Source organism: Carnobacterium sp. 17-4 (assembly GCF_000195575.1).
Lineage (GTDB): Bacteria > Bacillota > Bacilli > Lactobacillales > Carnobacteriaceae > Carnobacterium_B.
Genome location: NC_015391.1, coordinates 57672 through 115342, shown reverse-complemented (window position 1 = coordinate 115342; position 57671 = coordinate 57672). Strand labels below are relative to the sequence as shown.

Sequence of the window (57671 nt, the reverse complement as noted above, 5' to 3'; positions counted from 1 at the left end):
GGTGGCGGAAGCGGACATGAACCTTCTCATGCTGGTTTTGTCGGAAAAGGGATGTTGTCAGCTGCCGTTTGTGGTGAGGTATTCACCTCTCCAACTCCTGACCAAATATTAGAAGGCATTAAGGCTAGTGATGAAGGAAAAGGCGTATTCTTAATTATTAAAAACTATTCTGGAGATATTATGAACTTTGATATGGCTAAAGAGTTAGCAGAAATGGAAGACATTGAAGTTGATTATATCGTAGTAGATGATGATATTGCCGTTGAAGACAGCACATATACTGCTGGAAAGCGTGGAATTGCTGGTACTGTTTTAGTTCACAAAATTTTAGGTGCCGCTGCTGAAGAAGGCTTATCTTTAACAGAAATCAAAACATTAGCAGACAAACTTATCCCAACTGTAAAATCTTTAGGTGTTGCATTAAATCCTGCAACTGTACCAGAAGTTGGTAAACCAGGATTTGAATTAGAAGCTGATGAAATTGAATTCGGCGTAGGTATTCATGGCGAACCAGGTTACCGCAGAGAAAAACTTCAACCTTCTGCTACCTTAGCTAAAGAATTGGTGAATCAATTGAAAAAAGAATTTCAATGGCAAAAAGGGGATTCCTTTGCCGTTTTAGTTAACGGTATGGGTGGAACTCCATTGATGGAACAATTTATTTTTATGAATGATGTGAAACAATTGTTAACAGATGAAGGACTAACGTTAGACTTCAGAAAAGTTGGCGACTACATGACTTCTATTGATATGGAAGGTCTTTCTCTGACTTTGGTCAAATTAGAAGATTCTAGTTGGTTAGAGTATTTAAATGCACCCGTAACAACAATTGCTTGGTAAAGAAAGGGGAACAAAAATTTATGTTAACTCAAGAAACTGCAAAAAAATGGATTGACCTTTTTATTGAACAAATTTTAGAAAATAAAGATTATCTTAGTGAATTAGATACTGCTATTGGGGATGGTGACCACGGAAACAATCTTGCTCGCGGAGCTAACGCACTAACTGAAGCGTTACAAACTAAAAACCCTGAAACGTTACCTGACCTTCTTAAAGTAACCGGAATGACTCTGGTCAGCAAAGTTGGAGGAGCTTCAGGCCCACTACTAGGTTCTGCTTTCATTAACATGGCTAAGGCTAGCCAAGACAGTGATGACCTAGCTACCGTCTTAGAAGCCGGATTAGAAGGCATCCAAAAACGTGGTAAAGCTGTGGCAGGAGAAAAAACCATGGTCGACGAGTGGATTCCGGTTGTTGAAGCTGTAAAATCAAAAACTTTAACGAGTTCTTTTATTGACGAAACTGTTGAAAAAACGATAGATATGAAAGCTACTAAAGGACGTGCATCATATTTAGGCGCACGCTCTATCGGCCATATTGACCCAGGTGCTATGTCTAGCAGCTATCTGTTTAAAACAATGATGAAAGCAGGTGTTTACGATGAGTAAAGAGTATGGCGTATTGATAGTTTCTCACGTATCCGAAATTGCCGATGGCTTAGCGAAGTTAATCAGTGAAGTTGCTAAAGATGTCACTGTTAAAAGTGCTGGTGGAACTCCAGAAGGTGGAATTGGAACCAGCTTTGATCGAATTGAAGAAGTTTTATCTTCATTTAACGAAGAAAAGATTCTGGCTTTTTATGACTTAGGCAGTGCTAAAATGAATTTAGAACTAGCGATTGAGACCTCTGATAAGACCGTTAATTTATATGACACTGCTTTAATTGAAAGTGCCTATACTGCAGCTGCTTTATTGCAAGCGGAAGCTCCATTAGATGCTATTGAAGAACAATTGATCACCTTAAAAATAAAATAATACCATTTAACTAAATAAAGAACCACTCTCTATAATGGAGAGCGGTTCTTTATTTTGGTTGAAAAACGTATTTATATTTTCATGTAATTTTCATGAAAATTTTACTTACGAAAGAGCTATAATGTCTGATACACTTCTTATAGATACACAAAAAAGGAGTTTTTTACTATTAAAGAAGTAAAAGAAAACAGATTGCCCCACAATGCTAAAGAAGGAATGTTATACGGTCTTATTATTTGCACTATAACTGTTATAGTTATGAGCACAGTAAACATTGGTCTAGAATTTGGAAAACTTGATACAGAAGTATTCATGATTATTCTTAAATCTTTTCCTATTATCTTGATCATTGCTATGCTGCTAGAAGTACTCGTTATTGGACGTATTGCAGAAAAATTAGTGCAAACTTTTTCCGATGACACCGATGGATTTAACGCAAAAATATTATTTACCATCTTTTTTACTGTTATTGGGATGTCATTGATTATGACAGTCATTGGCACTATGCTTGGAAAAGGTTTCGCCTTATCTTCATTTGAATCATTATCACATTGGCCTAGAAATTTTTGTATCGCTTTATTTTGTGAGCTTTTGATTGCTCAACCACCTGCACGATTTGTTATGAAAAAATTGCATGCACGTCAAGAAAAAAACACGATTGCAGAAGACAACTCTTCTATAGATTTTGATTAAGATCGTATCATTAAAATGATACTAAAAACTTGCCTTTCCTTTTTCATGGAAAGCAAGTTTTTTTTTGAACACATACTAAAATAAGTACTAGGATCACAAAAAGAGAATGAGACTTTTATCTCACCCTCTCCTAATTCGTTATAAATTTGAAAGATCAGCTTCAGCAATCGTTTCTTCTAATTCTGCAACCATTTTTTCTTTTGTTGTTGCATCCCATTGATAATAGTAAGTCATAAATTCAACAACAGCTTCTTTTGTCTCAAGAACATGATGATGATCAAATAAAATGCTTTCTGTTCTACGATCAAAGAAATCTGTAGGTGTTAGAGCCATTTCATTTTCTAAAGTGTAGATAAGAAATAGCGCATCCCCTAAATCTAAGTTAGCAGGTTTTGTGAAAGAGTTAGCTCGATCAAAAATTTCGCTAGCATTTGAACCAAACCATCTGACTAATTTTTCTGCTTCTTCTTTTGAAAGACCTGTTTCCATTCCTTTTTTAGCTTGTTCTTCAACATAAGCATCAAACTTACTTCCTAAAGGAACATCTCCGCCTGATAATTTAACTACTTTAGTATCTACTTCAGGGTATTCTTTACCCGTTTTTTCTTTCAAACGTTTTGAAATTAATTTTAACGATCCCTCAGCCATCTTACGGTAATCGGTTAATTTCCCTCCCGCAATCGTGATTAACCCATTTTCAGATTCTGTTAATGAACTTCCTCTAGATACTGCTGATGGATTTTTCCCGCCGCTTTCTGCAATCAAGGGTCTCAATCCAGCCCAACTTGCTTCAATATCTGATGCGGTTAATTTAGCTTCTGGAAATCGATAGTTTACCGCTTTTAACAAGTAATCGATATCTTCTTGGGAAACTGTTGGATGATTGATGTCACCAGTATAGTCCGTATCCGTTGTTCCAAAATATGTTTTCCCATTACGTGGAATAATAAAAATCATACGATTATCGAAAAAACTAGAATCAGTATAAATAGGACCATTCACATGCAAACGTTCTTCAGGAACAACTAAATGAACCCCTTTCGTTGGGCGCATTCTTTGTTCAGATTCTGCTGCACTCTTTTCTCTGGTTTCATCTGACCATGGGCCGGTAGCATTCATAATAATGTCAGCTTTAATGTCAAATTGTTCCCCAGTCACTACATCTTGGGCTTTTACGCCAGCTACTTTTTGTTGATCATCAAATATAAAATCAACAGCTTTAACATAATTAGCAATAATAGAACCAAATTCATTCGCTTTTTTCATTAATTCTGTCGTGATTCTGGCATCATCCGAAGTGTAGTCTAGATAAACTCCAGCTTGTAACAAATCTTCCTTTTTAAGCGCTGGTTCACGTTCTAAGGTTGCGTCTTTATCTAAAAAATAATTTTTGTACTCTTCTTGAACATCCGATAATTCATCATATAATTTCAAAGCTACTTCTGCAGAAAATGAAGAAAATGAAGCCCCTTGCTCATCATAGATAGGCAATATCATAGGTGTGGGATGAACAATATGTGCAGCATTGTTATAGATAATTTCACGTTCTCTAGAAACCTCTGCAACATTTTCCACATCAAACTGTTTCAAATAACGTAATCCACCATGAATCAATTTTGTTGAACGGCTACTTGTACCCGATGCAAAATCGCCCATCTCAATTAAACCATTTGCTAAACCTTTAGCTCCAGCTTCTACAGTGATCCCAGCACCAGTGATGCCCCCTCCTATAATGAGTAGATCCAGTTGAGTGGATTTTAATTTTTCGATATTTTCTTGTCTAGTTTTTGCTGAAAATGCCATATTATTTCCTCCTCTAACTATTTTAAACACCTGTGATTAAAGTTTATTTTTTTCTTAAAGGTTTGTGTTTGAATGCCTTTGTTGCTTCGACAGCTGATTGCCAACCGGCATATAAATCTTCTCGTACAGATTCTTCCATATCAGGATCATACGAGGCATCTTTTTCCCAAGTTTTCTTGACTTCATTTCCATCTTTCCAAAATCCCGTTGCCAAACCTGCCAAATATGCAGCTCCTAAATTTGCCGTTTCGGTTTCTTTTTGGCGTTCAACACGTTTGTCTAACATATCGGATTGAAATTGCATTAAAAAGTCGTTTTGAGCTGCTCCACCATTCACACGTAACACTTCAATTGGAATACCTGATTCTTCATTCATCGTATCTACAACTGTTTTTATTTGGTATGCCAGAGATTCTAATGTCGCACGAATAAAGTGTTCTTTCGTTGTTCCACGAGTTAAACCTAAGATTGATCCTTGTGCATCTTGATCCCAATATGGTGCTGCTAAACCAGTAAATGAAGGCACTACGTAGACATTGTCCGTTGACGTTACTTTTTTGGCATACGATTCAGTGTCAGGCGTTGTTTTAACCATTCTAAGTCCATCTCTTAACCACTGCAATGCGGATCCAGCCACAAAGATACTCCCCTCTAACGTGTATGTGATCTCACCATTAATCCCATATGCTATAGAAGTCAATAATCCGTTATCTGATTTAATCGGCTTAGTACCCGTATTCATAATAATAAAGGCACCTGTACCATAGGTTGCGTTAACCATACCTTCTTCATGTCCTTCATGCCCCAACAAAGCTGCTTGTTGATCAATTGCCATACTCGCAATTGGGACTTCTCCACCATAGAAATGTGAGGGTACGGTAGTTCCATAAACTTCAGAAGACGATTTCACTTCTGGCAACATTTCTTTCGGAATATCTAGTAATGCTAAAATATCTTCATCCCATTTTAGGTCATAGATATTAAACAGCATCGTACGGCTTGCATTTGAATAATCGGTAACATGTGCTTTTCCGCCTGTTAATTTCCAGACCAACCAAGAATCGATTGTTCCAAATAAAAGTTCGCCTTTTTGAGCACGTTCTCTTGATCCTTTAACATGATCCAATATCCATTTGATTTTAGTTGCTGAGAAATAAGAATCAACTACTAATCCTGTTTTATTATGAATATAGTCTTCATGACCATCTTCTCTTAATTGTTTTGCGATTTCATTGGTTTGCTTAGATTGCCACCCGATAGCTTGATAAATAGGCCTACCAGTTGCTTTGTCCCAAACAACAGTTGTCTCACGTTGATTGGTAATGCCCACGCTATTAATGTCTGCTGGTTTTACTCCCGATTCAATTAATACTCCTGCAATAACAGACAATACAGATAACCATATCTCATTTGCATTTTGTTCTACCCAACCTGGAGCAGGGAAATTTTGTGTGATTTCTTTTTGTGAACTCCATTTTTGATTGCCTTTTTCATCAAACAAAATTGCTTTCGTCATATCTGTTCCTTGACTGATTGACATGATATATTTTTTACTCATATGCTGCCTCCTAAATAATAACCACATTTTTTCGACTATATAATATATCTTATTTTCCTTTTAACAGTTTAAATAGAATGAAAAAGAACATCCTAAATAAAAGATGCGCTTTTCCATTCTATCTTTAAATCTTAAATTACTCAAAAATAACGATTTATTCCCGCTAGGTCTTATTTATCTTTTCTTTTAGATTTATGTTTGAATACTCGTGTAGCTTCTACAGCTGATTGCCAACCTGCATACAAATCTTCACGTTCTTCTTCTTCCATATCTGGTTCAAATGTAGCATCTTTTTCCCAATATTTTTTGATTTCATCTTGGTCTTTCCAAAATCCTGTTGCTAATCCAGCAAGGTAAGCAGCACCTAGAGCTGTTGTTTCACTGATTTTAGAGCGTTCAATTTTAGTGTCTAAAATATCTGCTTGGAATTGCATCAGGAAGTCATTTTTCGATGCTCCACCATCCACACGCAATGTTTTAATTGGAATGCCTGATTCTTTATTCATTGTATCTACAACATCTTTTGTTTGGTAAGCCAATGATTCAAGTGTTGCTCTGATGAAGTGTTCTTTCGTTGTACCACGTGTTAAACCAAAGACAGCTCCACGAGCATCTTGATCCCAATAAGGGGCTCCTAATCCTGTAAATGCTGGTACGACATATACATTTTCTGTTGACTCCACTTTTTTAGCATACTCTTCTGATTCTGGAGCTGTTCTGAACATTCTCATTCCATCTCTTAGCCATTGGAGTGCTGATCCAGCTACAAAAATACTACCTTCTAAGGCGTAAGTGATTTCACCGTTTAAACCATAAGCAATCGATGTAAGCAGTCCATTGTCTGATTTAATTGGTTCTTTTCCGGTGTTCATAATAATAAAGGCACCTGTGCCATAAGTGTTTTTAACCATTCCTTTTTCATATCCTACTTGACCGAATAACGCGGCTTGTTGGTCACCTGCCATACCGGCAATTGGAATTTGTCCACCATAGAAATGTTCTGGAATCGTTTTGCCATATACTTCTGAAGAAGATTTTACTTCTGGCAACATTTCTTTGGGAATATCTAGTAATGCTAAAATATCTTCATCCCATTTTAGGTCATAAATATTAAACAGCATCGTACGGCTTGCATTTGAATAATCAGTAACATGAGCTTTTCCGCCTGTTAATTTCCACACCAGCCAAGAGTCGATTGTTCCAAATAAGAGTTCGCCTTTTTGAGCACGTTTTCGTGATCCTTCAACATGATCCAAGATCCACTTAATTTTAGTTGCTGAGAAGTAAGAATCGATTACTAATCCCGTTTTATCTTTAATTAATTTTGTATGTCCATCTTGTTTTAATTGATCTGCAATATCATTTGTTTGTTTTGATTGCCATACAATGGCGCGGTAAATTGGTCTACCAGTTGCTTTATCCCAAACAACGGTTGTTTCACGTTGGTTGGTAATTCCAATACTATCAATATCAGATGGTTTTAATCCAGATTCAATCAAAACGCCTGCAATGACTGATAAAACTGAAATCCAAATTTCGTTCGCATCATGCTCTACCCAACCTGGTTGAGGAAAATGTTGAGTGAATTCTTTTTGAGAACTCCATTTGGGGTTTCCTGCTTTATCAAATATGATTGCTCTAGAACTAGTAGTACCTTGATCAATCGACATAATATATTCTTTCGTCATTTTATTCCCTCCAATAATGTAATACGCTTTCACGCGTTTCACAACTAATGTACCGCTAAAAAAAACACTTGTAAAGCGTTTTACCTCAGCGTTCCCTTGAAGATGTAAACGATTTTCTTATGTTTCTCGTATTTTTTTCACAATACAACTATAAAATTCACTATTAAACGAATTCCTTTTATTTATTCACTATTTATAACAGTACTTTAAAGTCGTTTTTCCTTTTGGATAAGCTTAAATTTCAATAAAATCTTAAAATAACTTTTTCTACTTAAATTATGTGAAAAATTTATTCAATATTTCTTTTTATTAGTTTGTTTTTTTTATATTTGGCTATTTTCTCATTTTATTTCAAAGGAACGCAAAAAACAGAACGCCATTAATTTGGAGTTCTGTTTTTTTATTTTGATTAGGCTTCACTTTTTCTCCTTTTGCAATAAGCGTAGTCCGTTCAAGATAACTAAAATTGTTGAACTTTCATGGAAAACAACACCTAATGGTAAATCTAAATACCCTAAAAGATTTAAGAAAATCAAAATGACAATGACACTGATTGAAAAGATAATATTTTGCTTAATAATACGGTTTAATCGTCTACTTAAATGATAAGTGTAAAGTAATTTAGCTAAATCATTTTTTACGATTACGATATCAGCAGATTCTATTGCTACTGAGGAGCCGCTACCCATAGCAATACCAATATCAGCATTCGCTAATGCTGGTGCATCATTGATTCCGTCTCCAACCATTCCAACTACCTTTTTATCTTGCTGGCTTTTTAAAATGTAATTGATTTTATCTTCTGGCAGACAGTTTGCTACATAGTCATTTATTTTGACTTCTTTAGCAACTTTTGAAGCTACTTTTTCATTATCACCAGTTAATAGCAATACTTGAACGCCTGCTTTTTGAAAACCTGCTACTGCTTTTATTGCTTCATATCGTATTTGGTCAGAAAGAGAAATATATCCAACAATTTCTGTGCCCTTTGCTACAATAATAGTCGTATTTTCTTCTGTTAATTTATCAAGATAATGATTTTTATCAGAGTACTCACAAAAATCGCTTGGTTTGCCTATTGTGATTGTTCCTTTTCTAACACCTGATCCAGCTATTTCTTCCACAGGTTCTGTAGTATCAACGTCTTTAAAGGTTCTATCTTTGAAAGCTGCAACAATCGCATTGGCTATAGGATGATTAGATTGTTGTTCCATATAGATTACTTCATTAAGAACATCATCTGGAACTTCATAATCTAATACTGTGAAATCACCAAGTGTCAATGTCCCTGTTTTATCACTATACAAAATATCCATCGTGTTCAAAGATTCCATCGCTGCCCCACCTTTAACTAGTACCCCATTTTTTGCCCCATTGCTTATGGCACTAAGGGTTGCTGGTGTAGCAGAAGCGACCAAAGCACATGGGCTAGCAACGGTTAGTAAAACCATTCCTCGGTAAAAAGCTTCTTGAAAGCTAAATCCATTAATAGTATAGAGGATAACAATAAAAATGGGTACAATAATTAGAACAGCAATTACATATTTCGTTTCAAATCGATCAATAATTTTTGAGATTTTCGAGGGTCTTTTTTGTGCTTCTTCCACCATGCGAATAATATTTGAAAAAACAGTTTGATCACTCGTTTTATTCACTTTAAGATGAAATGCATTACCTTCATTGAAGGTCCCAGAAAAAACTTCATCTCCGTTTTCCTTTTCAACAGGTAATGATTCTCCAGTAAGACTTGCTTCATTGATTTGTGTCTTCCGATCCGTATACCCATCGATAGGTATTTGAGCTCCTTTCGAAATTACTACGGTATCACCAACTTTTAAGGTGTTAGTAGGTACCTCAACAACTTCACCATTTTTTTTAAGTAATTGAGCTACAGCTGGAACATGGGACATTAATTCAGAAATAGCACTTTTCGATTTATTAGTAGCATATGATTCTAAGGCTTCTGATCCTGCAAAAATTAATAATAGTATAGCTCCTTCTGATTCATAACTGATTAAGCATGCACCTAAAGCCGCTAAAATCATAAGCAAATCAACATTTGGAGCTTTAGAATGAATTGTTTCTATTAGGGCTTTTTTTGCCGAAAAGAAACCTAAAAATAAAATTGCAAAGTAAAAGGAAAATTGACTATAAAATCCTCCTAATGAATTCAAAACAAAACCACTAATCGTAAAAAAAATTCCAATCATTAAAAATTGACCTGAACGTGTGTTACTTAAAAATTTCAACATTTCCCTCTTCCTTTCTATAAATATTATCCATTTAGTAGCTAGATTTTCCCTTCTCAATAAAAATAAAAACAAAAAAAGGCATACCTATAGCACAGTATTACTGTCCCACAGGTGTACCTTTTTGGCACTACTCTGCTATCACACACCGGTGATCCGGCTGCACATACCTCAATAGGTACACCGCCTGTTCAGATTTAAGTAGCTCTCATTCAGAAGAGCAAGTTAAATTAGATTTATACATGAATATATTATCATTTAAATAATAGCATATCAATAGAAAAGGTTAGACCTTTAAAGATTAAATTTTTAAAGGTCTAACCAAAATGACCTGAAGTATACTAAAATCCTAATCTGAAATTCAACAACTTCCCAATAATTTTAAAAATGACACTTAGCTAATTGGTTGCCACCTTGTAACTTTTAGCTTATGGTCAATAATCTTTACTTTCGGTATGATAGAGCAATAAGGAAAAAAAGGAGGAAGACAGATGGTATTAGGAGAACGATTAAAGCAAAGTAGAATGAATAAAAGGTATTCGCAAGGAGATGTAGCAAAGCATTTACATATTTCAAGACAGTCTATTTCAAAATGGGAAAATGGCAATAGTTACCCTGATTTGGATAATTTAGCAAAGTTAAGTACCTATTACGACGTTTCAATTGACGAATTATTAAAAGAGGATCAGAAACTAAAAAAAGAAATAGAGGAAAATAAAGGGGAAACTGAAAATAATGTTCACAAATTAGTTTTTATTCATGGAGATACAGATAAAGACGAAGGTCTAATACTGTTGATTCTTACTTTTGTGGGTTTTCTAATTGCTCCATATGGTATCTTTGTAGCCCCAATTGTAATCAAACGAAATAAAAAAACAAACACACTACATAAGATTATTTATTTTGCGTGTGCTTGTTGTTTGCTCGTTAATCTATTCGTTATTTATAGTCTTGTAACAGATACTTTAGGATGGGGAGGAACAACCACTGTTGAGTATCTTGGCGAGTAGCCCTTAATAGGTTATAGAAATACTGCCGCCAGATAATTTAGCTCTTAAGTTTGTGGATGCTTCGCCAATTAGTAACTTTCGTTTCAAATAATAGGTGGCTTGTGTAGCGTTATCTACTTTCAATTGTGAACTCTTAAACCTCCCTGTGTAGGCTACTGCCGAAGCAGAATGGGCTCTTGTAATTTTATGGTTACTTACGTCAATCTTATAACTTGCTTTCCATTGTAAAGCTTTTTCTTTCGTAATTTTATATGTACCATTCTTGACACTAGTTGCCATAATGGAAAATTGGGGTTCTTCTTCAATGGTAATAGTGTAGGTCTCTCCTTGATCATCTTCAACTTCGAATTGCTTTACTCCACCTTGTTTCATGTCATAAACGACACTATCTTCTAATGAGGAAACATTTTCTTCAGCATGTACCTTTGCAGTAGTGATAAAACTAAAAAAAGTGAACCAACCTAAAAGAAAAACTATTTTTTTCAAATGAATCCCTCCATACATTTTTTAGTAACATATAAAATATAACAGATTAGATTGTATTAATAACGCTTTATTTTATTTAAATGAGCAATTATTAATTATTAATGTCATAAAAAATTTGTAATTGAAAAATCAACAGGAGCATGCTTAATTATTTCCTTTTTTGAACAAGTGGCACCACTACTTCTTATGCTTTGTACTTTATAGAGTAGCTCATTACTGAGAACTCTTTTTGATTGTTCTTATCCTGATGTAAATCAATAGGTGCTAAAAAGCAACCACTGGTTGATAGGAAACAATCACTATTATTGATAGTCTTAAAGTAGTAATTTAAAAGAAAGAGGGAGATTTTGGTGCCGACAATTGAAGATTTTCGTTCTAATTATAATTCAATTATTCTTTCAGAAAAATTAAGTCCCAACAAAAAGAATATATTACTTGAAAATTTATTAAACGAAATTGACTATATCTATTTTGACACATATGAGAAAGAACGATCGATACTTGAACAACAGGAAGAAGCAAAAGAACTTTATAAGAATATTAAAGCAACTTTAATTGATTCTTAGAATTAAAAAGAACATGTAATAGTAACTTAAATACTTAAAATAGTTTATTATTGATTTAGAATTAACAATTATTTTAAGGAGCATTCTAACTTTTAATCCAGTGAAAGATAAACTGATTTCATTACAAAAGGCCATCATTCATATATATGAATGATGGCCTTTTTACTGTTGATATTATGTTAAGTATCCTAAAATAAAATTGCTGTTTTAAAAACTGGACGATAGTTAGTTCTTAGTGGTTATTTTTTTGTTTTTTCTCAAAGACATATAGTAAAAAAAAAGCCCCAACAAATTTTAAAATACCGGTAATAATAAAATAATATATATCATGGTTTAAGTTATATATTTCTCCACTATTATAACTAACTAAAAAAACCCAGATAATAATACTAGTATATTTCAATGTTACAACTCCTTAAATAGTAAAAATCTATATAGCCATTATTTGGACGTTTATCTCTTTTGTCTACTTTTTCTGACTCTTAAAATTTCAATTAAAGTAATCCCTAGGGAGCTATATAGTCCTACACCAATAAAGTCTTTATTTACTAGATACTCTATTGAAATACCAATAAAACTAGTAAATACCATTATTAGTATGACATAAGTATATGGATGTTTTTCTGTAAATTCTTTATATTTATTAAACATAACCTCACCTCTAACCTATATAGTTACTTCATTTTGTATTTAGTTACAACCACTTTTCTTTTGATTTCATCGTTTTTCAAGTGCTTTTTTTAGATAATTCTCTAATATAATCCATCCTTACACTGTCAGTAATACTCATATAATAGTTTTTGATAGTCCAATTAATAGTTGAAGTTTAAATTTTTTTCCATATATTTAGAAAAAAAAGAACCATTTGCATAGAGAAGAAATCCTAAGAGTAGGATCACTTCTGTTTCTACTTTTGAGAGAACTAGAATCACAACGATAGAAACAAAGATATCTATTAATCCACTTAAGATAGATAAAAGTTTAAATTTAGTCTGTTTTTCTTTAGTTAAATGGCTAATTTGGTATGATTTAATAGGAGATACCGTAAAATAGCCTACAAAAGGAGAGGTATATCTACCCAATAAAATATTTAATATGCCAATCAATTTACCTAAAATAAGTAGCGATAGAAAGGTAGTATTTATAGTATTTATCAAAAAAAAACCTCAATTCATTTGTTTATACAGTTTATTTGTTATTCGATAGACAGGATTAATTAGATTCCTCAATATTCTGAATCTGATTTTCGCAGGAAACAATAGCCCATAATAATTAAAAAATAACCAAAAATAAGGTTGTTGTTTAACACAGCCAAAATAGCCCCACAAAAAATAAGAATTGATACAACCTGGTAACAACTTCTTTTAGTTACTTTTTTCATTATACTATCTCCCATAGCTAATCTCCTAACTGTCTAATTCATAATTCTATTATCTATTTAATTTCATGAAATTAAAAGAACGCAGTGGTTTACATAGTAGCAACCATTGGTTGCTACTATGTAAACCACTGCATTATAGGCAATAAACCTTACTTTCAGTATAATAGAAATAAGTAAAGATAAGGAGGAGGATCATTGTTATTAGGCGAAAAATTAAAAAGTAGTCGAGTCAAAAAAGGGTTTTCTCAGAACGATGTGGCAGAAGAGTTACATATTTCAAGACAATCCATTTCAAAATGGGAAAATGACATCAGCTATCCTGACTTAGATAACCTGGTTAAATTAAGTACCTATTATCAAGTTTCAACTGACCATTTATTAAAAGAGAATTCCTAATAAAATAGAACAAATTGAAGAATAAAGGAGTGGCAATGAAAATGGAAAAAACTAAAGTAAGCCGATTAAAAGAAGGGTTTTTATATGCCTTACTTTACATAGGATTCAAGGGAATCAAAAATCTTATTTTTGATTATGGAGAAACAAGTCAACTGTTCCATGAATTAAGCCACGCACCAAGGTATGTAATTGGAGTAGTTATCCTTACTATCTTAGGATTATGGCTGTTTATTGGTTTGCTAATTGGAGGAGTATTAATTATTTCAGATGTCTCGAAAAGACAATGAACCCTATTCAACTGAAAATAGCATAAATAAATGTTACACTACTTTTAAAACAATTTAATAGGACCTGAATTATCCCAAATTTATTCTATGGTTTACTTAATGTAAGATGTACACTTTGTTTTAGGAGGATTATTTTGAATAAAAAAATTTTTAAGCAACCAAATTTTCATCTGGCTAAAAAAGCCATAACCACAAATTAGACTCTGTCGTAAGGTCGCCTTAAAAGGAGTGATACGATGAAAATAAACAAGAGCTTTTTTTGGATCCTAGTATTTTTATATGCAGCTGTAACATTTGTTTTAAATAATGTACTTCAGACGACTATAGGTAAATTTTTAATGCAATTAAGTTACTTAGCTTTAGCCCTTGGACTAATCTTTTTTATATATAAACTACTTAAAATTTCAATCAAACAATTTATTTACAATCGCAAAAAATAATTTATTTATAATACTCTACTAAAAAACGATAAAGGTACGAAAAGGAGAACTGAATTACTAGTGATTACTTTATTAGAAAATTTAAAAACAGTAGCAACACTCTTACTGCTTCTATGTACACTCATTTATTATAGAAGTTTACGAAGTAAACGAAAGATCCAAACACTAACATCATTCGAAAAAACAATGTATATACTAACAACTGTTTCAGTAGCACTATACGTTTTTAGTTACTTTGCTTTAACTTTATAGTAAAAAATACTTTAATCTAGAAAGTAGGTGGGAATATGAATGATATTTTAAAATCAATAATTATTTTTGGAACGGTATTTTTAATCGTTTTATTTGGCGGTTTAACTCTAAATTTATCACCATTACTGCTATTCTTGGGGGCTTCACTAATTGTATTTCTAGTAATAGGCTATCAAGCATTCAATGCCATTAAAACCAAGGTAAGGTAGACAACAATTATAGGTTGTTTATTTTACCTTTTATACCTATTAGTCCCCAAAGAATTAGCAAGATAGCTAAGAAAAAGACGATTATTAGTGTTACAAAAAATAATAAAGTCGCAGTGACTTCTCCAGGACTAATTAAATGAAAAATAGTTAATAAAATAAATACTCCACTTAAGGCAGCTAAGAACATAAAATAGTTACCTTTTCTTATTTTTTCATCTAACTGTTTAACCATTTTAGGATCTCCTTTCATTAATTCATCTAAAAAAATAGAATAAATCTCGCTAATTAAAAGAAGACTATTGAGATCAGGTAAGTTCCGGCCATTTCCCCAACTTGAAATCGTTTGCCGTGATACATGTATTTTTTTCTGCTGTCTCTTCTTGTGTCGTCTGTAGATTGTTCCTTCTTTGTTTTAATCTAGTCGCTATTTTCATATATTTCCTTACATTTACTTTAGTTAATTTTTAGAAGTTTCACTATCAAAAGTGTTTATAATACTGCTATTATAGCAATAAAAGTATTTTACATTTCATTTATCCCGATATAAACTTTCGTGAATTTTTTGTTGCGTGACCAAACATTATTATCAGAGTATCCACGTCATTGCCTTTTTATAATAGTATTTAAGCAAATAAGCCCCTCCATTTTATTATGGAGGGGCTTATTTGCTTACTGAGTTTTATGTAACGTGATTCTTATTTATAGATTCAATTTACTTGAAGATAGCTAACAATTGGGATCTATTTTAGAAATCCTTTAATTCAGAGTATGAGCACTATTCATTAATCAAAATAGACATTTTTACTACTAGACAATTTAGTTAATTGTTCTTTAGTTGTTCTATTTAAAGATAGTGGAGGTAAGTCATCTAACGTAAAAAAATCCATATCAGAAGTTTCTATATTTTCTTTGAATAGTCCGTCATCATTGACAGTACAATCAAAAACTAGTTTATAATATTGAAACATTTGAGGAATATCTTTTCTCAAATTGGTATCGAATACCGCTATCAACTCACATGACTCAACAATTAATCCAGTTTCCTCAAGCACTTCTTTTATAACATTTTCTTTAGGCGTTAATCCTACTTCTGCATAACCACCCGGCATAGCCCATTTTTTTGTCTTAGCATCTTCTACAAGTAAGATTTTTTCATCTTTTTTTATATAACCTCTAACATCTATTTTAGGAGTAGGGTATCCTTCATTAGAATCAACAATTTTTTTCAATTTTTCAATCGGTTCATTGCTCAAATTGCTTATTAACTTTAATGATAGTTCTTGTAATTCTTCATATCGTTCTTTATCAAATAAATCTTTCCCATAAAATAGCCCCGCTTCAGCTATTGAAAGTAATCTTCTATAGTGGTCTAAATAATTGTCTATCACGTTATTTCAGTCCTTTCATAGTGTCTCTAATGTTAACGAAAGAGAACCCTTTAACTCAAGTAAACACGCTAAAAAAGTGCGTAGCATTAAAATCCTAATCTAAAATTAAGCAATGTCTCGCTAATTTCATCTTCATTGATCCCAATATAGCGTTTGGTGATCTTTTCGCTGCTATGACCGAATATTTCCATCAGAGTGGCCACGTCTTTGGTTTTCTTGTAATAGTGGTAACCAAACGTCTTACGCAGCGTGTGCGTGCCAATATCGTCTCTTCCTAACAGCTTAGCGACCTTTTGAAACATCTGATAGACCGTATTCACTTCTACATGACCACCTTTGGTGCTAGGAAACAAATAATCCTCTGGCTTTAAGTCTTTCGTATACTCCTGGATCAAGTCCTGCAGGCTACTCAAATACAAAATGCGAGTTTTTCCTGTTTTTTTCTCGACAATACGGGGATTTTTTGAGGAAATAAGGTCTTGTTTCTTTAATTTAACGATATCCGACATGCGCAAACCGCTATTAATGCCGATCAAAAACAGAAAAACATCCCGATCTGCGTTTTTATTGCGTCTTAAACAAAATAAAAAGTCGTTTATTTCTTGTTGCGTTCTTAATGGTTGGACGTTATAACTCATTTAAAAGCCCTCTCCCCTCACAAAAGTGATACATGATTTTATTTATTATACCACGAAATCATGTATTGGCGGGCGATATAAAAAAACCCTATTAAGACAGGGTTCTCGATACACGTTTTTATATAATTTCGTGTATCTAACAAAGTATTATGAATATGTAAAACTCAACCAGAGTGTAAGTTACGCCGATGATATTCTACTTTACTCAATATTCAACAACTTTATTAGTTGGGTTAGGAGTCTTAGTTGGCTTTTTATTAGCTTTTTAGTATCTTACACAAAATATTTTACACTACCAAAGAAAAAAATATCAGCTATTTTGAATAATTATCGTTATCTTAAAAAACTATTTAACATGAAGTGAATATAGTTTTCCATTTAAAAATCATCTTCTCTCGTTTTTGAAATTTAAATGATATCAATAATTTCTTTCTTACTTGCCGCATTCGCTGGTGCGTAACTAAAAATCAGTCCTACTAGTGCAGAGACTCCTATAGATACAAGAATCGTTAACAAGTCTAATCCTGTAGAGAATGGTAAAAAGAATGACGCAATGGAAGAAAATAGCCAGCCAAGTAAGTATCCAAGTATACCTCCTATACTAGTCATCATAACGCCTTCTAAAACGAATTGTGCTCGAATACTTTTCTGAGAAGCACCCAGTGCACGACGAATCCCAATTTCTTTTGTACGTTCAGAAACAGAAATGTACATCATATTCATCACGCCGATTCCAGCAATAAATAAAGATATACCTGCAACGCTTGCGATAAATAGTGTTATACCTCTTAATACTTGAGATAATCCATCGTCCAGAGCAGACATGTCGAAATGCGTATACGTACCTCTATAATTCATTGACCCTTCTTCTTCCAGTAGCGAAATACTTGCTTCCGCTACATCAGAAGGGAGTGAGCCTCTGGCAACTGTTATACTGATCTGATCTTCTATCAAATCTTCTTCATGATAACGATTGTAGCTATTTTTCGGGATTTCGATTTCCTGAGGAAGAAAATCAGCAAAAATACCTGAAGAATCAACGTCTTCTTCATATATTCCCACTATTGTATACAGTTGATCTCCTAAGAATAGCCCTTTCCCTATAGCTGCTTCTTCAGTCTCATACTGACTCTCAACAAGAGAAAATGGCGCAACAACCACACGATTTTCTTTTTCATTATCGATAAAGTCAAGTGACCTCCCAGCAATTACTGATTTTCCTTTATCCTCTGTCAAGGACGCTTCTATGTAATTTTCTTTACCCTCAATCACAGTATCAAATGAAGCGAAATCTGAATTCATACTGATTATTTCCACACTTTGAACGCCGGTGATATTCTCAATCATTCGAAAGTCCATATCAGAAAAAAAATCTTCATTGGTTTCAAGCATCCAATCAACATCGTCTGCTTGAAACTGAATGTCTACTGTCAGCAATTCTCCTTCATCAGGATTTAAAGATTCTACGACATAGTTTTCAAAACCTCTACCAATGGACATAATCGTACTAACAGCTGCAATTCCAATTACGATACCAATCATCGTCAGAAAGCTTCTTTTTTTATTTTTAAGCAGTGCATTCCATGCACCTTTAAAGAACACTAACGGGCTCAATTCTTCACCTCACTTCTTCAGTCAATACGCCATCTTGCATACGGACTATACGGTTACAATATTCAACAGTCTTCGGATCATGCGTGACTAGAATAATAGTAACTCCTTCTTCTTCATTCAACTGTTTGAATATATTCATAATATCTCTGGATGTATGTGTATCAAGCGCTCCAGTGGGCTCATCTGCTAAGATGAAATCCGGATTATTGATAATAGCTCTAGCAATTGCAGCTCTCTGCTGTTGCCCACCTGATAATTGTTTAGGCATTTTTTTACCTTTATCACCTATTCCCAGCTTTCCAAGGAGTTCCGTTACTTTGTCTTTAGTTTGACGATAGTTCCATCCATCATACAGCAAAGGTAACTCTACGTTTTCTTCAATCGTCAATGTCTCAATCAGATTGAATTGCTGGAATACAAAACCGACTCGCTGATTTCTAAGTTTAGATAGATCCGCATCATTTTTTGACGTAACGATAGTTCCTTCTAGAAAATAGTTTCCATCATAATTACGGTCAACAAATCCAATTAAATTCAGCAAAGTAGATTTACCTGAACCAGATGGCCCCATAATCGCTAAAAAGTCTCCTTGTTTGACCTCCATTTCGACATTTTTCAATACAGGAATCCACTCTTTATCTGCTTTATAAGCTTTCCTGATTTTTTCTAGCTTAATCATACATCACCATAACTTCATCACCATCAGCAATCTCGGGACTTGGGTCTAGCAGTAATTCTTCGTCTATCTCTAATCCAGCATCTAAAATATAGAAATTACTCTCTTCTCGAACTTCGACTTCTCGCCGTTCAACGATTCCGTCAACATTTACAAAGACGATTTTAGTTCCATCTTCTTTAATCACAGCAGACTGCGGCAGATAGATGACACCTTCACTGAAACCAACTTGAACAGAGAATCCATATTGAATAGGCTCTTCTGGTATAACTGTAAATTGGTATCTTGAAGAAGAAGAGCCTTCTGCATCAGCTTGCATAGGTAGAGAACTGATTTGATTGATTTTCCCGTTCACTTGCTTATCAGAGCTCATCAAACTGATTTGCACGAGGCTCTCTTCTTTTATTTTATTGTAATCATATTCAGAAACAGACGCTTCGACTTTTACGTCTTTAGACAATAAGCGAATAATAGGCTGTTCACTAGACTCTAGACTTGCCGCATTCGTATTGTTCAGTTCAACGACTCCTGAAAAATCTGCTGTAACGGTTGTCGTGACAGCATTTCTTAAGTTTTCAATCTCATACTCAATATCTTCCATTTGATCATTTAGATCTCGAATACTCACCTCAACACTTTCGATTATTGCTTCCGCTTCTGCTTTATCTGATTCATATTCCATCAGGTCTGTTTGTGCAGCTTCAAATTCTGCATTCATATCTAAATTTTCTTCTGTCTCAACAGGCGCTTGCACATTCTGATTGTTTTTTTTTATGTTTGCATTCGCCGTAGCCAACGTATTTTTGGCATTTGCTAGTTCTGTTTCTGCTTCAGATCGACGTTCTTTTAGTCGATTGTGTTGACGATTCTGTTCATTTAGCAATCGTTGGTTTTCTTCATTTGTATAAGTAAATAGTTCCGTTTCTGCTTCTACTTCCTGTCCCTCTTCCACCAGAATTTCAGCGATCACGCCTTTTGACGGATCATAGTACTCTTCATGAACCTCTGAAGCCTTTACCATTCCCTCAAACAAGATTGGATCTTCTTCTCTCACAATATGTACTGAATACATCTCCTCTGCTTCAATTTGCACACCAGAGCTCTGAAAGAACTGAACAATAAAGAAAATCAGTATAAGTACCACTATAATTCCGACAGCGAGGAGTCCTTTTCTTTCGCCAATCCGCTTCAAGAATGAACGGTTCGGCATTTTTTTGTCTTTTGCTTTCACATTTATACCTACTTTCTTTTAAATCCCAAGATTACTTAATAGCATTATTGAAATCACAGTAAAGATAATTTCTATAGCCAGCCAAGCTATCTGAACAATCGTAATAGATTTCTTGACATGTGCTTCTTTCTCTTCGCCTGAAAAATAGAAAAACAGGAATAAACCTGTCGTAATGACATCAACTAATAAGGCAATCGTTAAATTATCTTGAATACTAAACTCCTGTACTAAGAGGTTTATCACGATTCCTATAGCACTAGAATAAAATAAAGCTGACCAGATGTCGTATTTATAAACCTTTTTTTCTTTTGATATCCACTGAGTCGGAAACTTAGTAAAAACGTATTGAATACCTAAAATTATCAATCCTCCAATAGCACCTATAATTCCGCCTACCAATGTACTCATTATTGAAAAAGGTTCTACTTCCTCGAAACCTTCTAAAGGTATCACTTCTATTGTAAATGTTGTGAAAAATATCCCACTCAGAAAAATTACTATATAAACTATCATTGCTCCCCATGGAAACTTTTTATTCTCTATTACTTCCTCATTCATTCTTATTCCTCCAAAATAATTTTATGGTTAATACACTAAATAATAATATGAAACAATTAACCATTCACTATTTTATGTGTAAGATTTAAATATAATTTATAAAAATCAAATAGGTGACTCCATTAATAGTTATGGAACCACCTACTCTACAAACTGTGTATTAAACTACCATGCAACTAATGCAGTATAACCTAGTTTTTTCAATTTAGACTTAATCAAAGTACGAACTGCAACTGCTCCAATTGCGATAATACCTCCGCCAGCTGCAATAGATGCTACAATAGCCCATGCAGATGCACCCGCTACTGCTAAATCAATAACATGCGTTGCTGTACTGCGACCAATATTCATTGAATTCATTAACTCCATAGTTAATTCAATCATTTAAGAACTCCTCCTTTCGATATATTTAGGGTTTTTCCTTTTTTAAGGTGCTAATGGATAACCCTATAAACCACGATATATTTAATATTAATTAGGTATTAACATTGTTACTAGATAAACTAATCCTATAATATATGCTATTTTCCACCTTCCGCTTTCAACACTTTCTCTAAAAATAATAATCTGAATGATGGTTGAGACAAAACCTACTATTGAAAAATTATTTAGTATCTGATTATCGCTAAAATATGAAAAGGGAACATTTAAGAAATCAATAATAAACATACTATTAAAAAACATCACATAAAATGATTTTATTATCTGATAAAATACATATGGAAAAAATGATATAAATATAACATAAAATATTTCATTAAATTTCAGTTCGATTCTAAAAATCAAAAAAATGATTTTCAATACTAACGAAGTAAAGAATGACATAATAATAGGGAAAAAAAACGATAAGATAAATACAATAATACTTATTATCGCTTTTATACCCATTGTATTATCCAATACAAGTAATGTAGGAAAACTATTATTTAGTAGTTTCTCGGATTCATCATAGGCAATAAACATACTAAATAATGCATATGCAATACTAATAGCGAACATTAAATTTGGCAAATCATTTTTTTTAATAATTCTTTTTATACTAAAATCTTCCAAGAACCTAACCCCCTATAACCATTTTTATTAAGTATGGAGTCATTGTTGCTTCCAACATAGCTGCTATAGTAACTAACAATATAACAACTAATATTAAAAAAACCATTTTTATTAATTCTTCCTTAACTATCATTAATGAAGATTCCTTTTTAATAATCTGTAAGATAAAATATATTGGATAAAAACCAATACACGCACTGATTATTAGTGCAGGTATTTCAAAAAGACCGTGTGGAAAAATATAAAACAATGAATCTATTATTCCAGATTCACTAATTTGAGCAGCAATTCCTACTCCAAAAAAGATTGCATTTATCGAAAAAATTATAAATGTTGTAATACCTAAAGAAAAAAATCCAAGCATTAGACTACATGCCACTTTTATATTATTAGTAAAATAATCTAGAAACTTTATTTCTTCAAATTCCCCGTATTGAAATACATTATAATCGATAATAAAAAATCGAGTAAATATACCTATACAGAAAAACACTATAAATAATACTACAGTTCCTTTCAGCAACCTTTTCATTTTGTTCACTCCATTAATAGCCTAGTGACTTTAGACTGGGGAATATCTTAATTTTCCTGCATTTAGTTCTATAACTTCAGTACAAATATCCTCTATTAGGTTCATATCATGAGAAGAAATTACTATCCCTATGTTATTTTTTTGTGCTATCTCTTTAAGTATTTTTTTCAGATGAATCTGTGATTGTAAATCTAAACCAACCATTGGTTCATCTAGTAATAGCAGATCTGGTTTGAGCAATAATGCTAGCATAATTTTTATTTTATTTTTCATTCCAAAGGAGAGTTGATTTATTAAGATAGACATTTTATTCTCTAAACCAAGAGAATTAACTAAAAGATCAATTTCATTTTCTGTATCCTTAAAATTTTTTTTATGTAACTTTAATAGTAAATCTATCATCTCTTTTGAAGTCAAATTCCCAAACAATTCTAAATCAGTTGGTAGAAATAGCTTTTTTTCAAATGAACTGGAAATTTTTCCATCAAAAATTAAAGAACCGTACAGACATTCTAGTAAAGTAGTTTTTCCAGAACCATTTTTCCCAATTAGTCCTACTATATCTTTTTCTTTAATTTCTAAGGAAATATTATCCAAGATCTTTTCTTCTTGTGAGTAAGCAAAAGATAAGCTTTCTACTTTAATTGTTTTATCCATTAATCCATTTCTCCCATTTAATTTTTATTATTAAGCTAAAGAAAATCACAAAATATATCGTTCCAACAAATAAAATACTTAAATTTGAAATAGCAAATGCTGAAATTTCATTTATTCTATCTACATATACAAATAAATTTAACGATATTATTTGAGTAACTAATAAAAGTTCATATCCAATGATTAAAAACGATGACACAAATGATCTCGCAATGTTTTTACCCTCTTCAATTCTATTTCTAAAATTAGGAAATATAATAACGCTTATTATATAACTGCATGTATGAACTAAAGATGTAGTAAAACTTATATTTAAATATGTTAGTAATAAACTAATATCTTGTAGTATTATAAAAATCACAATAGAAAGAACTATACTTGGTATTAAACTCATTAAAAATATTTCTGTAGACTTTATTTTTAAAAATTCATACGGTCTTCGGTATAAGTACATCATGATTGTAATCATCTGACTTTCTTTGTCAATTCCATGGGTTTCTTCAAATGTATCAAACAAATTACTTATGAATATTATCAGTGCTAAAGTTAAAAGAGAATGTAAAACTCCCAATTCAATATTTATATTTTTAAAAAATATAGTAGTTGTAACTATAAAAGTAAAAAAGAAAAATAACTTTTTATAATAAAATATTCTAGTTCCATTGCTTCTACTAATCTGAATTTCATTTTTTTTGATAAAATTCATTACATCACTATATGGTTTATAAAGAACCTTCTTTTGTTTATTTAAATTTCCTTTGTAGCCTTTTTTGAGTATTAAAAAGATATATTTTTTTATATATATATTAGATATATAATAAGTAATCGGTATCATCACTAAAGAAATTACTAAGGTACCTTGGGGTTTAAAAAAACTAACTATGTTACTAACTATAAGAAAATTTAGTTCACTATTTTTATAAAAATAGTCCATTATATAGTAAAGCAATAGGGAAAAAAAGATATTCATAAAGAAAAATAGAATTATTTTCGAAAGTAAGTTATTTCTATTTATAATTTTTTCTCCTTGTAGAAATCTACTTATGAACATTACTCTAATGAATATTGAAACAAAAGTAGCTGAAAAAAAAAGTACAAAGAAGTATACATATTGTGATAATTCTACTACTGAAAGATTTAAAATTAGTCCTACGAATATAGGAAAAAAAACTACAATTACCCAACTTATTCTGTCATCTATAAATTTTAACCATACTATTTTTTTTAGTTTTGAGCCTTCTTCAGAAAGAAAATAATAAAACTTCTTTTTTGATCGATAGGTTGATTTTTTTATATTAGAACTAGATAAGTATAGAAAATAAAATAGTAAAAAAAATTCAATAACTCTGTTGTAGCTCTCCTTACCTAAAATTTGAATTAAAGAAAACCCTATAATCAGACTTACAAATAAACATATACAAGTTATGCTAAGTGTAAAATAAAGAATTTTTTTCTTACTAAAGTAATAATCTGAAAATAGAATATTTAAATTACTTCTGAAGTACATTATATGATTAGCCAAAATTATATTTAACATTTTTTTCTTCCTTTAGTTATAGTTAGATTCCTATCAATAAATTGTTCAAACTGTTAATACAATCTTTATAAAACTATAAACAATACATATTAATAAATCACTACTGATACTATTTTCTTATATAGATAATAAATTATAAAGCTTTACCAAAGTAATTCGACTATCCACCAATAACATCCCATACTAAAATATTGATTGTTTCTGACATCGTATTTTCCTCCTATATATATATTTCTTAATTTTTCATACTATAAATAACATATAGTATTCATAATTTATATGTTAAAATGTTAACAATAAGAAACAAAATAAGGAGCTTATATGAAAATAGGAAAAGTAATAAAAACTATTAGAACGTCAAAAAAAATAAAAACATCAAATACATATAGCAACATTTTAAGTCGTCCTGCAATTTCAAAATTTGAAAAGGGGCTCAGTGATACTACTTCTACAAAACTATTTCAAATACTAAATAATTTAAACGTTTCTTTAGATGAATTCTACCTTATTTATAACAATTACAACTTAGATGATGAACACACTTTCCTTAGTAAATATTCCCAATATTTTTATCAAAATGATATTGAAAATTTAAAAAAGTTGAAAATTAGTCTTAAAGAAAAATATAAAGTTAATAATCAAATAAAACTCTTTCATTATTCAGTGCTAACTGATTTAACAATTAGTTATATCTTAAATGAAAAACCCAATTCAAAAAGTCTAGATATTCTACAATCTTACCTTCTTAATTGTGAAGACTGGACCTATTATGAAATAGTTTTATTTACCAATTCATTAGATTTATTTTCCGAAGAACAAATATTGTTACTATATAAAAGAACTAAAAGTAAACTAGAACACTTTAAAATGTTAAGAAAGTATAATAATGAAATTTTTTCGTTGTTATCAAATATTTTAGTTATTTTTATTAAAAAAAATAATATTAACAAATCTTGCTTTTTCTATGAGGAACTTAAAAATAATATGTCTGAAACTATTAATACAATGTATGAAAAAACAATGATGATTTTTTTTAAAGAATTAGTAACTATAATGAGTTCAAAGAATTATAATAATAAAAATATAGAAAAAATTATTTCTTTATTTGTCTATTTAGATATGCCATTAAAAGAATTCCAATGTACTTCATTATTTGAAGTAGTAAAGAGCAATAATCAGATTACATAGTACTTAGTGCCTAACTTCAAGTAAATAATAATCTAACGTAATTGATTAAGTACGTTAGATTATACTTAGAAGCCAAAAGGACTCTACTGCTTTTAAGCGATAGAATCCTTTTTTTTCAATAAATTATTCTATAGAATTTCATGTAAAATGGATTAGTTGGTTGATTAATTTAATAAAAAAGATAACTTAATTAACATGTTTTAAAAATAGAATAAATTCTCCTCTTTCTCCTCAGTTGAATATCTAATTAATAACTAATTTCTTGATAAACAAAAAATAACCTTGATAAATCAAGGTTATTTTCACACTATTCTATCTAGTTTCATGTATTAACTTTTGAACATAATATGGATCTACAGCTAAATTTTATTATAGTAATAAAGATATGTAACTAGTTGTGAAAAAAAAGTGAGAATGAAAACAATCCCGAAAGCTACAGCTGAACCGAGAAGTGCTGCTCCGATAAGTCCATCTATTCTACCTAAATACCATACAATCACAGCAACAATCACAAGAATTAAAGAAGCGATTTGAATAATTATAATCGAGGCATGAGCAGATTTTAAATTGACGAGTTCTTCTCTTTCGTCTTTTTCTTGTTCCGCTCTTATTGTTTGCTTATAATTTAAGCTTTCCTGAACAAGCCAAAATCCAACAAACGTATCAAATACCAGATGCATAAGGACTCTTACAATTTTCCCACCACTCATACTGTCAAAGAAAAAAATTAATTCCCTTACAGAAACTAAAGAGAGCAATAAAAAAAATATCCCTAACCAAAACGTTTTTTTATTATAAATTTTATTTTTCATTTTCTACATTCTCCTCCAAACAATATAATTCTTCGACTGTTGTTCCAAAAACAAGAGCTATTTTATAAGCGAGCATAAGAGAAGGATTATAATTTTCTTTCTCTAAAGAAATAATGGTTCTTGAAGAAACAAATACTAAATCAGCTAATTGTTGTTGAGTCATATTGCGTATAGTCCTAAACTCTTTTACTCTATTTTTCAAAATGAATCTTCTCCTTTTTTAATGAAGCAAACTTCACATGAAGCTCACTTCACATTTTAATGATAACAGAATAGACTGTCAATAGTTATTTGCATTTTAGTTAATAAAAATTATTTAAAAGTGAAAAAAGAACCTTATCAGAAAAAGGTTCTTGATACACTACTTTATGTAGAGCAGTGTGTTTAATGCTATAAAGACTCTATTGTTTAAAAAGCAATAGATTCCTTTTTTTATAAATGTAAACTAATGGTTGCTAGTTGTAAATCAAAGGGTGCGTTACTTTTCAATTAAAATAAGAGATACTACTAGAGACGAATTAAGATTTTTTATAGTGGAGAGGATGGTCACATATGAAGCAAAATTACTTTAATGTTATACAACTTTTTTTTGAAAAAACGTCGAGTCTTATGGCAAATTTTTTCTTCTTTTAATTTTATATAACTATTTCTTTGTAAGAAACAACTCAATCATTAGTATTACTTACAAAGAATTATATATTATTGTATTCGTAAGTAATATATTAGGTATTTTTTCATTACTATCTAAAAAAAATAAGATTAGTAAATAAAACTATTTTTTAGAATATGTGTGTTAAATATAATGGGATAAAATTAATGGTGTTTAGCTAAAGAAAAGAGGCGGTCTTCTTGTTTGCAATGCAACCATTTTACGCTATCTTAGTGGGAATCGTTTATGTCGAAGTATTTATTTATTAGTCAGAAAAGAAAAGAATTACATTTCTTATAGTATTACTATATTTCCATCTTTTTTACAGTTGTCATTTCTCTTTCTTTGGTTTGAAAAATCAATCTTTTTAATGACTACCCAAAATGTAGGATTTCAAACATATGAACATTTTTCCACATTTGTGACTACTTCCTATTTTGTCTTGTTTATACCCCAGTTAGTTATTTTTGCATAGTATGGAATAAAAAAATAGGCGAACAAGATCAATTCCTCTTATTGAAAAGAATCTTCCAATTTTTTTATGTAGGTGCATTAGTTGGAATTTTAATACTGGGACAACCTATCTTTGAAATCTTATATTATGGATTTGCTCCTTGAAATAGACTGATTAAAAATTTCTTAATACAATAAGGTTTTCAATACACTACTTTATCTAAATTAGTGTGTCAAACCGATAAATTTACAATAGCCTTATTGTTTGTTTTTTCTAGTAGGTATAACCATAATAAGCAAGCAAATAAGGAACAAACCTAAAATTTATTTTGCAATCAATCATAAAAACTATAGAATAAAAATAAAGATTATTTAACTAGCATAGAAAGGTGGTAATTGTTTTGAATATAAGTTTAATATTATTTATCTCGTCAATTAATCAAGAACCTACAGTGGAAAATACTCAATCATTAGTGAAAACCTTTGAATCTGACTTTCGCCCTCAAGTAGGAGATATAATTGACGATCCTGGATTTGATTCAGGCTTTCATAATGGATACGAGGTGGTGAAAGTTACAATAAATTATACTTTAAATGAGTGCTTTGTTTCCTTGGTGCCGTTAGCAATTGAAGTTGAAAAAATTCGTGTTGAAGATTATATAAAAAAGCTTAAAACATATGGATGGAGTATTCAGTCTAGGTAGCACTTAGCCGTTTTTATTATAAGTTACTATTTTCAATCGAGAACGATTGTTGGATAAATCTTTTTTAGAAAAGGATGGCTTCAGTCACTCTTTTTCTAATTTTATCAAGGAGTAGAGCGAAAAATAAATGGTAACTGTTTAATAAAAAAAAGATCCTTGATTAAACAAAGTTCTTAGTACACACTTTTAAGCAGTTTCAGGTATCAAAGTTCTTAGTTAACAAAAGTATACTAGTAGTTATAAAAAAAATCCCTCTACCAAAAAGGTAGATAGGATTCTTTTTTCACCTTTGATTTTTCAGGGTTCCAAATACAGAGATCTATCCAATTAAATTTTATTCTAAATAAAATATGACTACTCACTATAAACCATTTTTTTGTTATATTTTACATATTTTGTAAAAAAATCAACTAAGGTTTGAGTAATCTTTTTAGCTAACGGGTAAAGAACTATTCCAGTGAGACATAAAATGATACTTGCGAAAGATTGGAGAATTGAAAAACTTTGCACACCCGTTACATTAGCGCCTAGAAGTAATATTGGTGATATGATAAAGGTTACTGTAATTAACCAAAGTGAAAAAACGAGTAAGATAGCTGTTAGAGCTACTGCTGAAAATAAAATTAAATTGAACAATAGTACACCAACTAACGCAAACCAATTGAATTTTTTCATAGACACTTCCTCCTCTTTCTTTTGTACAGCTTTTTTTGTTTCAGAAATCAATTCGTCAATCGATAGTCCATAGAGGTTACTTAATTCTTGTAAAACAAAAATATTGGGCAGTGTTTTATTTTGTTCCCACCTCGAAACGGTTTGTCGAGTAACATATAATTTTTTGGCAATATCTTCCTGAGTGAGATTCGTTGCTGCTCTTGCTTTTTTTAGCGAATGACCTAATGACATTTTGCTTATCTCCTTTATAGTTAGTAGTTTACTTATTTCAGTAAAAAATTAAAGCAACAAACGTGTTACGCTATTGGTGCAACAGCATTTTCATCACAAATTCATAAAAATTCCACTTACTTATATAGAGATAGTATTAAAAAGTTATCTTTACAAGATTTTATATAATTTAATGTATTAGATTAGTTTAACATTTGTAAAAGGGATATGTTTACAATTAATCGCACTTTGAAGAATAGTGTTATCTCTTAACGGAGTCTAAAAGTACCGCTATACTGACCATAATTCAAAATACTTAGACAACAGACTACTAATTATTATAAACTATAGGTAATCAGAATGTGAGGTAGATAGAATATGTTAGAAATATTACCGTTTACAGGTATCATAGGTGGTTTAATTTTATTCAATAGTAATGAAAGGAAAGGTTTCGTAAATAAATTATTATTTTTTATGTTTTGGTTTTCATTAATAGCGCCATTTATTTTAGGGCTACTTGACCCATTTATAGGAAAGAACTCAGCTATTTTACTAATTTTATCTATCATGAATATTTGTTCGATCATTATCTTTTCAGTTAAACTAAACTTTAATAGTTTAACCATTTTTAATAAAATCTGTGTTGTACTTGTATATTTAAGTACTTTTATGTATCTATTGTTATTTTTTTACATATGTAATAAAGTATAAAATGAACATTAGATAATAAAATAGAGCACCCATAATTAGGAGCTCTATTTTTTATTTAAAGAACACGTTTCTATCTTATTTTATGTATCTGTAAATATAAAAAGAATGGAGGTTTGAAAATATGTTCAAAAAATTAACTTATTCTACTAAAAAATTTATTGAAGCTATATTTGATTTGATTTCTACTATCGTAATTGCTCTATTACCTTAAAACTATCATCTGAAATAGGGTGTACTAAAATCGAGTTTACTAGTTATAAAGGGTAAAATAATTTTTGATTTAACAAGGTTTTATATACACGACTTTATGTATTAATAATATTTATCGCTTTTTATATATTAACCATGGTTGCATTTCTTTCACTTTATTTTGAAGTTCGTAAGCACAATGATAGATAATAAAATAGAGCTACTTTTACATACAGAATGCTAGTATAAAGACAAAAAAACGACGAGCTTGTATTTCACCCCCGTTGGAGTATACATAGAGTTATGCTTAATGAAAAGGAATTTAAATTTACTACAAATAATTAACTAAATAAAAAGATTGATTTTACAAGATTCCACATACACTATTCTAAACAATTTCATGTATCCAAGTTCTTTAGTTACCAAAAGTATACTAAGAGGTTATAAAAAAAGAATCCCTCTACCAAAAAGGTGGGGAGGATTCTTTTTTTACTTTTGGGTTATTAGGGTTCCCAATACAGGAAATTATCCAATTAATTTTTTTTTGATAAAAGATGACTACTCGCTATAAACCATTTTTTTGTTGTATTTTACGTATTTTGTAAGAGAATCAACTAAGGTTTGAGTAGTCTTTTTAGCCAGTGGATAAAGAACGAGTCCAGCGAGACATAAAAAGATACTTGCAAATGATTGGAATATTGAAAAGTTTTGTATCCCGGTTACATTAGCTCCTAGAAGTAAAAGTGGCGATACAATAAAAGTTCCTGTAATTAACCAAAGGGAAAAAACGAGTAAGATAATTGTTAAAGCTACTACTGAAAATAACAGTAAATTGAACAAGAGTACCCCAGCTAACGCAAACCAATTGAATTTTTTCATAGATATTTCCTCCTCTTTCTTTTGGATAGATTTTTTTGTTTCAGAAATCAGTTCGTCAATCGACAGTCCATAGAGGCTACTTAATTCTTGTAAAACAAAAATATTAGGAAGTGTTTTATTTTGTTCCCACCTCGAAACAGTTTGTCGAGTAACGTATAATACTTTAGCGATATCTTCTTGAGTGAGATCCTTTGCTGCTCGTGCTTCTCTTAGCGACTGACCTAGTGACATTTGGCTTATCTCCTTTATAATTATTAGCTTACTTAATTTCAGAAAAAAATAAAAGCAACAAACGTGTTACACTATTGGTGCAACAGTCTTTATCTTAATATATCTGTAGTTTTATGTAAGAATAAAAATATATCTCAAGGATAAATTTCCTGATGAAATTTTATCCTTGAGATATATTGACATGTAAATAAGTTAAAAATCGATTTTGATTCCTATTAAATTTAATTAACAGACTGATCAGTCTATGGTCTTGTTGGTAGAAAAGCTTAATTTTATTTAGCATTTTACCCAGCTTCTTTAAAAAATTTTTCTAAATCTGCCAGCACGCCGTTCTTAGAAATAAAAGGACTAAAAATTACAACAAATGAAAGAATTATAACTGGAGGAATAGGAGTCTCCCATATAATATAAAGAGCTACTACAAGGTAAATAAACGTAAAGGCTATTCTTTTAACCCATTTCATCCTAAACAACTCCCCTTATAAAAATATACTGCATATAACACTATTTCTCTCAACTGTAATTAGGATTGATCTTTTCTTTTAGCATTATCATAAGTAAACCAGCAGCCTAATAATACAAAAAATAACATAACTAAACTATCTACCACCTACGTAAAACCTATAGTACTTTTTAGAGTGATTGCAGAAATTATTAATATTATTACACTAAAGATCTATTTCTTAGTTCTCATAAAAAAGCTCCTTCTATGACTAATTATAGTTTACTGTTTGCCTTTTGCTTTTATAAAGTAAGTGATAAAAAATATTACCAAGCCAATTGTAAGTAAGATAAATTCAGTTCCTAAAACACTCGTTTTAATATACTGATAGATTGATAACATTAGTAATGAAACTATGTAAAACATATTAGACCATTTTGCAGATGATTCTCCTATTGATTTTTCCATTTTACTTTCGTTTTTCATAGTTGATGTCTCCTTTTTTATTTTTAGTATATCAAAGATGAACGGACTTATTTAATTTAGAGTAAAAAAACAATAAAACCAGCAAAAAATAACCTTGTAAGATCAAGGCTACAGATACATGAATTTATCTAATTTCATGTATTATTTACTTGCTGAATATTTACCCTTCTTTTCTCTCTCTTTTTTCATCTATTTTATTTTTTATAAAGTAAGTAATGGGGATAGATACAAACAGAAGTCCTGAAAAAAATTGAGTAGCGCCTTCATTTATTTTTCCATTTATCATTATTTCTTCAGGTCTAACTAAAAAAGTTTGATAAGTTGTATATAGGCCTAACAATCCTACAATTAAAAGTAGCCAAGAGTAGCTTTTTTTATCATCTTTTTTACGAAAATAGGCATTATGATAGACACTTATATTCGCAAAAAAGATGGCGACTACAAACATTATAATCAACATCTCTGTCTCTTTGGTTGCTCCCCATTGAAAATTAAAAAATAAGCCAAGGATATAATTTAGTGCTAATAGACTGATTAAATAAATAAACGAATAATAGCCATATTTATATCGCATTAATTTCTGGTATTCATCGTATTGTTTCATGTTTATTCCTCCCAAAATAAATCGTTTAAAGTTAAATCCAATTTTTTACAAATCTCTCTGCACAAATTGATTGTCGGATTGTAATCTCCTCTTTCAATAGCGCTGATGGTCTGTCGAGTAACATTGACAGCATCTGCCAATTGCTGTTGAGATAGATCATTCTTTGCTCGTGCTGCCTTTAATCTTAAATTCTTAGCCATATTATTCCTCCAGATATGACAAATATATATTACAATAAGTAAATTATATCATTTATCAGAGTAGATACAATAGTTTAAATGAATGAGCATATTTTTTTATCCTTTTACTGTGGTCATAACCATTAAAAATTTAAAATGGTAGAATTATCGTATAATTTTATAAAAAAAGAACCCTGCTAGAACAAGGTTCTGAATACATAACTTTATGTAATTTCATATATCTTTTATACGTTTTTCATTTTTTATCCTTACTTAATTTATTAAATAATCTCGAATAGAGATACCAATTAAAGCAAATACCAAAAAAGAGTAAAATACCCGGGATCCATAATAAGCTACCGTCACGTTTGGCATATGCAGCATATACAAATCCAAGTAAAATTAACAACGTAATTGCAACCAAATGAACGAGTATTTTCATTATTTTCATATCGATTTTCTCCTGTCCTTATTTAAAATAATTTTAAAAGGTAATTAATCAAGAAGGCAAAGGTAGCTCCATAAATGAGCCATTTTCTATTAATCCAATTTTTTTTTAATTCTTTCTAACAGTTTAGTTAACATTGAATTTTCTCCTAACGAGTTGTTATCAAATATTATACCATTTCTCATTATATTCTATATCAACATATCATTTTAATTTACATAAAATGAAACTACAAAAAGTCCATTTTTAAAAGGTTTTGTATACACGATTATAAGCAATTTCATGTATTGAAAGAAGTCTAGGTAACACTTATCCACCTCCTATTCGTTATTACTTATAACAGACAGGAGGTGAATATCATGTCAATAGTAGACGTTAATGTGCCAATTAATAGCTCTATTTTAGTACTCGTTGAAGAAATTAAAGAGTGTCTAGAAACGAAATTTCTGATTCAGGCTACTCAACAAGATAGTATTGAAAATGCAATTGTTGCCCTAAAATCTCAACTAAATTAACTTTATATAAAGAAAAGAGGAACACTTCAATTGAGAACTGCTTTTGCACTTTAGATTATTTGATAATAGAGAAAAATTCACTTTTTTTTCTAGCGTTTTAATTAACAAATCTTTTGGTTGGTGGTAAAATCACCTCAAGGAGTGATAGAGATGACAACTATACAAGTAGAACTATTAGATCGTGTTCAAGAACGTTTTGAAGAAACTTTGGACAAAATGACGGTAGAAGAGGCCAATAAAATGCCACATCCTTTACTTAAATCAGTAACTTGGCTCTTTTGGCATACTGCTCGTGAAATTGATATGCAGATTTCTGATCTAAAAGGCGAAGAAGCCATGTATACAAGTAATGGGTGGAATAAACGTTTTGATTTGCCACTCCCAGATGATACGCCCGAATACAAACATACATCAGAGGAAGCTGAACAAGTCACCGTTTCTGACAAAAATCTCTTAAGTGATTATTTAGATGTCAGTATCAAATTAGCAAAGGATTATCTAGATAATTTAAATGAAGATACTTTAGATAAAATTGTTGATGAAAATTGGTCCCCACCAGTAACTCATCAAGCTCGACTTATTTCTATTATTGACGATGCCGTTATGCATTCAGGACAAGCCGTTTATACACGTCGTTTGGTGATTAATGAATAATAGAAAGTGCGATTAATTAACTTTCTCGCTTAATTACAGCTTATTCGTTGTGTATTTAGTTGCGGTACATCAGAAGGCCTATTCGTTGCATGGCTCTTTAGCTCAATGTAATAAACTGAAAAATAAAAAAATGGGACTTCGTGTTATTTTTAGAGAAGTACAAGGTAAATTTGAAGTGATCCAAGTTGTTATTATTGGAAAAAGAGATAAAGAAACCGTCTATAAAATCGCTGAAAATCGTATAATTAACTAAACAAGAGCTCTAACACTATAATGAAAAGTGTTAGAGCTCTTGTTTTACAATACATGAATTTATCCAATTTCATGTATATGTTATCCTTTGATTATCAAGAAAACTGAGTAATTAAAATTTATATACAAGTGGTGATTGAATGAATAAAATTTTAGTGTTCTCAATTTTAGGGATGGGGTTAACTGGTGCCGTCCTAATCTTCTCGGTTGCTCTATTATTCAACTCTCCAATAGGAAATGCACTGAAGATAGTTACTGCTGGTTCACTAACAGCTTTCATTATATTTGCTATTTCCGCTCTAGTGCTTCGGCGGCGATTAGATAAGTAAGAAAAAAGCCGGCTATTCCGATATTTTTCATGCCTGTTCTCTCTGACCCTTTTTAGCCTCTCAGGGATCAAACTTTACACAGTAGTAATGTCAATTAAAGACCAACAGAAAACCTTAAATTAATAAGGTTCTGTATACCCGTTTTTATAGATTTTCATGTATTAATTTAGTAAATACAAAAACTACTTTTATCCATAATAAAATACGTTTAATAAAACTCTAAGGAGCGATATAGTGAATCATTTTCAAGAAGCTTTGCGATATATAAACCAAACAATTTATGAACCGAAACAATTAACAGTAGAATCTATTCAAGAAGAAAAACAAAATGCTGAATATGGTGCAGGTGTATTTCGATTATCTTCTAAAACGATTCGATTTAGGGTCTCAAAAATTACACCAACAAAAATAGGGCAATTTGTTGCTTTCTGGGAAAAAAATAGCAACAATAAAAACCGTCCTTTTTTATCTGAAGAAGCACCAGAATTATTAGTTGTAACAACTTTTAAAAATAATACCGAATTTGGTCAATTTGTTTTTCCAAAAGAAATTCTTGTTGAAAAAAATATACTTCGTTCTCCCTCTACTACAGGAAAAATGGCTATAAGAGTCTATCCTAGTTGGGATACACCAATTAGCAAACAAGCACTGAACACTCAAAAATGGCAATTACCTTATTTTGTTGATATGAGTACTCATAATCAAGAGTCTATAGATAAAATAATTGATCTATACTCTCTGTAACTTACGAAATACCTAATAATAAATGTGAAAAATCACCTTATTAAAATAAGGTTCCAGATACATTATTCTATGTGGAATCGTGTGTTTAATATAATAAGGACTCTATTGTTTAAAAAGCAATAGAGTCCTTATTTGATAAATGTAAACCAATGGTTGCTAGTTGTAAATCAAAAGGTGCGTTACTTTTCAGTTAAAATCAGAGATAATACTAGTGACAAAGTAAGTTTTTCTATAGTTGAGAGGATGGTTACACATGAAGCACAGTTACTTTAATGTTATACAACTTTTTTTTGAAAAAACGTCGAGCCTTATGGCAAATTTTTTTCTTCTTTTAATTTTATATAACTATTTCTTTGTAAGAAACAACTCAATCATTAGTATTACTTATAAAGAGTTATATATTGTTGTATTCGCAAGCATTATATTAGGTGCTTTTTCATTACTATCTAAAAAACATAAGATCAGTAAATAAAGTAGAAGGAGGTTTTTAAATGAGTGTAGGTATATCAATCTTTTGCTTTCTTATGATTATTATAGCTATCACAAAAAATAAACAAAAAAAATGAGAGTAATAATCTTTTTTGTTGGACCACACTAATTCACATAAATAAAACTATTTTTTAGAATATGTGTATTAACTATAATGGGATAAAATTAATGGTGTTTAGCTAAAGAAAAGAGGCGGTATTCTTGTTTGCAATGCAACCATTTTACGCTATCGTAGTGGGAATCGTTTATATCGGAAGTATTTATTTATTAGTCAGAAAAGAAAAGAAGTTCATTTCTTATAGCATTACTATTTTTTCATCTCTTTTACAATTGTCATTTCTCTTTCTTTGGTTTGAAAAATCAGTCTTTTTAATGACTACCCAAAATGTAGGTTTTAAAACATATGAAGATTTTTCCACATTTGTGACTACTTCCTATTTTGTGTTGTTTATACCCCAGTTAGTTGTTTTTGCATGGTATGGACTAAAAAAAATAGATGCACAAGATCAATTCCTCTTATTGAAAAGAATCTTCCAATTTTTTTATGTAGGTGCATTGGTTGGAATTTTAATACTGGGACAACCTGTTTTTGAAATTTTATATTATGGATTTGCTCCTTGAAACATACTAATAACAAAAACTTAGTAAAACAGGTTCTAAATACATTAATTCAAGCAAATTTATACATGTATTAAAATTAGTGATAATATAATTAAAATTTTCTCGTTCTACTACTTACTTTTTTTAGTTGTGATAGCCTTATTTATGGGAGGTTTTAAAATGAAAAATAGAAGGAATTTAATTATTTTTTTAATAGGATGTTTAGTAGGAGTTATTATTTACATACTAGTGTCTTTATTACCTATTTTAAATTGAAAAGGGGATTTTATTGTGATAGATTACATAGCTTACCTTCTTGTTATTATAATAATAGCTTGGAGTTTAGTTAGTATTTTAAATGTTTTGTTAGGAAAATACACTTCTGTTTTTGTACGCTATTTTACTGTGGCTTCTGTCTTTCCAAGTCAACTCAAAAATTTATCTGAAAATAAAGAAAAAGAGAAACAGTTTAAATATTTAGTCATTTCAAACGAAATTTTACATATTTTAATTACTTTATTTTTGCTAGGTGGCTCTTTATCAAATCGTATTCCCAACATAGTATGGATTTGTCTTTTCTCTTATTATGCTAGCTCTATGTTCTTTCGTTACCGTGCCCGCAAGTTATTAGAAAGCGATTCTTAAACAAAAAGAAAAGTCCCTCACAATCAGACTAAATAGTCTAATTGTGAGGGACTTTTTCTATTAGCTATACAAATTTAACTTCAATGACTTTATAAAATGCTTTAGCAATATCATTCATGATATATCTATATTTAAAAAACAACCCTTCAAGGTGGAAAATAAATATAGCAAACATCACAATTTTCAGTATTAGATAAATTAGGGTTTAAGCGACTCTGGTTTGCGGAGTCCAGCGGGTCTGATGAGCTGGTTTTGGTGACCTATACCTTCGATTCGGAAGACAGAAAGCAATCGATAGAGCTGCTTGCTGAACTTTTGTTCTAAATTTTAGCGCGAATTACTTATGTTTCGTTTGACGCACGGAACACGCACTGCGTAAGAAAAATAACTTTTTGCCCATTGTTGATTAGGATCAATATTCTTCTGATAAGTTTCTTATATACTATAGTCAAGTTGTTGAAGAAGTCATCAGTGACTAAAATATAAAAAATATGGAGGAAACAAAGATGAAAAAGAATTTTAAAAAGTTACTCGGAGTTACAGCAGTTAGCGCAGGTTTGTTTTTAGCCAATCCACTGACTGCAGAAGCACACTGTGATACGGAACAAGGACCAGTCTATGACGCCCTCCAAACGTCTTTAGAGGAAAGAAACTTTGACTATATCGCACACTGGGTGCCAGAAGCGGAAGAAGCAGAATTAGAAACGTACTTTGAGCGTACAATGTCCGTGAAAAATAAAACAAAAGATGCAGAAATTAACGACTTAGCTGATGATTACCTCTTTGAAAACTTTGTCCGTATCCACCGTTCTAGCGAAGGCGCTCCTTACACAGGAATCAGTCATGAGCCGGTTGATCCTGGAGTGGCAGCTGCTGATGAGAGTATCGAACAAGAAAGCTTAGCCCCATTAGAAGAAGCAGGCTTTGTGACCGAAGACAACCGCGAGCACGTCGAAGAAGTATTTACTGATCTACTTGAAACCAAAAATTTTGAAACTGGTGACACAGAGGCAGGCCGTGCTTATGTTGAAAACTATGTCACGTTCACCCACTTATTCGAAGAAGATCATGATGAAGCACATGAAGAAGAAGGACATAAAGAAGAACAGGACACACATACTGAAGAAGTAAACGCAGAGTCAGAAGAAACAGAAGGCAACTGGTTTACACAACTTTTTAGCGGCTTGTTTTAATTAAATAAACATAAATCTAACAAAAAAAGAAGCTTCTTTTTTGTTAGACAGCTCTCTTGTGTAGAGAGCATCTTGAAAATTGTTCCAGCAAAACTATTGGTGGGGACCACCAAACAACTGTTTTAGTTGCAGATATTAAGAACCAAGTTTTCGCTACTCTAGATTGCGCTGAAAAGATTAGCTAGAATGGTGGATTTGGACTTTTCAATTAATTGTAAGTAATGGAACCGTTCTACATTTTTGTAGAGCGGTTTTTTATTTTCGTTCTACTTACAATCCAGATAAAAAAGGACTCTGCCGCTGTTTAAGCGGTAAAGTCCTTTTTTTAATCAATGCATCATTTTACTGATTTTCATATCTCTTAAACGATTACCCCTTTTAGAAATATAGTAATTCATAATAACCAAACTTGCAATTAGAGATTAAAGCAATTGTTTTTGAGATTCTACGGTAACTTCAAGTAATTTATTCATAAAGGGATAGTCCTCTTTCATTTGGTCAAATTCTTCGCCAGTATCGAGGAAACGTGCCCGTCCTTCAATTAAGAATCCTGTTCCTTGATAACTATTGAAACCTTCAACTTCTCGACTACCTAGAGTTAAGATAACTTTGTCGTTTTTTATCATATCTGCTTGAACGCTGGTAAATCCAGCGATTGGAGCTAAAATGCGTTCATCGTTAGTTATACGTAAATATGAGTTCCAAGTACAACGAACATGTGGGGTCTCACTGCTTCCCCATGACGTAACAGAAACCACACCTTCGTGTTTGACAACTTCAAAAAAAGTTTTACTTAACATATTTAGCCTCCTATATTGATCTATCGTATTTCATAAGAATTATACTCCTAAACGAACATAAGTTCAAGAACGCCCTTTTTGACATAATTGTAAAATGATAAAGTTAACAATGGAACTATATAAAACCTATTAGGCCATTTTGCGAATGATTCTGTAACTAATTTACCTTTAGTAATTAACTATCTACTTATAGTATTGTTTTCTTATGGAGTAGAGTAGAAAATAAAATAAAATAAAAAATAACCTTGATTAAACAAGGTTATTAATACTTACTTTTAAGCGATTTCGTGTATTCAAAGTTAATTTATAATTGTTATTACTTTATTGGACTCTTAGCCTTAGCACAAGAAATACAACTGATAAAGAAGCTCTTACTATCTGATCTAAGCCAATATATCTTTTTTATTAAAGGAATAATATGCTACAAATAATAGTAAAATAAGGTAAAGACTATTTATTATCATCGAAAAAGGAAGCGTCATACCTTCCATAGAAGGATTGTTACCTGGTAAGTAGTTTGTCAAATTCCAATTAGCCATTAATAAATATTTGGTTAGCTCTGTTTTAGAGAATAAATAGAGCGTTAATAGTGGTCCTAAAAATAATATTCCTAATGTAGCACCTAAAGATAATGATGTATTTCTACTAATCGTCGAAAGAGAAAAAGCAATAGTCGCAATGATAATGAAATAAATTAAATTACTTGCTAGTATTCCTAAAAAATACAACCAAAAATTAGAATGCATATAAGTCCAATCTGATGATAGATAGACATATTCAGTAGTCGAGTTGATTTCCGAAGTAAACAGTGCAACTACAATTGTTCCTATGTATAAACTCATATAGTAAGTCACGGTTATTAGTAGTGTAGCAATATACTTAGAGGTCAATATTTTTGAGCGAGAGTACGACCGTATCAGCAATAGTTTTATCGTTCCCATCGAAAATTCTTTCGAAACCATAGCGCTTGCTATAATCGTAACGAAAATACCTATCAACAAATTCAAACTAGACGTACCTACTAGAGAATCATAGAGATTGTTTGTAGCCGGGGGCTTAATATCTTCTTTTAGGTGATAGTTTAATCGTTCTATTTCACCTTGCTTTTCGCTAGCCGTAATTTCATCGACAAATGATACCTCTGATTCACTAGTTAATAGTTTTGTATTTTCTTCCTCTAAGGTAGTAATTTGATTCGCTGCTTGATCTTGCCAGTCCTTACCATACGAAATATCTTCAAATGCGGCTTCATCATTAAACAATAATGGCATTAGGCTTAATAAGGCCGATGTTCCTAAAATAATGATCAATGTTACATAGTTATTTTTTCTAAAAAAGACTTTATTCCATTCATTAACCACTAGATTTAACATAGTTTACTCCTTCTTATTCCATTGTCAGATTCATAAATCGATCTTCCAATGAATTCTCTTTTGGTTCAATACTGTAAATAGCTATATTATTTTCAACAAATAATGTAACTATTTCAGGAATTTCTAAATTTGAAATAGATAATTGGAATTCAAGTAATCCTTCAATGACTTCACTAGGTAATTGATATTCCTTAAACAGTAATTCCTGAGCCTTATCAATAGGAGTTACCCTGAATTGATAATATTTATCCTCATTCTTTTCTTTTAAGTTTTCAATAGCTATTAATTCACCTTCTTTAATAATCGCTACTCGATCACACATTAATTCGATTTCACTGAGCAAATGGCTCGATACAATGACAGTTACGCCTTTTTCATGAGCTAATGTTTGAACATATTGTCTTAATTCTTTTATTCCTGCCGGATCTAGCCCATTAGTTGGTTCATCCAATATCAAAACTTTCGGATCATTTAATAAAGATTGAGCGATACCTAACCGTTGTCTCATCCCTAAAGAATAGGTTTTAACTTTATCATTTATTCTACTTTTTAAATCTACAAACTCTATGAGTTCATTTATTTTTTCAGTTGAGCTCTTTAGATCCATTCTACTAAAGTATTTTAAATTTTCTAATCCTGATAAAAAAGGATACATTTCAGGATTTTCGACTATTGCGCCAACATTTTCTAATGCTTCTTTATGATTATTTTGCACATCGTGACCACAGATTTTTACGCTACCCGCAGTTATGTCGATTAGGCCAACAATCATTCTAATAGTTGTCGTTTTTCCAGCTCCATTAGGTCCAAGAAGCCCAAATACTTCTCCTTTTTTTATATTAAGAGATAAATCCTTAATGATCTTTTTTTTACCGATGATTTTACTTAAATGACTTATTTCTACATTAAATTCCATAGGATCTCCTTTATAGTTTATTCATTGATCAATTATCATTTTTCAGAATTACATTTCATCCCTCTAAGTGATACCTTATTATCTACTACATAGTCTTTATTTAAAAGAACTCATTGGTTTACATAGTAGCAACTAGTGGTTGCTACTACTATTTTATAAAATAATATATTAGTATGTATTGAGAAAGTTACTATTTTAAAGTTATCAGAAAAATTATTTGTTTAACTATTTTAAAGAAACGAATACGTATTGAAAGAAAAGTAAGGTTCCTAAAAAAACAGCTACTTATTTTTCAGTATGTATCAATATCCATATATTTTCTCAAGACGGTAAGTAGATTTAAATATATTAGTTTTTATACGCACAAAATACTTATTATCTGGTTTAATTAGACCCCAAATTTTGTTGATAGATACTTCCTCTGATTCTTGAAGAATTGCTTCATAAACAAAGCTATCCTTCTCGTCAGTTTTAATATCGATCGCTAAACTGCCTAGATCAGCATATAAATGGTAATTATCATTCTCTATCTTTTTATCTGTTATTTCTACCCAACCATAATGAGTTGTATGAATAGGAATAACAAAAATGAAAATTGAGAGAATTAACGCTATGCTTAACACTATAAAATATATAATCTTTGTTTTTTTTCAGTTAACACACATACTTTATAAATAATTCACTATTTATAGGGTAACATTCTTAGGCTGTTTTTTGCTAGTAGTTATAATGAATATCCTATCACCAGTAACCGTATATGCATCAATAATAACCCTGTATTAGTAATGGTGGATAAAATAAAAGATTGTCTAGAAATGCAATTTCTAATTTAATCCAATCAACAAGACAGTATTAAAAATGCTATTATTTTCTTAAATATCACTATAAGTAGTAGCAACAGGAAACTTGTTAAAACAAGATTCTAGATACATATCTCCATATAATTTACTGTATATGTTATCCTTTGAGTATCAAAAAAATCTGAGCAATTACATTCTATATACAAGGTGGTGATTGAATGAATAAAATTTTAGCATTCTTAATTTTAGGGATGGGCTTAACTGGTGCCGTCCTAATCATCTCGGTTGCTCTATTATTCAACCCTCCAATAGGAAATGCATTAAAGATAGTTACTGCTGGTTCACTAACAGCTTTCTTTATATTCGCTATTTCCGCTCTAGTGCTTCGCCGACGATTAGATAAGTAAGAAAAAGAGTCGATTATTCTTACGTGCTGGGATAAAAATATTTTCGTGAAAATGGTAGTCCCACTTTAGTTAGTTTTAATAAATAGAGAGAAAAACACACTCGCACTAATGAACAAAATAGTTCATTAGTGCGAGTGTGTTTTTTCGAGAGACCTTTTTATCCCAGCCTCGAAAGAAACTAAAAGGAGGAACAGCTTATGTCGATCGTAATCTTAGTCAAGCTAGAAAAGTCTTTTTCCACTTATTGAAGGGCGGCTACTTTTTTATTATTTTTGCTTATTCTGCTTCTATCCAGGTCCATTTGTAACTGTCAGGACCGAAAACACGTTTATAATAATCTTTAACTTTTGGATTCAATAAGTAAGAATCAGCTGATTGGTATAACGGTGCCAAAGCTGCATCTTCACCTAAAGAAACCTTTTCAATCTCTACTAGTGTTTCCCAACGTGCTTCGTCATCATCAAACGTTGCCTTTGCTGTATCTACTAAAGCATCTACATCTGAGTTCGAATAATTCATACGATTGATGTCTGTATCAAAACGTTCTACATAATTGATTGGATCTGCAAAATCAGCGATCCATGAGTTGACAGCCATATCATAGTTTCCTTCACGTACTGTTTCTAATTTCATACTGAAAGGCATACTTCTCAATGTAACAGTCAATCCTGGTAAATTCTTTTGCAATTGGTCCTGTAGATATTCAGCCAAACGTTTTGAATCTTCTGTATCTGAGGTAATCAACTCTAATTCAATACTATTTGTTCCTAATTCAGATAAACCCTCATCCCAAGCTTCTGTAGCTTTTTCTAAGTCATAAGGCAATAAATTTTCAGCATCTTCACGGAAATCTGATTTTGTTGTTGGATTACTTGCTAAACCAGCTGGAACAAATCCATCGATAGACGCTGATCCATCTTGTAAGACGTTATCAACATACCCATCTTTATCAATTGCAGATGCAATCGCTAAACGAATATTTGCATTGCTTAATTCTGTTTCTTCCTCGTTATTTAAGTGGTTCATTTCAATATAGAATGTTGTCGCATTTAACGAGGAGTGAAAATTAGGGTCTTCACTATATTGAGACACAAAGCTTCCTGATAAAAAGGCTATATCTGTACTGCCATTTTCAAATAGGTTTAGCTCCGTTGTCACTTCCTTGATTACATCAACTGTTACCGTATCTAAAACAACTGAATCAGCATCCCAATAATCTTCATTTTTTTCAAATGTCCATCCAACACTACTTGCTTGATCCCATCCTTCTAATACAAAAGGTCCATTATAAACGAGAGTTTCGTTTGTATTACCATATTCATCCCCTTGTTCTTGAGCAAATGCTCTATTTTGAGGAAAGAAAAACGGCAAAGTCAATAATTGATCAAAATAAGAGGTGGGCTGCATCAATGTGATTTCTAACTCGGTATCGCTCAGCGCTTTAATCCCTAACTCAGTTGGGTCCATTTCGTCATTGATAATTTCAGTAGCATTTTGAATTAAGCCGTCAAACATATATGCATACCCACTAGCTGTTTCAGGTGCCACAACTTTTTGCCAGGCATAGACAAAATCATCCGCTGTTACAGGTTCTCCATTGGACCAAACAGCATCTTCTCGTAGCTTAAAAGTGTACGTTTTTCCATCTTCACTAATGCTAGGTTCTTCAGCTGCAACACCTAAGACAGGCTCTGCATCTGGTCCTAAAACATATAATCCTTCAAACACATTGTTCATAACAGTAAAGCTGGTTAAATCGGTTGCTAAAGCTGTATCCATAGAGGGAATCTCTGACGCTGCAGTTAAACGCAGTTCTTGAGTGTCTGCTAAGTTTTTGTCTCCATCAGCTGAATTGATATCCGTTGATGACCCATTTGTTTCTGTGCCTCCGCATGCTGTTAATAAAACGGCTAAACTAAGTATTCCCAAACCTTTTATTTGATAGTTCATTTATTTTCACCCTTTCCTCTTCTTTTTATAATTTTAAAAAAAACGTCTGACTGCACATAATTCTTTTTGATACTTAGTCCCTTCAAGCTTTGTTATGATCACTTTTGATCCGGGAGTTTGTGAATGGATCATTTGATCCTCTCCTAAATAAATACCTACATGATGAACTTCTCCTTTGCCTTCTTGATAAGCAAAAAACAACAGATCTCCAGGTATTGCTTCTTCATAGGAATGAACTTCTCCTTCAAAAACTTGTTCTTGAGCATCCCTGCTTACCCAAACATTAAACGTTCGAAACAAGGTATAGACAAATCCGGAGCAATCAAATCCAGCAGCACTTGTTCCCGCCCAAACATATCTCAAATCTAAAAATGATTTTGCGAGACCAATGAGTTGTTCAACAGCATTGATTGAAGAGTTTTCAACTAAATGAGCATCTTCTTTTGCTACAAATCCAATCCCATCTGGTGTAATAACTTTGTATTGACTAGGTGTTTCTTCCATTAAAGATAAAATAGTCCCTATAGAAACGAATTGAAAAATTTGTTTATCGTCGGTAAATAGAATTTCTGCTATAGGTTGATTGACAGCAATTTTTTCTAATTCTTCTGACCATTCCTGTGGCACAGGAACAAGGTCTTTATCCATCACCCAGCCAGGATATCCTTTAGGTTCGTTTTTAAAAGCTTGTTTTGGAACGTTTACCTTTGCATATTCTCCTACAATTTCAGAGACTTCAACAACATCCCCATAAAGCAATTCTGAATCTACCAAACGATCCTTATAAAGGCTTAAAACCTCCTCATCTGATAATGTATAAAACTGTTTTTTTGTCTGTTGTTTTTTAATTTTTTCCTGAATTGGATGATCATTTTTTTTTGACCATAAAAAAGTTGTAGCAACATTAACCATTTTTTTCATTTAATTGTTTACTCCTTACTGTCAATTTTCCGATGCTATCAGCAAGAAGAATGATGATTAGTCAGCATTCGTTAAAAATTTAAACGCTAATTTCCCTAATTCTTGCATCCATTCAATTGCCTTTGCTTCTTCTTTTACATTTTTATTTAAGGCCGCGATGTACACTACTCGATTATTGTACCGAAATAAAGCAACGTCATGACGGATCTCATTGTCTTCGCCAGTTTTATTTAACATCTCTAGAATAGGAATCTCTCTCTCATCTAAATATCCTGGAAGACCTGTTCGAAACTGCTGCAATAAAAATGGTTTTTCTATCTGGTTTTTCCATAATGGATGATTACTTCCAAGTTCCATGATCTCTTTTAAAAGTGACACAGCTCCTTGTGGTGTCACTTCATTGACTAAACCAGACTCATAATCCATCAAGTATCGTCTTAAAGCTACTCCTTCATTCCATGTTTTTTCTTTCATCCATACTTGCAAGTTCTCTAACCCTGCATAAGAAATTAGCTGATTTGTTGCTTCATTGTCTGAAACTGCAATCATTAACTGTAAGAGTTCTTCAATACTCCAGTCTTCAATAGATGTCAAAACGTGCATTACTCCAGATCCATTAGCACGCCCTTTTTTTGATACGTTTACTCTATCCATTAAATTGAGTTTGCCTTGAATTGCTTGTTCATAATAGTAGAGATAAATAGGAAGCTTAATAATGCTTGCTGAAGGAAATAACTCTTCTTTGTTTTTACTAAATAACAGTTGCATTCCATCATGGATGTAAATTCCACTTTCCATATAGGATGCAAAATCAGTTTCTAAGCCTTGTATTTCCTTATTCCAGTCCATCTTCACCCTCATTTCTTTTATATGCTAAAATAACCCACACCAAAAACTCATAGTTCTATTACTTAAAATTAATTATATAGAATTCCTTTGTTTACCACAACATAATTGTAACGCTTTCATGTCAGGTATGTTATCTGACTTTAATTTTGATACCCTAAAAAATGTAGAACATAAAAAAGTAGCCCTTACTCAAAATAAACGAGTACTGGCTACTTTTCTACTCATAATTAATTAATTATAAGTATTTTTTAACGAATTTGACTTCTTTTTTTAGTATGATTTGCAAGGAAGAACGATACCATACAAATGATCATCAATACAATACATACAGTAATGGTTAATTGGTAAGTTCCAGTTAAGTCATACATTAGACCTAAAATTGGATTCCCAATCGCTAAACCGATATTTGCTGCAACAGCTAGCATTCCCCAAATAGCGGTAAAGTCTTTTTTCCCAAATAAATCTAAGGTAATCAATTGATGTAAAACATTTGGCGTACCTGCACACATGTAATACATAAGTAATGCTACAAATAAAATGATTGGTGAACTTGTTGAAAAGAAAATAATGAAGGCCGTAGTAAATATAATTGCTAAGCCAATATACGTCGTTTTCGAACCAATTTTATCACTTATAGATCCCATTGCAATTTTAGATATGATCATAGCAATTGAAGCCATAGACATCATAGCACCAACTTGAACAATGTTAATTCCAGTTGAAACTAGGAATACTTGTAATTGTTGGGTAAATGTACTAACCATTACAAATGAGATAAAGGCAATTGCTGCAAAGTAGAAGATAGGTGAACGGATTGCTTCAGCAAATGTTAAGCCTTCAGGTACAGCTTCTTCTGATTCGTTGGTTACCATTGCTGCATTCGGTTCTTTAATGGCTGATTCTTCTTTACCATAAGCTACTGTTCCTAAATCTTCAGGTTTATCTCTAAGAAGTAAAGCTCCACCAATAACAGCTACCCCATATAAGGCTGCCATTACATAAAAACCTGTGCTATAACCATTATTTTCTACAACAGATGGAATAACAGCGTTTACAATAACGCCACTTAAACCCATCGTTGCTGCAATTATACCCATTATAGTTCCATGTTTTTTCACAAACCAATTATTTACCATTGTTACGGCTACCATACTTGTAGAAACCATTAACAATAAACCAATTAGAGATGATGCAAGATAGAATGACCATATAGATGTGCTATTTGCCATCCAAATAAATCCTAAAACCCCTGTAATTCCACCTATAAAAGCAGTATTTCTTAATCCTATTTTTGGAATCATGCTTTTGGATAAAACTGGGATACTAACAATACCAATTAGACTCAAGCAACTGCTTACAATACTAAACTGGGAAACAGTAAATCCTAATGCTGTTGTTACTGGAACTGTGAATACGCCCATCCCATTGATTGGGATGCCTAATCCTAGCATCAACAACATACCTGCAATAACCATTCTATAGTGTTCTTTTTTCATTTTACATTTCCTTCCATAATTAAAGTATGGGCTTTCATTTCAAACAAAATAATAATTTTTGCTTACTTATTCTCTTTATCATTTCATAAAAAACAAATCCTGTTTTTCTAGAACCTTCGTATCATATTACAAAAGTACGTTTCATAATATGATACTCAGCTGCATGGATTAGTATAATCAAATTTTTTACAGAGGTCAACCTCTTTTTTATAATTATTATTATTAACCGCTTTCATGATTTACCTGCTTCTTTTTACTTCTTTATTTTATAATGAATCTTTTATTTGTCCATTTAATGGAACTACTATTTTTAGAAGGACGAAAAAATAAGGCTGGGACAAAATCCCAACCTCTTCTCTATACTGTATACGAATGTTTATTCTAAAAGGCGCTCCAAAAAGCAGCCCCGAATCACTTTTTATAGTTAAATATAATACAAATTTTCTGATGGATAGAATGGATCACATGTGATATCCAATCCTAATTTACGAAGTGTTTGTTCATCATCTTTATTCAACATTACCGTTGAATGTGCTTGAACGTCTTGCAACTCAGCTAGTTTATTGTAAGCTAATTGAGCTGTTGGATTCGTTACTGCACTAATTGCAAGAGCAATCAAAACTTCATTGGCATTCAATGCCGTCATTTTACTATGAAGATCATTTACTTTTAATTTTTGAATAGTTTCTAAAATATTGGGAGATAACAAATGAATTTCATCTGAGATCTTAGCCAAAACTTTAATCGAATTTAAAATAGCTGTAGAGCATGAATCCATTAACTCAGTCGTTCTCCCTGTCACAATTTGACCGTCTGGTAATTCAAATGCGATAACTGCAGGCATATCTGTAACTTCTGAATGTTCTCTTATCTTTTCAGCATATTTACGGGCAGGTGCCACAGGAACTCTATCTTCTTTTTTCAATTCGACTTCTTCCATAATCAATTTCATATGATTAAGAATTTCTTCATCGATTAAACCTTTTTTAAAATCACATTCTGTTAAAAAACTTCTACGAATAATTTCTTGTTTTGAAGCATCTTTAACCACTTCATCATCAATGATACCAAATCCCACACGGTTAACACCCATGTCTGTTGGAGATTGGTATACCGATTCTTTACCAGTAATTTTTTCAATAATTCGTTTAATAACAGGAAACGTTTCAAGATCACGATTATAATTAACCGCCACTTGATTGTATTTTTCAAAATGGAAATTATCAATCATATTTACATCTTTCAAGTCTACAGTAGCTGCTTCATAAGCAATGTTAAGCGGATGTTTTAATGGAACATTCCAAACTGGAAATGTTTCAAATTTTGAATATCCGGCTGTATTGCCTTGGTGGCGTTCATGGTAAAGCTGATTTAAGCAAGTTGCTAATTTTCCACTTCCTGGACCAGGAGCGGTAACGACTACAATTGGTTTAGTTGTTGGAATATAGTCATTTTTTGCAAATCCTTCATCGCTTACGATATTGTCGATATCAGATGGATACCCTTCAATTGAAGCATGTGTGAAGACTTTGATGTCTCTTCTTTCTAGCTTATTAATGAAAAGTTTTGTAGAAGGTTGACCGTTATAGCGAGTAATAACTACACTGTTAACTTCTAATCCGTATCCTCTTAGTTCGTCTATTAATCTTAATACATCCATATCATAAGTAATCCCGTAATCGCCACGAATTTTATTGCGTTCGATATCTCCAGCATAAACACAGATAATGATTTCAGCTTGATCTTTTAGTTTTTGCAGCAACTTAATTTTTGCATCTTCATCAAATCCTGGCAATACACGTTTAGCATGTTTGTCACCAATCAGTTTGCCACCAAATTCAAGATATAATTTATCGTAGTCATTTACTCGTTCTAAGATATATTTTGATTGTTCTTCAATGTACTTCTGTGGATCAAATCCTATTTTTTTCATATGCTTTCCCCCTGTATTATTGCTGGATTTTAGCAGCTGCCTTTTTAAACAAAAAAAAGTTAGACGATTTTTGTCGTACTAACGGTTTTTATTTTCTAACTACTATTAAGAATAAATAAGTTCAATTACATCTTGCTCGAAACTAATGTCCTATTTTTACATCCTTTTCAATTATAGTGCTTTATTATTTATAATCAATGTATTTTCTCTATGAATTTAGTAATCGTATTAAAAAAGCAGTCTGAACTTCTGCTTTTGAGTACAGAAATTCAGACTGGCATTTTTCGTATTATAGAATGGTTTCAATCGTAAGCTCACCTAATGACTTTTCAAAAAAATAACAATACTGTTCAGCTGCTATTTTTAGACGCTCATTTGAGATAGAAACAGTTGGTACCAATCGAATAGTCAAATTAATGACTGCGGCTTTATGTTTTGGTTTCCAACTACCCGCAACCTGGCCACTTTCGATTAGAGGAAAAAAAATACCATTTTTTTGTGGATCAATTTTTGCATATGCTTCTGCAGAAATGACATCTATACGGTCTTTATATCCTATCAAGTATTCATCAAGGCTTGGTAAAAAGGTTAGATTCAATCCGTCACCCTTACTGGCTGTTAGTGTGTTTACGGATGACCAATATTCTTTTTTATTGCGTGTTTCTTTAAAAACTTCTTTATGAGCTAATTGCATACCTTTTTTAGCCGTTGAGATTGTCAGCCCTGACCACCAAGCAAAATCGTGAACGGTAGCTGGTCCATGACTCGTTATATAACGAATCGTTAATTTTTTCAAGGCTTCCTCTTGAGTAAGAGGTGTGCTTTTTGGCATCCAATCTTCAATTAATAGAAACGTTTGCTGTTTACCTTTCATTGGCCCGATAAAAACCATGCCACTTTGAGCTGCATACCATAAAATATGATACAGACCTTGTTGCCCTGTAGGGATACCTGCATTTTCAAGCACTATTCGTATTTCAGGTCTTGTTAATTGTTGGTGCTTCTTCAAAGCCAGGTAAAGAATTTCTGTAGCTTGATTTAACTGTTTTACAGTTAAACCTGTGCTCTTTTCTACATGATTTAAGTACTTCTTTATCATACGTTCAGACGAAAGTTCAAGCATCCATCGAACATCTTGCAAAGAAACAAAATGAATGGTATGACGCATTATCCATGTTCGAACAATTTTTTTCTCAAAAATAGATTGCTCCACTTCTGATTTAGTGCTTCCTGGTGTCCGCAGTCCAATAGCCCAAAGAGCTAGGTTGTAATCTTGTGCTTGAATAGCACCCATCCATTCTACAGTTTCTGCAGCCGATTGACAGTGCTCTCCTTCAATTCTCTGAGCATGCAAACGTTGGTAAGAAATATCTGTTACATCCATATCATCACACTCCTTGATTCAAACAAATCATGAGTCGGGATTTTGTATTTGTTTCATGCAGTTAGAGTAGGCACTTTCAATCAACTGACTATTCGCGCCAAGCTATAGCTAGACCTTTTAAAAAGTTTCGGGCGTATCGATCGCCACATTCTTTGTAGTTTCGGTGCCCTTCTTTTCTAAAGACCGCACTTAATTCACTTTTTGATATTTGAACTCCCGCATTGCCTAAAATACCTAACATATCTTCGCTTGAAAGGGAAAGAGCTATTTTAATTTTTTTAAGCAACATATTGTTTACATTTTTATCATTTATCACCATTGGAGCTGGTTTTTCTGGTTCGTTTAAAGTTGGCTCTTGTCTACCTCTTTTAAAAATAATTAAGCCATTTAAAAAAGATTCCAACGTTTGATTAGAGCAGTTTTTCACGTACTCATTTTCTTGGAATTCATTTTCTTTTGTATTATCAGAATTTTGTTTTTTTGATTTATCCAACAGTTTCTTTACATCTTCTTTTGCTATTTCTAAACCGCCTAATTTAAAAATTTCTACCATCTCTGTATCTTTGATATCTAAAGCATATCTTAATCTTACTAATCGATCATTATTGTTCATCTTATTAACCCTCCACAAGCTTTTTCAAATTATTATCTTTCATTAGTATAAAGCTTTATTGCCCGTATTGCATCCTTTGTCAGAAGATAAGATTTTTTCTAATGTTCAATTGAAATCTAATCATGCTCTTCTTTTGGTATGCCGGCTTTCAAAAGCTGTTCATCTTTAAACATAAATAACGTCAGGATAAACAACAGTACACCAGAGATCACTAGAAGCCATTCAATTCGGAAAAGATCTGCAAGTGGCCCAAACACTAACATTCCCAATGGCATCATTGCTGTAGCTATCATGGTTTGCACACCAAATACTCTTCCTAAATAATCCTCTGGTACCTTTTCTTGTAATATCACGATTGTTGGTGCATTTAACAGTGGCATAACGATACCAAAGACAGCCATAAGAAGTGAATATATCAAAAAATTAGGAATCACTCCTAAAAGAACCGTGCATACACCCATCACTAAGATAGAAAAAGTGATCGAGTGCATTCGATTCTTAAAACCTCCCCAAAAGGCTATCAAAAAGCCTCCTAGTATCATCCCTATTGAAAAAGCTACCTCAATTGTAGTCAACCTCCATACGTCTTCCCCAAAGGTTCGTGTCACTTGCAATGGTGTTAAAAAAGAAACTGGAGCAGCTAATAAATAAGCCAGTGAGAAGTAACGAAATAATTTTTTCAAATATACTTGATTGTCAATATAAGAAAACCCTAATTTAAGGTCTGTAAAATAAGAATTCACTTGAATTTGTTCCGCTTTTTTATGTGTAGGAATATCTAAGAAAAAAAGCAACATGACTATAGCCAGTATTGCAGTAAGAACATCGATTGAAAAAATAACTTCCATTGAAGCGAAATTTAATAATGCTCCACTCGCCATTGGTGAAATCAACATTGTACCTGCCTGGATGCTTCCATTAATACCATTTACTTTAGTGAGTTCCTCTTCTGGTACAATTTGAGGCAATACTGCGCTAACCGCTGGAGTCTGTATTCCCGCGCCTAAAGCTCGAATAGCTGAAGCAAACAGTAAAACTCCTACAGAACCATAACCGCTTAGAAAAAGAAAAATCAAGAGTAAGGTTGAGAGGGCAATCACTGCATCAGAAAGGATGATGAGCTTTTTTCGATTATAGCGGTCCGCCCATACACCTGCAAATGGAGACAGGAAGAAAGTCGGCAAAAAACCAAAAATAACTGCCAGCATCATGACTACGCCGGATTGTTCTTTCAATGTAAGGTACCAAGTAATGGCATATTGGACTAATAAAGAGCCAAACAATGAAATCGTCTGACTGATTAGAAATAGAGCAGTTGTTCGTTGCCAATGTTCCTTTAGTCTTTTCCCCTGCTGATTCACACTATTCCCCCCAATAGGTGTAACGCTCTGCTACCTTTGTCTGTTTACTAATAGTATACACGAGTCCTTCTTAAATCAGTTACAACAATAGTTAAGTAATTTAAACTTTTCAATAAAACACTCTTCCGCTGTACCTTACTAACTGGTTTACTCAGAACTCTCATTCTTCTAACTAAATAATCAATAGCTTATTGTAATTCCTATTCTTTACTGCTAGAATAAGTCAAAGCAAAGTCCTTTTAAATTAATCCAGAGAGATTAAAAAGGGTAACAAGTCAATTTATGATACGATACCTGAGGTCCTTTTGCGAATACACCATTCAGAAAGGGCATTTTTTGTGCCCAAAAATAGGAGGAATCGTATATGTCAAGCAAGAAAATTATTCAAGTAAATGAAAAGGTCCCTGTAAAATTACTCATTCCGTTAAGTTTGCAACATACATTTGCTATGTTTGGAGCTTCGGTATTAGTGCCCATCATCTTTGGTATTGACCCTAGTATTGTCTTGTTAATGAACGGAATTTCTACGTTATTATTTATTCTGATCACCAAAGGAAAAGCTCCTGCTTATCTTGGTTCAAGTTTTGCCTTCATTGGACCTGCAAGCATTATTATTGCGAATCAAGGATTTGCTTATGCTCAAGGAGGATTCGTTGTCTTAGGGATTATTGGTTGCCTTTTAGCCTTATTCATCCGACGTGTAGGTACAGCATGGATCAACATCGTTCTTCCACCAGCAGCAATGGGCGCAGTCGTTGCTTTAATTGGTTTGGAACTAGCTGGAAACACCGTTCAAGGCGGTTCAATCGGTGCAAACTTGATGACCGATACTGCCTCATCGCAAGACTTCATTGTCTTTTTCATTACTTTAGGTGTAGCGATTTTAGGTTCGGTATTATTTAAAGGATTTTTATCCACTATCCCAATTTTAATCTCAATCGTTGTCGGTTATATCTCTGCTGCCGCTTTCGGAATGGTCGACTTTACACCTTTAATGGAAACATCATTGTTTACCTTGCCCCATTTTCAATGGGCAAAATTCGATGTGAATGCCATACTAACGATGTTGCCGGTTCTTCTTGTCTTAACTTCTGAACACATCGGACATCAGGTCGTCACTTCAAATGTTGTCGGCCATGATCTGATAAAAGATCCTGGATTACATCGCTCTTTATTCGCCGACAATTTGGGCACTGCTTTATCTGGTCTAATTGGTGGGGTTCCAACAACAACTTATGGAGAAAATATTGGCGTCATGGCGATCACACGTGTTTACAGTGTTCGGGTAATTGCTGGGGCAGCTATTTTCTCAATCTGCATGGCTTTCATTGGACCTTTAGCAGCATTTATCTCGACGATCCCAGGAAATGTCATTGGTGGAGTAACCTTCTTGCTTTACGGAATGATTGGAACAAGTGGATTGCGCTTATTAGTGGAATCGAAAGTGGATTATAGCAAATCAAAAAATTTGATTTTAACTTCTATCGTTCTTGTTGCTGGTTTAAGCGGATTAACGGTTAATTTTGCGGGAATCGAATTAAAAGGGATGATTCTTGCAAGTGTAGTCGGAATTATTCTAAGCGTAGCTTTTTATTTATTTGAAAAAGCCGGCATAATGAATGAATCAGACGAAGACTAAATACAACTAAAAAAGCTGAGTAACATTTCTCTCTATTATTAATAAATAGAAGAAATCGTAACTCAGTTTTTTATTTATAGTTTTTTAATTTATCATTCAATTTTTCGTAAATGATTTTCATCTCTGGTTCAGTACAGGCTTCAACAGCTTCCTCTAGTTTCATCCATTTTATTGCACTATTTTCATCCTCATTTACCACTGTTTGTTCGTTTTCATTTGCTTCAATCAAATAGGTTACATTTAAGTGCAGATGTGTTGCGATAGGGGCCCCTTTTTTCATGTGGCTCGGAACACCTAGAATTTCTAACGAATAGATCGTATTTGATAAAGGGCTAATATTCATCAAACCGGTTTCTTCTGTTGTCTCTTTCAAAGCCACTTCTAATAAATTTGCATTGCCATCTGCATGTCCACCGACCCAAGACCATGATTGATAGATATTATGATACGCCATTAAGACTTTTGTGTGCTTAGGATTAACGATCCAAGCTGAAGCTGTAAAATGTGCAAATTCATTTTCACGTGTTAGCATGTTTTCAAACATACTCATGTATTTTAGGATTACTTCTTGTTCTTTAGCTTCTTGAATATTATAAGGTACATAATGGCTGATTTGTTCTTTTAAATTCATTTAATATTCCCCTTTGGAATTTTATACAGAGTATCATTAACAAGCTAAAAAATAGAAACATCCTCTATAATTAAGTTACTACACCAAATCAAAAGAATGTTTCTCAATCTAACTGTAAAAAATAATAGTCTTCTTTTTGATGTGAAATTTTCAATGTTTTTCTGCGCTTAGTGACTTAAAAAAATTGATACCCATTAGAATTATAACGAATAAAAATGGAAATGAACCAAGTACAGCAACAGCCTGCAAAGATTCTAGTCCACCTGCATAAAGTAGGATTGCAGCTATACTTGACATAATGATTCCCCAGATAAATTTAACGCGTGCATGCGGAGTTAGGTTACCATTTGTACTGAACATGGCCAATACATAAGTAGCAGAGTCGGCAGAAGTAATAAAAAAAGTTGAAATTAGTAAAATTGCAATTCCAGTTATTACTTTTCCAATACCTCCATAACTCTCTAGCAGCGCAAACAGTCCTATTTCTGTTCCTTTTTCTGTAATAGTTTGTATTAGGTTGTTGTTATTGAACAATGCTTGCCAAATCCCACTCCCGCCAAATACAGAAAACCAGAGAAACGTAAATGCTGTTGGAACGATGAGCACTCCTCCGACAAACTCCCGAATTGTTCTTCCTTTTGAAATTCGAGCAATAAAAGAAGATACATAAGGTGCCCATGAAATCCACCATGACCAGTAAAAGATTGTCCATTCATCGATCCATTCCCTATTTTCTGAACTGAAGGCTCCCAAGCGGAAACTCAGTTCAGGAAGTTTTTGAAAATAGTTACCAACACTTTGCACGAATAAATCTAAAAGATAAGCTGTAGGTCCAATAAAGAGAACTGCAAGCATCAAGAAAATTGCTAATGAAATATTCATATTACTTAAAATTTTCACCCCTTTATCTAAACCTGTAGTAGCGCTAATTAAGTAAAGAACTGTTACAATTATTATAACAACCAACTGAGTAATAAATGTATTCGGTATCCAGCTGATTGAAAAACTAAGTCCTCCTGTAATTTGCTGAGCTCCTAAGCCTAACGAAGTTGCCACTCCAAATACGGTTGCAATAATAGCGATCGTATCCACAATTGTGCTGACAGTTCCTCTATACTTTTTTGCAAACAAAGGTGTAACACTCTCGCTAATGACAGCAGGTTTGTCTTTTCTGAAAGTTGTATATGCAATGATTAGTCCAATGAATGCATATAAAGCCCAAGGCTGCAAGCCCCAATGAAAAAAGGTATACGTCATAGCTTCTCTAGCATTTTCTAACATATCAGAAGAAGGAATTGCTGGATCATATAAATGCATGACAGGTTCTGCTACTCCCCAGAATATCAATCCAATTCCCATTCCCGCACTAAACAGCATCGCTACCCAAGAAAAATAACTAAATTCCGGTTCATCATCCTTGCGACCAAGCTTGATATCTCCATATTTAGAAAACAGCAAATATACAACGGCTACCAAAATCACTACCATTAACAGAACATACAGCCATCCAAACTGTTTCGAAATAACGTTTTGCAATACCCCTGCAACACGTTTCATAGAGTACTGCCCAAGTAAGCTGCTAGGTATTGCTCCCCATATC

General features: G+C 32.1%; 59 protein-coding genes, 1 pseudogene and 1 riboswitch (2 of these 61 cut by a window edge). Of the genes and pseudogenes, 20 read left to right on the top strand and 40 right to left on the bottom strand.

Going from position 1 to position 57671, the window contains the following annotated elements; genetic code table 11:
* The 4 genes from dhaK to CAR_RS00570 form a co-directional block, all read left to right on the top strand.
* Positions 1–840: the 3' portion of a dihydroxyacetone kinase subunit DhaK gene (gene dhaK, locus CAR_RS00585; protein WP_013709805.1), read on the top strand. The gene continues 150 nt to the left of window position 1, outside the view; only the last 840 of its 990 coding nucleotides appear in the window; its start codon lies off the left edge, out of view; the stop codon is at positions 838–840.
* 20 nt (positions 841–860) lie between these two features.
* Positions 861–1448 carry a dihydroxyacetone kinase subunit DhaL gene (gene dhaL, locus CAR_RS00580; RefSeq protein ID WP_013709804.1) on the top strand — a complete coding sequence of 196 codons (588 nt, stop codon included), beginning with the start codon at positions 861–863 and terminating at the stop codon, positions 1446–1448.
* Positions 1441–1815: a dihydroxyacetone kinase phosphoryl donor subunit DhaM gene (dhaM, locus tag CAR_RS00575; RefSeq protein ID WP_013709803.1), complete on the top strand. Its 375-nt coding sequence runs from the start codon at positions 1441–1443 to the stop codon at positions 1813–1815. Before dhaL ends, dhaM begins: the two co-directional genes overlap by 8 nt.
* 258 nt (positions 1816–2073) lie before the next feature.
* Entirely contained in the window at positions 2074–2508 is a 435-nt protein-coding gene (locus CAR_RS00570; protein WP_202944999.1) for a DUF2798 domain-containing protein, read from the top strand.
* Between the two features lie 138 nt (positions 2509–2646).
* Here CAR_RS00570 and CAR_RS00565 read toward each other — a convergent pair whose 3' ends face one another.
* The 4 genes from CAR_RS00565 to CAR_RS00550 all read right to left on the bottom strand — a co-directional run bounded on the left by CAR_RS00565 (position 2647) and on the right by CAR_RS00550 (position 9809).
* Entirely contained in the window at positions 2647–4311 is a 1665-nt protein-coding gene (locus CAR_RS00565) for a glycerol-3-phosphate dehydrogenase/oxidase (RefSeq protein ID WP_013709801.1), read from the bottom strand.
* A 43-nt stretch (positions 4312–4354) separates the two neighbouring features.
* Complete coding sequence (glpK, locus tag CAR_RS00560) at positions 4355–5869, bottom strand: glycerol kinase GlpK (RefSeq protein ID WP_013709800.1); 1515 nt, start codon at positions 5867–5869, stop codon at positions 4355–4357.
* Between the two features lie 170 nt (positions 5870–6039).
* Positions 6040–7557, bottom strand: coding sequence for a glycerol kinase GlpK (gene glpK / locus CAR_RS00555; protein ID WP_041556038.1), 1518 nt, complete (start codon positions 7555–7557; stop codon positions 6040–6042).
* Positions 7558–7973: 416 nt separating this feature from the next.
* A complete protein-coding gene (locus tag CAR_RS00550) occupies positions 7974–9809 on the bottom strand; it encodes a heavy metal translocating P-type ATPase (RefSeq protein ID WP_013709798.1) in 1836 nt (611 codons plus the stop codon).
* Between the two features lie 98 nt (positions 9810–9907).
* A riboswitch (NiCo riboswitch) is annotated at positions 9908–10011 on the bottom strand.
* A gap of 286 nt (positions 10012–10297) precedes the next feature.
* Between CAR_RS00550 and CAR_RS00545 the strand changes: the two genes are divergently transcribed.
* Positions 10298–10816, top strand: a complete 519-nt coding sequence (locus tag CAR_RS00545; protein WP_013709797.1) for a helix-turn-helix domain-containing protein — start codon at positions 10298–10300, stop codon at positions 10814–10816.
* A gap of 3 nt (positions 10817–10819) precedes the next feature.
* Here CAR_RS00545 and CAR_RS00540 read toward each other — a convergent pair whose 3' ends face one another.
* Positions 10820–11302, bottom strand: a complete 483-nt coding sequence (locus CAR_RS00540; RefSeq protein WP_148229374.1) for a DUF5626 family protein — start codon at positions 11300–11302, stop codon at positions 10820–10822.
* Between the two features lie 350 nt (positions 11303–11652).
* Between CAR_RS00540 and CAR_RS00535 the strand changes: the two genes are divergently transcribed.
* The gene (locus tag CAR_RS00535; protein ID WP_013709795.1) at positions 11653–11868 is read left to right on the top strand and encodes a hypothetical protein; all 216 of its coding nucleotides are present in this window, start codon (positions 11653–11655) and stop codon (positions 11866–11868) included.
* 812 nt (positions 11869–12680) lie between these two features.
* Here CAR_RS00535 and CAR_RS00525 read toward each other — a convergent pair.
* On the bottom strand, positions 12681–13025 hold the full coding sequence (locus CAR_RS00525) for a hypothetical protein (RefSeq protein ID WP_041556035.1): 345 nt from the start codon (positions 13023–13025) through the stop codon (positions 12681–12683).
* A 419-nt stretch (positions 13026–13444) separates the two neighbouring features.
* On the opposite strand from CAR_RS00525, the pseudogene CAR_RS00520 reads away from it, so the two are divergent.
* The 3 genes and pseudogenes from CAR_RS00520 to CAR_RS13215 all read left to right on the top strand — a co-directional run.
* Positions 13445–13639 (top strand): annotated as a pseudogene (locus CAR_RS00520) (helix-turn-helix domain-containing protein); the annotation flags it as partial.
* 47 nt (positions 13640–13686) lie between these two features.
* Positions 13687–13932 carry a hypothetical protein gene (locus CAR_RS00515; protein WP_041556034.1) on the top strand — a complete coding sequence of 82 codons (246 nt, stop codon included), beginning with the start codon at positions 13687–13689 and terminating at the stop codon, positions 13930–13932.
* A gap of 727 nt (positions 13933–14659) precedes the next feature.
* On the top strand, positions 14660–14833 hold the full coding sequence (locus CAR_RS13215) for a hypothetical protein (RefSeq protein ID WP_013709790.1): 174 nt from the start codon (positions 14660–14662) through the stop codon (positions 14831–14833).
* Between the two features lie 7 nt (positions 14834–14840).
* Here the strand turns inward: CAR_RS13215 and CAR_RS00505 are convergent, their stop codons facing one another.
* The 12 genes from CAR_RS00505 to CAR_RS00450 all read right to left on the bottom strand — a co-directional run bounded on the left by CAR_RS00505 (position 14841) and on the right by CAR_RS00450 (position 24717).
* The gene (locus CAR_RS00505) at positions 14841–15065 is read right to left on the bottom strand and encodes a hypothetical protein (protein ID WP_041556032.1); all 225 of its coding nucleotides are present in this window, start codon (positions 15063–15065) and stop codon (positions 14841–14843) included.
* A gap of 550 nt (positions 15066–15615) precedes the next feature.
* Positions 15616–16218 (bottom strand): NUDIX hydrolase N-terminal domain-containing protein, encoded by a 603-nt coding sequence (locus CAR_RS00500; RefSeq protein ID WP_041556749.1) that lies wholly within the window; start codon positions 16216–16218, stop codon positions 15616–15618.
* Positions 16219–16307: 89 nt separating this feature from the next.
* Positions 16308–16859 (bottom strand): tyrosine-type recombinase/integrase, encoded by a 552-nt coding sequence (locus CAR_RS00495; RefSeq protein WP_013709787.1) that lies wholly within the window; start codon positions 16857–16859, stop codon positions 16308–16310.
* A gap of 408 nt (positions 16860–17267) precedes the next feature.
* Positions 17268–18473, bottom strand: coding sequence for an ABC transporter permease (locus CAR_RS00490; protein WP_041556031.1), 1206 nt, complete (start codon positions 18471–18473; stop codon positions 17268–17270).
* Between the two features lie 4 nt (positions 18474–18477).
* Positions 18478–19152, bottom strand: coding sequence for an ABC transporter ATP-binding protein (locus CAR_RS00485; protein WP_013709785.1), 675 nt, complete (start codon positions 19150–19152; stop codon positions 18478–18480).
* Positions 19145–20380, bottom strand: coding sequence for an efflux RND transporter periplasmic adaptor subunit (locus CAR_RS00480; RefSeq protein WP_013709784.1), 1236 nt, complete (start codon positions 20378–20380; stop codon positions 19145–19147). The genes CAR_RS00485 and CAR_RS00480 overlap by 8 nt, the downstream gene beginning before the upstream one ends.
* A gap of 18 nt (positions 20381–20398) precedes the next feature.
* A complete protein-coding gene (locus CAR_RS00475; RefSeq protein ID WP_013709783.1) occupies positions 20399–20938 on the bottom strand; it encodes a hypothetical protein in 540 nt (179 codons plus the stop codon).
* A 165-nt stretch (positions 20939–21103) separates the two neighbouring features.
* Positions 21104–21322, bottom strand: coding sequence for an uberolysin/carnocyclin family circular bacteriocin (locus CAR_RS00470; RefSeq protein ID WP_013709782.1), 219 nt, complete (start codon positions 21320–21322; stop codon positions 21104–21106).
* Positions 21323–21409: 87 nt separating this feature from the next.
* Entirely contained in the window at positions 21410–21991 is a 582-nt protein-coding gene (locus CAR_RS00465; RefSeq protein ID WP_041556030.1) for a hypothetical protein, read from the bottom strand.
* A gap of 4 nt (positions 21992–21995) precedes the next feature.
* Positions 21996–22523, bottom strand: coding sequence for a stage II sporulation protein M (locus CAR_RS00460; RefSeq protein WP_013709780.1), 528 nt, complete (start codon positions 22521–22523; stop codon positions 21996–21998).
* A gap of 30 nt (positions 22524–22553) precedes the next feature.
* Positions 22554–23180 (bottom strand): ATP-binding cassette domain-containing protein, encoded by a 627-nt coding sequence (locus tag CAR_RS00455; protein ID WP_013709779.1) that lies wholly within the window; start codon positions 23178–23180, stop codon positions 22554–22556.
* Positions 23173–24717 carry a hypothetical protein gene (locus CAR_RS00450; RefSeq protein WP_013709778.1) on the bottom strand — a complete coding sequence of 515 codons (1545 nt, stop codon included), beginning with the start codon at positions 24715–24717 and terminating at the stop codon, positions 23173–23175. Before CAR_RS00450 ends, CAR_RS00455 begins: the two co-directional genes overlap by 8 nt.
* Before the next feature lie 321 nt (positions 24718–25038).
* Here CAR_RS00450 and CAR_RS00445 point away from each other — a divergent pair, with 321 nt between their 5' ends.
* A complete protein-coding gene (locus CAR_RS00445; protein ID WP_013709777.1) occupies positions 25039–25905 on the top strand; it encodes a helix-turn-helix domain-containing protein in 867 nt (288 codons plus the stop codon).
* 359 nt (positions 25906–26264) lie between these two features.
* On the opposite strand, the gene CAR_RS12810 is transcribed toward CAR_RS00445, so the two are convergent.
* A complete protein-coding gene (locus tag CAR_RS12810) occupies positions 26265–26717 on the bottom strand; it encodes a hypothetical protein (RefSeq protein ID WP_013709776.1) in 453 nt (150 codons plus the stop codon).
* Complete coding sequence (locus CAR_RS00435) at positions 26707–26919, bottom strand: helix-turn-helix transcriptional regulator (RefSeq protein WP_013709775.1); 213 nt, start codon at positions 26917–26919, stop codon at positions 26707–26709. Before CAR_RS00435 ends, CAR_RS12810 begins: the two co-directional genes overlap by 11 nt.
* 1301 nt (positions 26920–28220) lie before the next feature.
* Between CAR_RS00435 and CAR_RS00430 the strand changes: the two genes are divergently transcribed.
* A complete protein-coding gene (locus tag CAR_RS00430) occupies positions 28221–28523 on the top strand; it encodes a hypothetical protein (protein WP_041556029.1) in 303 nt (100 codons plus the stop codon).
* A 354-nt stretch (positions 28524–28877) separates the two neighbouring features.
* On the opposite strand, the gene CAR_RS00425 is transcribed toward CAR_RS00430, so the two are convergent.
* The 7 genes from CAR_RS00425 to CAR_RS00390 all read right to left on the bottom strand — a co-directional run bounded on the left by CAR_RS00425 (position 28878) and on the right by CAR_RS00390 (position 33580).
* On the bottom strand, positions 28878–29429 hold the full coding sequence (locus CAR_RS00425) for a helix-turn-helix domain-containing protein (protein WP_013709773.1): 552 nt from the start codon (positions 29427–29429) through the stop codon (positions 28878–28880).
* Between the two features lie 1437 nt (positions 29430–30866).
* On the bottom strand, positions 30867–31418 hold the full coding sequence (locus CAR_RS00415) for a helix-turn-helix domain-containing protein (RefSeq protein WP_013709772.1): 552 nt from the start codon (positions 31416–31418) through the stop codon (positions 30867–30869).
* A gap of 284 nt (positions 31419–31702) precedes the next feature.
* On the bottom strand, positions 31703–31882 hold the full coding sequence (locus CAR_RS00410; protein ID WP_041556027.1) for a hypothetical protein: 180 nt from the start codon (positions 31880–31882) through the stop codon (positions 31703–31705).
* 260 nt (positions 31883–32142) lie between these two features.
* Entirely contained in the window at positions 32143–32346 is a 204-nt protein-coding gene (locus CAR_RS00405; RefSeq protein ID WP_013709771.1) for a hypothetical protein, read from the bottom strand.
* A 160-nt stretch (positions 32347–32506) separates the two neighbouring features.
* A complete protein-coding gene (locus CAR_RS00400; protein ID WP_013709770.1) occupies positions 32507–32950 on the bottom strand; it encodes a hypothetical protein in 444 nt (147 codons plus the stop codon).
* 2 nt (positions 32951–32952) lie between these two features.
* Positions 32953–33150 (bottom strand): helix-turn-helix transcriptional regulator, encoded by a 198-nt coding sequence (locus CAR_RS00395; protein ID WP_013709769.1) that lies wholly within the window; start codon positions 33148–33150, stop codon positions 32953–32955.
* Positions 33151–33385: 235 nt separating this feature from the next.
* Positions 33386–33580, bottom strand: a complete 195-nt coding sequence (locus tag CAR_RS00390; protein ID WP_013709768.1) for a hypothetical protein — start codon at positions 33578–33580, stop codon at positions 33386–33388.
* A gap of 356 nt (positions 33581–33936) precedes the next feature.
* Between CAR_RS00390 and CAR_RS13210 the strand changes: the two genes are divergently transcribed.
* From CAR_RS13210 to CAR_RS00350, 7 genes are all read left to right on the top strand, one after another.
* Positions 33937–34092 (top strand): hypothetical protein, encoded by a 156-nt coding sequence (locus CAR_RS13210; RefSeq protein WP_013709767.1) that lies wholly within the window; start codon positions 33937–33939, stop codon positions 34090–34092.
* 150 nt (positions 34093–34242) lie between these two features.
* Positions 34243–34746: a DinB family protein gene (locus CAR_RS00385; protein WP_081701921.1), complete on the top strand. Its 504-nt coding sequence runs from the start codon at positions 34243–34245 to the stop codon at positions 34744–34746.
* Positions 34747–34831: 85 nt separating this feature from the next.
* Entirely contained in the window at positions 34832–34999 is a 168-nt protein-coding gene (locus CAR_RS00380; protein ID WP_193352081.1) for a hypothetical protein, read from the top strand.
* A gap of 562 nt (positions 35000–35561) precedes the next feature.
* Entirely contained in the window at positions 35562–36071 is a 510-nt protein-coding gene (locus CAR_RS00370; RefSeq protein WP_013709764.1) for a MepB family protein, read from the top strand.
* Between the two features lie 690 nt (positions 36072–36761).
* Positions 36762–37181: a hypothetical protein gene (locus tag CAR_RS00360; RefSeq protein WP_041556024.1), complete on the top strand. Its 420-nt coding sequence runs from the start codon at positions 36762–36764 to the stop codon at positions 37179–37181.
* A 270-nt stretch (positions 37182–37451) separates the two neighbouring features.
* Entirely contained in the window at positions 37452–37805 is a 354-nt protein-coding gene (locus CAR_RS00355; RefSeq protein WP_013709762.1) for a hypothetical protein, read from the top strand.
* A 506-nt stretch (positions 37806–38311) separates the two neighbouring features.
* Positions 38312–38998 (top strand): DUF6448 family protein, encoded by a 687-nt coding sequence (locus CAR_RS00350; RefSeq protein WP_041556023.1) that lies wholly within the window; start codon positions 38312–38314, stop codon positions 38996–38998.
* A gap of 422 nt (positions 38999–39420) precedes the next feature.
* On the opposite strand, the gene CAR_RS00345 is transcribed toward CAR_RS00350, so the two are convergent.
* The 3 genes from CAR_RS00345 to CAR_RS00335 form a co-directional block, all read right to left on the bottom strand.
* Positions 39421–39798: a pyridoxamine 5'-phosphate oxidase family protein gene (locus CAR_RS00345; RefSeq protein ID WP_013709760.1), complete on the bottom strand. Its 378-nt coding sequence runs from the start codon at positions 39796–39798 to the stop codon at positions 39421–39423.
* 383 nt (positions 39799–40181) lie between these two features.
* A complete protein-coding gene (locus CAR_RS00340; RefSeq protein WP_013709759.1) occupies positions 40182–41171 on the bottom strand; it encodes an ABC transporter permease in 990 nt (329 codons plus the stop codon).
* A 13-nt stretch (positions 41172–41184) separates the two neighbouring features.
* Positions 41185–42087, bottom strand: a complete 903-nt coding sequence (locus CAR_RS00335) for an ABC transporter ATP-binding protein (protein WP_013709758.1) — start codon at positions 42085–42087, stop codon at positions 41185–41187.
* Between the two features lie 1018 nt (positions 42088–43105).
* On the opposite strand from CAR_RS00335, the gene CAR_RS00325 reads away from it, so the two are divergent.
* Positions 43106–43294: a hypothetical protein gene (locus tag CAR_RS00325; RefSeq protein WP_013709757.1), complete on the top strand. Its 189-nt coding sequence runs from the start codon at positions 43106–43108 to the stop codon at positions 43292–43294.
* 276 nt (positions 43295–43570) lie between these two features.
* Here the strand turns inward: CAR_RS00325 and CAR_RS00320 are convergent, their stop codons facing one another.
* From CAR_RS00320 to CAR_RS00285, 8 genes are all read right to left on the bottom strand, one after another.
* Entirely contained in the window at positions 43571–45244 is a 1674-nt protein-coding gene (locus tag CAR_RS00320; RefSeq protein ID WP_013709756.1) for a peptide ABC transporter substrate-binding protein, read from the bottom strand.
* 33 nt (positions 45245–45277) lie between these two features.
* Entirely contained in the window at positions 45278–46165 is an 888-nt protein-coding gene (locus CAR_RS00315) for a C40 family peptidase (protein ID WP_013709755.1), read from the bottom strand.
* Positions 46166–46222: 57 nt separating this feature from the next.
* Positions 46223–47014 (bottom strand): serine hydrolase, encoded by a 792-nt coding sequence (locus tag CAR_RS00310; RefSeq protein ID WP_013709754.1) that lies wholly within the window; start codon positions 47012–47014, stop codon positions 46223–46225.
* A gap of 248 nt (positions 47015–47262) precedes the next feature.
* Entirely contained in the window at positions 47263–48510 is a 1248-nt protein-coding gene (locus CAR_RS00305) for an MFS transporter (protein WP_013709753.1), read from the bottom strand.
* Between the two features lie 424 nt (positions 48511–48934).
* Entirely contained in the window at positions 48935–50443 is a 1509-nt protein-coding gene (locus CAR_RS00300) for a DUF1846 domain-containing protein (protein WP_013709752.1), read from the bottom strand.
* Positions 50444–50732: 289 nt separating this feature from the next.
* Positions 50733–51827 (bottom strand): winged helix DNA-binding domain-containing protein, encoded by a 1095-nt coding sequence (locus CAR_RS00295; RefSeq protein WP_013709751.1) that lies wholly within the window; start codon positions 51825–51827, stop codon positions 50733–50735.
* An 88-nt stretch (positions 51828–51915) separates the two neighbouring features.
* Positions 51916–52440 carry a DUF1456 family protein gene (locus CAR_RS00290; protein WP_013709750.1) on the bottom strand — a complete coding sequence of 175 codons (525 nt, stop codon included), beginning with the start codon at positions 52438–52440 and terminating at the stop codon, positions 51916–51918.
* A 116-nt stretch (positions 52441–52556) separates the two neighbouring features.
* Positions 52557–53801 (bottom strand): MFS transporter, encoded by a 1245-nt coding sequence (locus tag CAR_RS00285; RefSeq protein WP_013709749.1) that lies wholly within the window; start codon positions 53799–53801, stop codon positions 52557–52559.
* 364 nt (positions 53802–54165) lie between these two features.
* Here CAR_RS00285 and uraA point away from each other — a divergent pair, with 364 nt between their 5' ends.
* Positions 54166–55440, top strand: coding sequence for a uracil permease (gene uraA, locus CAR_RS00280; protein ID WP_013709748.1), 1275 nt, complete (start codon positions 54166–54168; stop codon positions 55438–55440).
* Positions 55441–55510: 70 nt separating this feature from the next.
* Here uraA and CAR_RS00275 read toward each other — a convergent pair whose 3' ends face one another.
* Both CAR_RS00275 and CAR_RS00270 read right to left on the bottom strand, forming a co-directional pair.
* Entirely contained in the window at positions 55511–56071 is a 561-nt protein-coding gene (locus CAR_RS00275; RefSeq protein WP_013709747.1) for an NUDIX hydrolase, read from the bottom strand.
* A 150-nt stretch (positions 56072–56221) separates the two neighbouring features.
* Positions 56222–57671: the 3' portion of a BCCT family transporter gene (locus CAR_RS00270; RefSeq protein WP_013709746.1), read on the bottom strand. Its footprint extends 65 nt past the window's final position; the window shows 1450 of its 1515 coding nt (coding positions 66–1515); its start codon lies off the right edge, out of view; it ends in the stop codon at positions 56222–56224.

Coding starts and splice junctions, on each gene's coding strand:
- dhaL (WP_013709804.1), top strand. CDS start 861: ATGTTAACTCAAGAAACTGCAAAAAAATGGATTGACCTTTTTATTGAA.
- dhaM (WP_013709803.1), top strand. CDS start 1,441: ATGAGTAAAGAGTATGGCGTATTGATAGTTTCTCACGTATCCGAAATT.
- CAR_RS00570 (WP_202944999.1), top strand. CDS start 2,074: ATGAGCACAGTAAACATTGGTCTAGAATTTGGAAAACTTGATACAGAA.
- CAR_RS00565 (WP_013709801.1), bottom strand. CDS start 4,311: ATGGCATTTTCAGCAAAAACTAGACAAGAAAATATCGAAAAATTAAAA.
- glpK (WP_013709800.1), bottom strand. CDS start 5,869: ATGAGTAAAAAATATATCATGTCAATCAGTCAAGGAACAGATATGACG.
- glpK (WP_041556038.1), bottom strand. CDS start 7,557: ATGACGAAAGAATATATTATGTCGATTGATCAAGGTACTACTAGTTCT.
- CAR_RS00550 (WP_013709798.1), bottom strand. CDS start 9,809: ATGTTGAAATTTTTAAGTAACACACGTTCAGGTCAATTTTTAATGATT.
- CAR_RS00545 (WP_013709797.1), top strand. CDS start 10,298: ATGGTATTAGGAGAACGATTAAAGCAAAGTAGAATGAATAAAAGGTAT.
- CAR_RS00515 (WP_041556034.1), top strand. CDS start 13,687: ATGGAAAAAACTAAAGTAAGCCGATTAAAAGAAGGGTTTTTATATGCC.
- CAR_RS13215 (WP_013709790.1), top strand. CDS start 14,660: ATGAATGATATTTTAAAATCAATAATTATTTTTGGAACGGTATTTTTA.
- CAR_RS00505 (WP_041556032.1), bottom strand. CDS start 15,065: ATGGTTAAACAGTTAGATGAAAAAATAAGAAAAGGTAACTATTTTATG.
- CAR_RS00495 (WP_013709787.1), bottom strand. CDS start 16,859: ATGAGTTATAACGTCCAACCATTAAGAACGCAACAAGAAATAAACGAC.
- CAR_RS00485 (WP_013709785.1), bottom strand. CDS start 19,152: ATGATTAAGCTAGAAAAAATCAGGAAAGCTTATAAAGCAGATAAAGAG.
- CAR_RS00475 (WP_013709783.1), bottom strand. CDS start 20,938: ATGAATGAGGAAGTAATAGAGAATAAAAAGTTTCCATGGGGAGCAATG.
- CAR_RS00470 (WP_013709782.1), bottom strand. CDS start 21,322: ATGATTGAATTAACTATGGAGTTAATGAATTCAATGAATATTGGTCGC.
- CAR_RS00460 (WP_013709780.1), bottom strand. CDS start 22,523: ATGAAAAGGTTGCTGAAAGGAACTGTAGTATTATTTATAGTGTTTTTC.
- CAR_RS00455 (WP_013709779.1), bottom strand. CDS start 23,180: ATGGATAAAACAATTAAAGTAGAAAGCTTATCTTTTGCTTACTCACAA.
- CAR_RS00450 (WP_013709778.1), bottom strand. CDS start 24,717: ATGTTAAATATAATTTTGGCTAATCATATAATGTACTTCAGAAGTAAT.
- CAR_RS00445 (WP_013709777.1), top strand. CDS start 25,039: ATGAAAATAGGAAAAGTAATAAAAACTATTAGAACGTCAAAAAAAATA.
- CAR_RS12810 (WP_013709776.1), bottom strand. CDS start 26,717: ATGAAAAATAAAATTTATAATAAAAAAACGTTTTGGTTAGGGATATTT.
- CAR_RS00425 (WP_013709773.1), bottom strand. CDS start 29,429: ATGTCATTAGGTCATTCGCTAAAAAAAGCAAGAGCAGCAACGAATCTC.
- CAR_RS00415 (WP_013709772.1), bottom strand. CDS start 31,418: ATGTCACTAGGTCAGTCGCTAAGAGAAGCACGAGCAGCAAAGGATCTC.
- CAR_RS00410 (WP_041556027.1), bottom strand. CDS start 31,882: ATGAAATGGGTTAAAAGAATAGCCTTTACGTTTATTTACCTTGTAGTA.
- CAR_RS00405 (WP_013709771.1), bottom strand. CDS start 32,346: ATGAAAAACGAAAGTAAAATGGAAAAATCAATAGGAGAATCATCTGCA.
- CAR_RS00400 (WP_013709770.1), bottom strand. CDS start 32,950: ATGAAACAATACGATGAATACCAGAAATTAATGCGATATAAATATGGC.
- CAR_RS00395 (WP_013709769.1), bottom strand. CDS start 33,150: ATGGCTAAGAATTTAAGATTAAAGGCAGCACGAGCAAAGAATGATCTA.
- CAR_RS00390 (WP_013709768.1), bottom strand. CDS start 33,580: ATGAAAATAATGAAAATACTCGTTCATTTGGTTGCAATTACGTTGTTA.
- CAR_RS13210 (WP_013709767.1), top strand. CDS start 33,937: ATGTCAATAGTAGACGTTAATGTGCCAATTAATAGCTCTATTTTAGTA.
- CAR_RS00385 (WP_081701921.1), top strand. CDS start 34,243: ATGACAACTATACAAGTAGAACTATTAGATCGTGTTCAAGAACGTTTT.
- CAR_RS00350 (WP_041556023.1), top strand. CDS start 38,312: ATGAAAAAGAATTTTAAAAAGTTACTCGGAGTTACAGCAGTTAGCGCA.
- CAR_RS00345 (WP_013709760.1), bottom strand. CDS start 39,798: ATGTTAAGTAAAACTTTTTTTGAAGTTGTCAAACACGAAGGTGTGGTT.
- CAR_RS00340 (WP_013709759.1), bottom strand. CDS start 41,171: ATGTTAAATCTAGTGGTTAATGAATGGAATAAAGTCTTTTTTAGAAAA.
- CAR_RS00335 (WP_013709758.1), bottom strand. CDS start 42,087: ATGGAATTTAATGTAGAAATAAGTCATTTAAGTAAAATCATCGGTAAA.
- CAR_RS00325 (WP_013709757.1), top strand. CDS start 43,106: ATGAATAAAATTTTAGCATTCTTAATTTTAGGGATGGGCTTAACTGGT.
- CAR_RS00320 (WP_013709756.1), bottom strand. CDS start 45,244: ATGAACTATCAAATAAAAGGTTTGGGAATACTTAGTTTAGCCGTTTTA.
- CAR_RS00315 (WP_013709755.1), bottom strand. CDS start 46,165: ATGAAAAAAATGGTTAATGTTGCTACAACTTTTTTATGGTCAAAAAAA.
- CAR_RS00310 (WP_013709754.1), bottom strand. CDS start 47,014: ATGGACTGGAATAAGGAAATACAAGGCTTAGAAACTGATTTTGCATCC.
- CAR_RS00305 (WP_013709753.1), bottom strand. CDS start 48,510: ATGAAAAAAGAACACTATAGAATGGTTATTGCAGGTATGTTGTTGATG.
- CAR_RS00300 (WP_013709752.1), bottom strand. CDS start 50,443: ATGAAAAAAATAGGATTTGATCCACAGAAGTACATTGAAGAACAATCA.
- CAR_RS00295 (WP_013709751.1), bottom strand. CDS start 51,827: ATGGATGTAACAGATATTTCTTACCAACGTTTGCATGCTCAGAGAATT.
- CAR_RS00290 (WP_013709750.1), bottom strand. CDS start 52,440: ATGAACAATAATGATCGATTAGTAAGATTAAGATATGCTTTAGATATC.
- uraA (WP_013709748.1), top strand. CDS start 54,166: ATGTCAAGCAAGAAAATTATTCAAGTAAATGAAAAGGTCCCTGTAAAA.
- CAR_RS00275 (WP_013709747.1), bottom strand. CDS start 56,071: ATGAATTTAAAAGAACAAATCAGCCATTATGTACCTTATAATATTCAA.